General features: G+C 45.7%; 55 protein-coding genes, 4 tRNA genes, 1 pseudogene and 1 riboswitch (2 of these 61 running past the window's edge). Of the genes and pseudogenes, 53 read left to right on the top strand and 7 right to left on the bottom strand.

Annotated features, from left to right (window positions below; all coding sequences use genetic code 11):
- From ACOJUR_RS13580 to ACOJUR_RS13550, 7 genes are all read left to right on the top strand, one after another.
- Positions 1-1,521: the 3' portion of an APC family permease gene (locus ACOJUR_RS13580; RefSeq protein WP_420950295.1), read on the top strand. The gene continues 414 nt to the left of window position 1, outside the view; 1,521 of the gene's 1,935 nt are visible here — the last part of the coding sequence; the start codon falls outside the window, past its left edge; the stop codon is at positions 1,519-1,521.
- 258 nt (positions 1,522-1,779) lie between these two features.
- Complete coding sequence (locus tag ACOJUR_RS13575; protein WP_072875296.1) at positions 1,780-2,838, top strand: LacI family DNA-binding transcriptional regulator; 1,059 nt, start codon at positions 1,780-1,782, stop codon at positions 2,836-2,838.
- Positions 2,839-2,881: 43 nt separating this feature from the next.
- Positions 2,882-4,228 (top strand): ABC transporter substrate-binding protein, encoded by a 1,347-nt coding sequence (locus tag ACOJUR_RS13570; protein WP_072875295.1) that lies wholly within the window; start codon positions 2,882-2,884, stop codon positions 4,226-4,228.
- A gap of 69 nt (positions 4,229-4,297) precedes the next feature.
- Positions 4,298-5,245 carry a carbohydrate ABC transporter permease gene (locus tag ACOJUR_RS13565; protein WP_420950294.1) on the top strand — a complete coding sequence of 316 codons (948 nt, stop codon included), beginning with the start codon at positions 4,298-4,300 and terminating at the stop codon, positions 5,243-5,245.
- A 2-nt stretch (positions 5,246-5,247) separates the two neighbouring features.
- A complete protein-coding gene (locus tag ACOJUR_RS13560; protein WP_420950293.1) occupies positions 5,248-6,075 on the top strand; it encodes a carbohydrate ABC transporter permease in 828 nt (275 codons plus the stop codon).
- Positions 6,076-6,134: 59 nt separating this feature from the next.
- Entirely contained in the window at positions 6,135-7,832 is a 1,698-nt protein-coding gene (locus ACOJUR_RS13555; protein ID WP_420950292.1) for a glycoside hydrolase family 13 protein, read from the top strand.
- A 34-nt stretch (positions 7,833-7,866) separates the two neighbouring features.
- Entirely contained in the window at positions 7,867-8,820 is a 954-nt protein-coding gene (locus ACOJUR_RS13550) for a carbohydrate kinase family protein (RefSeq protein WP_420950291.1), read from the top strand.
- A gap of 31 nt (positions 8,821-8,851) precedes the next feature.
- Here ACOJUR_RS13550 and ACOJUR_RS13545 read toward each other — a convergent pair whose 3' ends face one another.
- Together ACOJUR_RS13545 and ACOJUR_RS13540 are read right to left on the bottom strand one after the other, a co-directional pair.
- Entirely contained in the window at positions 8,852-9,310 is a 459-nt protein-coding gene (locus ACOJUR_RS13545) for a PaaI family thioesterase (protein ID WP_072875291.1), read from the bottom strand.
- Positions 9,311-9,403: 93 nt separating this feature from the next.
- Positions 9,404-10,651, bottom strand: coding sequence for an NAD(P)/FAD-dependent oxidoreductase (locus ACOJUR_RS13540; protein WP_203114602.1), 1,248 nt, complete (start codon positions 10,649-10,651; stop codon positions 9,404-9,406).
- Between the two features lie 191 nt (positions 10,652-10,842).
- Here ACOJUR_RS13540 and ACOJUR_RS13535 point away from each other — a divergent pair, with 191 nt between their 5' ends.
- The 15 genes and pseudogenes from ACOJUR_RS13535 to ACOJUR_RS13465 all read left to right on the top strand — a co-directional run bounded on the left by ACOJUR_RS13535 (position 10,843) and on the right by ACOJUR_RS13465 (position 27,929).
- Positions 10,843-12,129 (top strand): homoserine dehydrogenase, encoded by a 1,287-nt coding sequence (locus ACOJUR_RS13535; RefSeq protein WP_420950290.1) that lies wholly within the window; start codon positions 10,843-10,845, stop codon positions 12,127-12,129.
- Positions 12,130-12,534: 405 nt separating this feature from the next.
- Positions 12,535-13,437, top strand: coding sequence for a branched-chain-amino-acid transaminase (ilvE, locus tag ACOJUR_RS13530; RefSeq protein ID WP_306954714.1), 903 nt, complete (start codon positions 12,535-12,537; stop codon positions 13,435-13,437).
- Positions 13,438-13,520: 83 nt separating this feature from the next.
- On the top strand, positions 13,521-15,197 hold the full coding sequence (ilvD, locus tag ACOJUR_RS13525) for a dihydroxy-acid dehydratase (protein ID WP_306954712.1): 1,677 nt from the start codon (positions 13,521-13,523) through the stop codon (positions 15,195-15,197).
- A gap of 56 nt (positions 15,198-15,253) precedes the next feature.
- Positions 15,254-16,981: a biosynthetic-type acetolactate synthase large subunit gene (gene ilvB / locus ACOJUR_RS13520; RefSeq protein WP_072875286.1), complete on the top strand. Its 1,728-nt coding sequence runs from the start codon at positions 15,254-15,256 to the stop codon at positions 16,979-16,981.
- The gene (ilvN, locus tag ACOJUR_RS13515; protein ID WP_072875285.1) at positions 16,978-17,508 is read left to right on the top strand and encodes an acetolactate synthase small subunit; all 531 of its coding nucleotides are present in this window, start codon (positions 16,978-16,980) and stop codon (positions 17,506-17,508) included. The genes ilvB and ilvN overlap by 4 nt, the downstream gene beginning before the upstream one ends.
- Before the next feature lie 30 nt (positions 17,509-17,538).
- Positions 17,539-18,588: pseudogene (ilvC, locus tag ACOJUR_RS13510) on the top strand (ketol-acid reductoisomerase); the annotation flags it as partial.
- The gene (locus tag ACOJUR_RS13505) at positions 18,575-20,134 is read left to right on the top strand and encodes a 2-isopropylmalate synthase (protein WP_420950289.1); all 1,560 of its coding nucleotides are present in this window, start codon (positions 18,575-18,577) and stop codon (positions 20,132-20,134) included. The pseudogene ilvC and the gene ACOJUR_RS13505, both read left to right, overlap by 14 nt.
- Before the next feature lie 14 nt (positions 20,135-20,148).
- The gene (gene leuB, locus ACOJUR_RS13500) at positions 20,149-21,258 is read left to right on the top strand and encodes a 3-isopropylmalate dehydrogenase (protein ID WP_072875282.1); all 1,110 of its coding nucleotides are present in this window, start codon (positions 20,149-20,151) and stop codon (positions 21,256-21,258) included.
- Between the two features lie 47 nt (positions 21,259-21,305).
- Positions 21,306-22,745, top strand: a complete 1,440-nt coding sequence (gene leuC, locus ACOJUR_RS13495; protein WP_072875281.1) for a 3-isopropylmalate dehydratase large subunit — start codon at positions 21,306-21,308, stop codon at positions 22,743-22,745.
- Positions 22,723-23,328, top strand: coding sequence for a 3-isopropylmalate dehydratase small subunit (leuD, locus tag ACOJUR_RS13490; RefSeq protein ID WP_203115613.1), 606 nt, complete (start codon positions 22,723-22,725; stop codon positions 23,326-23,328). Before leuC ends, leuD begins: the two co-directional genes overlap by 23 nt.
- A 110-nt stretch (positions 23,329-23,438) precedes the next feature.
- Positions 23,439-24,851, top strand: a complete 1,413-nt coding sequence (locus tag ACOJUR_RS13485; protein ID WP_420950288.1) for a folylpolyglutamate synthase/dihydrofolate synthase family protein — start codon at positions 23,439-23,441, stop codon at positions 24,849-24,851.
- Between the two features lie 11 nt (positions 24,852-24,862).
- Positions 24,863-25,393 carry a manganese efflux pump MntP gene (locus ACOJUR_RS13480; protein ID WP_072874856.1) on the top strand — a complete coding sequence of 177 codons (531 nt, stop codon included), beginning with the start codon at positions 24,863-24,865 and terminating at the stop codon, positions 25,391-25,393.
- A gap of 78 nt (positions 25,394-25,471) precedes the next feature.
- Positions 25,472-26,344 (top strand): phosphosulfolactate synthase, encoded by an 873-nt coding sequence (locus tag ACOJUR_RS13475; protein ID WP_420950287.1) that lies wholly within the window; start codon positions 25,472-25,474, stop codon positions 26,342-26,344.
- 131 nt (positions 26,345-26,475) lie between these two features.
- Complete coding sequence (locus ACOJUR_RS13470) at positions 26,476-27,612, top strand: citrate synthase (RefSeq protein WP_072874854.1); 1,137 nt, start codon at positions 26,476-26,478, stop codon at positions 27,610-27,612.
- 89 nt (positions 27,613-27,701) lie between these two features.
- Positions 27,702-27,929 carry an alpha/beta-type small acid-soluble spore protein gene (locus ACOJUR_RS13465; RefSeq protein WP_072874853.1) on the top strand — a complete coding sequence of 76 codons (228 nt, stop codon included), beginning with the start codon at positions 27,702-27,704 and terminating at the stop codon, positions 27,927-27,929.
- Positions 27,930-28,035: 106 nt separating this feature from the next.
- Here the strand turns inward: ACOJUR_RS13465 and ACOJUR_RS13460 are convergent, their stop codons facing one another.
- From ACOJUR_RS13460 to ACOJUR_RS13450, 3 genes are all read right to left on the bottom strand, one after another.
- A complete protein-coding gene (locus ACOJUR_RS13460; RefSeq protein WP_420950556.1) occupies positions 28,036-29,031 on the bottom strand; it encodes a fatty acid desaturase in 996 nt (331 codons plus the stop codon).
- A 194-nt stretch (positions 29,032-29,225) separates the two neighbouring features.
- A complete protein-coding gene (locus ACOJUR_RS13455; RefSeq protein WP_072874851.1) occupies positions 29,226-29,657 on the bottom strand; it encodes a CBS domain-containing protein in 432 nt (143 codons plus the stop codon).
- A gap of 63 nt (positions 29,658-29,720) precedes the next feature.
- On the bottom strand, positions 29,721-30,077 hold the full coding sequence (locus ACOJUR_RS13450) for a hypothetical protein (protein ID WP_420950286.1): 357 nt from the start codon (positions 30,075-30,077) through the stop codon (positions 29,721-29,723).
- 88 nt (positions 30,078-30,165) lie between these two features.
- Here ACOJUR_RS13450 and ACOJUR_RS13445 point away from each other — a divergent pair, with 88 nt between their 5' ends.
- The 8 genes from ACOJUR_RS13445 to speD all read left to right on the top strand — a co-directional run bounded on the left by ACOJUR_RS13445 (position 30,166) and on the right by speD (position 36,172).
- Positions 30,166-30,477, top strand: coding sequence for a hypothetical protein (locus ACOJUR_RS13445; protein ID WP_072874849.1), 312 nt, complete (start codon positions 30,166-30,168; stop codon positions 30,475-30,477).
- An 87-nt stretch (positions 30,478-30,564) separates the two neighbouring features.
- Complete coding sequence (locus ACOJUR_RS13440) at positions 30,565-31,425, top strand: efflux RND transporter periplasmic adaptor subunit (protein ID WP_072874848.1); 861 nt, start codon at positions 30,565-30,567, stop codon at positions 31,423-31,425.
- The gene (locus tag ACOJUR_RS13435; RefSeq protein ID WP_420950285.1) at positions 31,422-32,114 is read left to right on the top strand and encodes an ABC transporter ATP-binding protein; all 693 of its coding nucleotides are present in this window, start codon (positions 31,422-31,424) and stop codon (positions 32,112-32,114) included. Before ACOJUR_RS13440 ends, ACOJUR_RS13435 begins: the two co-directional genes overlap by 4 nt.
- Positions 32,101-33,309, top strand: coding sequence for an ABC transporter permease (locus ACOJUR_RS13430; protein WP_420950284.1), 1,209 nt, complete (start codon positions 32,101-32,103; stop codon positions 33,307-33,309). Before ACOJUR_RS13435 ends, ACOJUR_RS13430 begins: the two co-directional genes overlap by 14 nt.
- Before the next feature lie 89 nt (positions 33,310-33,398).
- A complete protein-coding gene (locus ACOJUR_RS13425) occupies positions 33,399-33,704 on the top strand; it encodes a hypothetical protein (RefSeq protein WP_072874845.1) in 306 nt (101 codons plus the stop codon).
- A complete protein-coding gene (locus ACOJUR_RS13420) occupies positions 33,701-34,861 on the top strand; it encodes a glycosyltransferase family 4 protein (protein ID WP_420950283.1) in 1,161 nt (386 codons plus the stop codon). Before ACOJUR_RS13425 ends, ACOJUR_RS13420 begins: the two co-directional genes overlap by 4 nt.
- A complete protein-coding gene (locus ACOJUR_RS13415) occupies positions 34,858-35,556 on the top strand; it encodes a rhomboid family intramembrane serine protease (RefSeq protein WP_306954691.1) in 699 nt (232 codons plus the stop codon). The genes ACOJUR_RS13420 and ACOJUR_RS13415 overlap by 4 nt, the downstream gene beginning before the upstream one ends.
- A gap of 229 nt (positions 35,557-35,785) precedes the next feature.
- Positions 35,786-36,172, top strand: a complete 387-nt coding sequence (gene speD, locus ACOJUR_RS13410) for an adenosylmethionine decarboxylase (RefSeq protein ID WP_420950282.1) — start codon at positions 35,786-35,788, stop codon at positions 36,170-36,172.
- Between the two features lie 276 nt (positions 36,173-36,448).
- Here the strand turns inward: speD and ACOJUR_RS13405 are convergent, their stop codons facing one another.
- Complete coding sequence (locus tag ACOJUR_RS13405) at positions 36,449-36,952, bottom strand: PepSY domain-containing protein (RefSeq protein WP_238413525.1); 504 nt, start codon at positions 36,950-36,952, stop codon at positions 36,449-36,451.
- A gap of 221 nt (positions 36,953-37,173) precedes the next feature.
- Here ACOJUR_RS13405 and ACOJUR_RS13400 point away from each other — a divergent pair.
- From ACOJUR_RS13400 to ACOJUR_RS13380, 5 genes are all read left to right on the top strand, one after another.
- A tRNA-Ala gene (locus tag ACOJUR_RS13400) sits at positions 37,174-37,248 on the top strand.
- A 42-nt stretch (positions 37,249-37,290) separates the two neighbouring features.
- Positions 37,291-37,366, top strand: a tRNA-Phe gene (locus ACOJUR_RS13395).
- Between the two features lie 35 nt (positions 37,367-37,401).
- Positions 37,402-37,476 (top strand) — tRNA-Gly (locus tag ACOJUR_RS13390).
- Between the two features lie 88 nt (positions 37,477-37,564).
- A tRNA-Cys gene (locus ACOJUR_RS13385) sits at positions 37,565-37,638 on the top strand.
- A 182-nt stretch (positions 37,639-37,820) separates the two neighbouring features.
- Positions 37,821-38,279 (top strand): GNAT family N-acetyltransferase, encoded by a 459-nt coding sequence (locus ACOJUR_RS13380; RefSeq protein WP_420950281.1) that lies wholly within the window; start codon positions 37,821-37,823, stop codon positions 38,277-38,279.
- 293 nt (positions 38,280-38,572) lie between these two features.
- On the opposite strand, the gene ACOJUR_RS13375 is transcribed toward ACOJUR_RS13380, so the two are convergent.
- Positions 38,573-39,580 carry a transposase gene (locus ACOJUR_RS13375; RefSeq protein ID WP_420949438.1) on the bottom strand — a complete coding sequence of 336 codons (1,008 nt, stop codon included), beginning with the start codon at positions 39,578-39,580 and terminating at the stop codon, positions 38,573-38,575.
- A gap of 554 nt (positions 39,581-40,134) precedes the next feature.
- Here ACOJUR_RS13375 and ACOJUR_RS13370 point away from each other — a divergent pair.
- The 18 genes from ACOJUR_RS13370 to ACOJUR_RS13285 all read left to right on the top strand — a co-directional run.
- Positions 40,135-40,986: an SPL family radical SAM protein gene (locus ACOJUR_RS13370; RefSeq protein ID WP_420950280.1), complete on the top strand. Its 852-nt coding sequence runs from the start codon at positions 40,135-40,137 to the stop codon at positions 40,984-40,986.
- A gap of 202 nt (positions 40,987-41,188) precedes the next feature.
- A riboswitch (cobalamin riboswitch) is annotated at positions 41,189-41,367 on the top strand.
- Positions 41,368-41,548: 181 nt separating this feature from the next.
- Positions 41,549-42,463 (top strand): sirohydrochlorin chelatase, encoded by a 915-nt coding sequence (locus ACOJUR_RS13365; RefSeq protein ID WP_420950279.1) that lies wholly within the window; start codon positions 41,549-41,551, stop codon positions 42,461-42,463.
- A 31-nt stretch (positions 42,464-42,494) separates the two neighbouring features.
- Entirely contained in the window at positions 42,495-43,253 is a 759-nt protein-coding gene (gene cobA / locus ACOJUR_RS13360) for a uroporphyrinogen-III C-methyltransferase (RefSeq protein ID WP_072874787.1), read from the top strand.
- Positions 43,254-43,272: 19 nt separating this feature from the next.
- Entirely contained in the window at positions 43,273-44,940 is a 1,668-nt protein-coding gene (gene cobJ / locus ACOJUR_RS13355; RefSeq protein WP_420950278.1) for a precorrin-3B C(17)-methyltransferase, read from the top strand.
- Between the two features lie 15 nt (positions 44,941-44,955).
- Entirely contained in the window at positions 44,956-45,726 is a 771-nt protein-coding gene (gene cobK / locus ACOJUR_RS13350) for a precorrin-6A reductase (RefSeq protein ID WP_420950277.1), read from the top strand.
- An 11-nt stretch (positions 45,727-45,737) separates the two neighbouring features.
- Positions 45,738-46,391, top strand: a complete 654-nt coding sequence (locus ACOJUR_RS13345) for a precorrin-8X methylmutase (RefSeq protein ID WP_306952496.1) — start codon at positions 45,738-45,740, stop codon at positions 46,389-46,391.
- Positions 46,392-46,406: 15 nt separating this feature from the next.
- A complete protein-coding gene (locus tag ACOJUR_RS13340) occupies positions 46,407-47,501 on the top strand; it encodes a cobalt-precorrin-5B (C(1))-methyltransferase (protein ID WP_420950555.1) in 1,095 nt (364 codons plus the stop codon).
- The gene (gene cbiE / locus ACOJUR_RS13335; protein ID WP_420950276.1) at positions 47,491-48,744 is read left to right on the top strand and encodes a precorrin-6y C5,15-methyltransferase (decarboxylating) subunit CbiE; all 1,254 of its coding nucleotides are present in this window, start codon (positions 47,491-47,493) and stop codon (positions 48,742-48,744) included. Before ACOJUR_RS13340 ends, cbiE begins: the two co-directional genes overlap by 11 nt.
- Positions 48,734-49,447 (top strand): precorrin-2 C(20)-methyltransferase, encoded by a 714-nt coding sequence (gene cobI, locus ACOJUR_RS13330; protein ID WP_420950275.1) that lies wholly within the window; start codon positions 48,734-48,736, stop codon positions 49,445-49,447. The genes cbiE and cobI overlap by 11 nt, the downstream gene beginning before the upstream one ends.
- Entirely contained in the window at positions 49,444-50,238 is a 795-nt protein-coding gene (gene cobM, locus ACOJUR_RS13325; protein ID WP_306952501.1) for a precorrin-4 C(11)-methyltransferase, read from the top strand. The genes cobI and cobM overlap by 4 nt, the downstream gene beginning before the upstream one ends.
- Before the next feature lie 64 nt (positions 50,239-50,302).
- Positions 50,303-51,334, top strand: a complete 1,032-nt coding sequence (locus tag ACOJUR_RS13320) for a cobalt-precorrin 5A hydrolase (protein ID WP_083574315.1) — start codon at positions 50,303-50,305, stop codon at positions 51,332-51,334.
- Positions 51,331-52,716: a cobyrinic acid a,c-diamide synthase CobB gene (locus tag ACOJUR_RS13315; protein WP_420950274.1), complete on the top strand. Its 1,386-nt coding sequence runs from the start codon at positions 51,331-51,333 to the stop codon at positions 52,714-52,716. Before ACOJUR_RS13320 ends, ACOJUR_RS13315 begins: the two co-directional genes overlap by 4 nt.
- Before the next feature lie 5 nt (positions 52,717-52,721).
- Positions 52,722-54,284, top strand: coding sequence for a cobyric acid synthase (locus tag ACOJUR_RS13310; protein WP_238413648.1), 1,563 nt, complete (start codon positions 52,722-52,724; stop codon positions 54,282-54,284).
- A complete protein-coding gene (gene cobT, locus ACOJUR_RS13305) occupies positions 54,262-56,031 on the top strand; it encodes a nicotinate-nucleotide--dimethylbenzimidazole phosphoribosyltransferase (protein ID WP_420950273.1) in 1,770 nt (589 codons plus the stop codon). Before ACOJUR_RS13310 ends, cobT begins: the two co-directional genes overlap by 23 nt.
- Positions 56,032-56,060: 29 nt before the next feature.
- A complete protein-coding gene (locus ACOJUR_RS13300; protein WP_306952508.1) occupies positions 56,061-56,483 on the top strand; it encodes a (2Fe-2S) ferredoxin domain-containing protein in 423 nt (140 codons plus the stop codon).
- Positions 56,484-56,671: 188 nt separating this feature from the next.
- A complete protein-coding gene (locus ACOJUR_RS13295) occupies positions 56,672-56,980 on the top strand; it encodes a rhodanese-like domain-containing protein (RefSeq protein ID WP_072874799.1) in 309 nt (102 codons plus the stop codon).
- 31 nt (positions 56,981-57,011) lie between these two features.
- Positions 57,012-57,407, top strand: coding sequence for a DsrE/DsrF/DrsH-like family protein (locus tag ACOJUR_RS13290; RefSeq protein WP_072874800.1), 396 nt, complete (start codon positions 57,012-57,014; stop codon positions 57,405-57,407).
- 28 nt (positions 57,408-57,435) lie between these two features.
- Positions 57,436-57,671, top strand: the 5' portion of a protein-coding gene (locus ACOJUR_RS13285) for a sulfurtransferase TusA family protein (protein ID WP_072874801.1). Its footprint extends 376 nt past the window's final position; the window shows 236 of its 612 coding nt (coding positions 1-236); it begins with the start codon at positions 57,436-57,438; its stop codon lies off the right edge, out of view.

Here is a 57,671-nt window from a genome sequence, read left to right as displayed (position 1 = left end):
TCTAGTTCATTGATGATTGACTACATACTCACTGTTGCGGTATCTATTTCGTCTGGTATCCAACAGATTGCTTCCGCTTATCCAATATTAGCCCCGCATGTTGTTGGTTTATCCATTGCATGTATTATTATTATTTTACTGGTCAATTTGCGCGGGGTTAGTGAGTCAGCCTCTGTGTTTGCTTGGCCAACACTTTTCTTCATGCTCTGTATGGTGTTTTTAATCGGCTACGGTTTTATAGAAGGAGGCCCTCACGGTCTGGTTTCTAAATATACACCACCATTCGGAGTCTTTCCAAAGGGATTAACTTTGCTCTTGCTGCTTAAAGCTTTTTCATCTGCGTGTTCATCGTTGACGGGTATTGAAACCATTTCTAATTCAGTTCCAATTTTCCGTGAGCCTCGTACACGGGGAGCTATTAAAGCTTATATAGCGTTGGGCACGATTACGGGTATTACTTTAATCGGGTTTTCGAGCCTTCTTTATTTCCAGGGGATTTCTGTAAATCCTAATAATACAATGTTGTCTCAATTGCTTGGTTCATATTTTGGACACAGTATCTTGTATCAAATTATTATCTGGGCAACATTTTTGGTTCTAATTTTGGCGGCCAATTCCACATTTACAGGATTTCCGCAATTGACAGCTTTAATGGCAGGAGATGGTTTTCTGCCTCGTTCTTTGCTTGTTCGTGGTGATCGTTTAGGGTACTCCAACGGGATGTTGGTATTAGCTGCGCTTTCAGCGTTATTAATTGAAGGTTTCCGTGCTCAAACCAATTCGCTGATTCCTCTTTATGCGATTGGTGTTTTTGTTGCTTTTACGGTGGCGCAGATTGGTCTGGTAAAACGTTGGCTAAGAGTGCGAGGCAAGATGTGGAGACTGAAAAGTTTTATCAATAGTTTTGGCGCCGTTCTTTCGGCGGTCGTAGCCATCGTTTTTGCAGTTACAAAATTCACTGGTGGCGCTTGGATTGTATTGGTAGTTCTTCCGTTGTTGATGTTCATGGCCACTAAAATCCGTAAACACTATACTTTGTTGGCAGACGAGTTGCGCATTAATCTACAAGAAGAGCGACCTATTCGCCACCATGTGGTAACGATTCTGCTGCTTTCAGGATTACATCGTGTAACACTCAATTCGCTGTCTTTTGCTCTATCGCTTAATTCAGATGTTATTGCGGTCTATGTAGGTTTTGATGATGAATCGATTGCAAGAATAGAAAAACGATGGGAAGAATGGGGAAATCCTTGTCGACTGGTGACCTTAAAAAGTGAGTATCGTTCTCTGATTCAACCCGTACAGCGGTTTATAAAATTTGTTGAAAGTCGAGAAGGTGGAAGACCCGATCACATTCACATCATCCTCTCACAGTTTTTGCCCAAACGTCACTGGGCGCAAATTCTTCATAACCAGTCTTCATTGTTGTTACGTACATGGTTTTTGTGGAACAAAGATGTCATCATTACCACAGTTCCTTATCATCTGAATGAGAGTGAAATTGAATCTGAAAAAACATAAAAAATAATACGCTGTACATTCGTATTTTGGATATGCGTTGAGGTAAAAACTCAGCGCATATTTTTTTGTGCAAAGCACATAGTAAATCCAAATGGATTGGAAATTTATAGTCTTGCTTTAAGGGTCTATCTGATTTAATCTATGAATACATTTTCATGAAACCGATTTATGAAAATGTATCATAACAGTTTTTGTTTGCTCACGCATTTGCTTTTATGCTGATGAACCTTGGTTGCTTATGGAAGAGAGCTGAGCTTTGTGAAAGTAACGATTCGTGATGTGGCATCTAAGGCAGGTGTCTCTGCAGCTACTGTTTCTCGCGTGCTTAATAAACCAGAATTGGTCGATCCGGAAACGAAACAAAGAGTTCAGGCTGCCATCAAAGCGCTGGATTTTCACCCAAACGCTATGGCGCGAGGACTCAGTGTATCACGCACAGATACGATTGGTTTAGTCATCCCGGGTATCAACGATCTTTTCTTCACTGAACTCTACCGCGGAATCGAAAAGGCATGCAGTGAGAACAATATGAAAATCCTGCTTTTTGACTCGCAACATTCACGTCACAGAGCTCTAGAAGGGTTTACCTTTCTGCGTCGACATCAAGTAAGCGGCATCATTTTCACCAGCAAGCTGGTCGATCAAGACTACGATGCTTTGTTTGATAGGATTGGAATTCCTGTTGCCCTTGCTTTAACTGAAGCAACGGGTCGAACGCCGTTACCAGCATTCAAAGTGGATGATGTAAGAGCCGTTTTTGATGTTGTGGCTTATCTTGTTGCACGGGGGCATCAGCGGATCGGCATGATTACAGGAGAATCTGAAGATGATCGGACTGGTTTGCTGCGCTTGGAAGGCTATCGCAGGGCAATGTTGCATTTTGGTATCGGCTACAGCGAATCGTTTGTCACTTCAGGGAATTATCGTTTTGACGGTGGTTATGCAGCGATGCAGGAATTGCTCAAGCGTCAGCCGATCAATCAGTTGACAGCCATCTGCACGGCCAGTGACGAAATGGCCATTGGAGCAATGCGTTGTTTGCACGATCACGGGTTGTCTGTCCCGGACGACATGTCGGTTATTGGATTTGACGATTTGCAGATTGCACGTATGGTGATACCCTCTTTGACCACCGTTATGCAGCCGTTTGAAGAAATTGGCGAACAGGTTGTGCGAGCGCTGCTGCAAAGAATTGAACAACCGTCTGAACTGCCGCGTCAAGGAACTTATTACATGCCGCATCGAATCGTTGAGCGCGAAACTGTCAAATGTTTAAATTCATCCACGTCAGAAGAGCAACTTGAGAAATGTTTTTGAAAAAGTATCCAAAGAGGGTCAGATCAAAAGGAGGAACTGAAAGATGAAGAAATTCTCCAAAGGTGCTGCGTATGCGGTTACACTCGTGATGGCAGGGGGTCTTGTAGCTGGATGCGGAACTAACAATAGTGCGGCAAACACTAGCTCCAGTACAACATCGAACACGGCTGCTACTGGTAAAACAGTCAATTTTTCTGATGCAAGCGGTACGATTGTCTGGGCTGCGCCACCGATTACGCACTCAGGTTTACGCCAGACTTTGATTAACGCGTTTGAGAAGAAATATCCCAAAATTAAAGTGGTCCTGCAAGATCAAAGCAGCGACACAGATACTAACCGCTCTTCGTTGGCTACAGCGATTGGCGGTGGTTCATCCACTCCGGATGTCTTTATGGGAGATGTGATTTGGCCTGCTCAATTTGCGGCTAATCAGTTGGCATTACCACTTTCAGATAGTCTACCTTCCTCGTTTTGGAGCCGATTCTCTCCTGGTTTGGTCAATGGCGCTACCTATCAAGGTAAAGTTTATGCTGCGCCATTTTTCGCTGATTCAGGATTTTTATACTATCGAAAAGATCTCTTACAAAAAGCTGGATTGCCTGTTCCTCAGACATGGCAGCAATTGAAGTCTGAAGCAGAAACACTGCAGAAAAAAGGTCTCGTTAAATACGGATTTGTTTGGCAGGGTGCGTCTTATGAAGGTTTGACTTGCGATTTCATGGAGTATCTGACTGATGCGGGCGGCAAGGTTTTGAATTCAAAGGGACAGCCAGTCATTGATTCTCCGCAAGCAACAAAAGCGCTGTCTTTTATGCGCGGATTAATTACCAGCGGTGTAACACCAGCTTCTGTTGTACAAATGCAAGAACCACAAGCAGAAGATGTGTTTGATCAGGGCAACGCAGCCTTTTTGCGCAACTGGTCGTACGCGTGGGATGATTCTAACAATCCTAAAAATTCGCGCGTGGCTGGTAAAGTGGGCGTAACTGTATTGCCATCCTTCCAGCCAGGTGGTGGTTACAGTACAATCGGCGGTTGGGATTTGTATGTCAATCCACATTCAAAGAATCTGAAAGCTGACTTGGCGTTTATCAATTTCATGACAGGAACGCAAGCACAGACCATTTTGGCTAAACAGTTTTCTGAAATCCCAACCAATGCTGCGGTCGCCAATAATCCTTCCGTCAAGGCGGTCAGTCCGATTTTCAATCTGATTCCTAAAACCAAATATATTGCTCGTCCTAGTCAATCACCGAATTATCCACAAGTGTCACAGGCAATCTATCAAAATGTCAATGCTGCTTTGGCTGGAAATGAATCCGTAAGTGCAGCGTTGAAAAAGGCGCAACAGCAAATTCAACAGGCACAAGGTGCCAATAGCGGTCTGTAATAAGTTTAGTAGTCAAGGGCCGGCAACGGCCCTTCTGCTATTCTATTCACGTGAAATGGGGGGATAAGTTTGGCACAAAGTGAGCAGGTCATGGGAAACGACCAAAAATGGCGAGCAGGAAGAAAATATTTTTTGCGCAGTGATCGCAATTCTGGAATTCGCATGATGGCTCCTGCTCTTTTAGTCATTCTCCTTGTGACGTTGTTTCCCATCTTGTATTCCGTGGTCATGAGTTTCAGCCATGTTGCCATTACAGATAACGGATTTCAAATTCATCTGCAAGGATTCAAGAATTACAATATCTTGATTCATTCTGGAATTTACTGGCATAGTGTTTGGTTTACAATCTATTACGCTTTAGTAACCGTTTTTGTAGAATTGGTCCTCGGTATGCTCATCGCGCTGGCTATCCATAATGTGGAACGGTTGAAAAGTGTCTCGCTTGTCGTCATGTTGATTCCCTGGTCGCTGATTACGGTAATTTCAGCAGAAATGTGGTCCTATATCTACAATGGAGTGTATGGAGTTTTGAATTATGTGCTGATTAGTTTGCACCTCCTTTCTTCTCCCGTCACTTGGACTGGGCATTCTGTAACAGCTATTATCTCGATGATGGTTGCAGATATATGGAAAACGACACCTTTTGTAGTCATTATTTTACTTGGCGGGTTACAAATGATTTCTAAAGAATATTATGAAGCTGCTTATATGGACGGAGCCAATCGTTGGCAAGTTTTTTGGAAAATAACTTTTCCGCTTTTGCGCGGCTCTATAGCATTAGCAGCTATGTTTCGCGTACTGCAAGCGTTTGGTGTCTTCGATTTGCCCTATGTATTGACAGGCGGTGGACCTGGCAGAGCCACGCAATCCCTGGCTATGCTGGCTGACCAAGCACTTTTCACCAATCTTCACTTTGGACTAGGTTCTTCAGTGGCTGTCAGCACAGTGGTGATGGTGTTGGTGATTTGCCTGCTCTTTTTATCAGCATTTCGCTCGTTGGTTGAGGAGGGAGCCTGAACGTGAAAACGAAGCGTCAAGTTATCGTTGGTTATGTGGTGCTGATTTTATTTCTGGTAGCTATTCTGCTCCCTTTTTATTGGATGTTGGTCACTTCTGTCAAACCCGACTTGGAAATTAGCGCTTATCCGCCAACCCTGTTTCCGCATCACTGGACATTTATTCACTATGCTACGGCTTTTCAACAAGATAATTTTGGCATATACATTCGAAATAGTGTTATTGTTGCCATTTGTTCCACATTTATTGTTCTGGCTCTCGCCAGTATGGCTGGTTTTGCTGTTGCTCGTTTGCCCATTCCTGGAAAAAAGACCGTATTAATCGCCTTGCTCATTATTTCTGTTTTTCCTGAAATTGCTGTCATTGCTCCTCTTTATGTTCTTTTACGTGATGTGAATTGGCTAAATAGCTATCAAGCGCTGATTATTCCTTACAGTGCTTTCAATATGCCTTTTGCTGTCTGGATTTTGCGCAATTATTTCATGGAAGTCCCCGGTGCACTATTTGAAGCAGCCAAAATGGATGGTGCAAGTGTTTTTCAAACGTTTTATCGAATCTTTTTGCCGCTCACACGTCCAGGACTATTTGCTGCCGCCGTTTTCACTTTCGTTGCCTCCTGGACCGAATTCTTTATGGCGCTCGTTTTCAATTCATCCGATACGATGCGTACGATTCCTGTCGGAATCGCTCTTTTTAGCGGTCAATACAGCGAACCTTACGGAACCATCTTTGCTGGATCGGTCGTCTCCATATTACCTATCGTAATCTTGGTCATTATCTTCCGAAAGTGGATTGTATCTGGATTGACTGCTGGTGCTGTTAAAGGATAAGAGGTTTAGGCAAGGTTTAGAAAAATAAAATGTCATGTTAAAGCTGGGAGGTTCTCATTTTGCAACATCAATGGTGGAAAGAAGCTGTTGTTTATCAAATTTATCCACGTAGTTTTAAAGACTCTAACGGTGATGGAATCGGTGATTTGAACGGTATTACTGAGAAATTGGATTATCTTCAGGAACTGGGTGTGGATGTTATTTGGATTTGCCCCATTTACGCATCACCTAATGACGATAATGGTTATGATATTTCTAATTACTATGAAATCATGAAGGAGTTTGGGACCCTACAGGATTTTGAACGGATGCTGGCTGAAATACACAAGCGAGGCATGCGACTGGTTATGGATTTAGTTGTCAATCATACATCAGATGAACACGCTTGGTTTGTTGAATCACGCAAATCCAAAGATAACCCATACAGAGATTTTTACATTTGGCGTCCTGGTAAGAACGGTCGAGAGCCTAACAATTGGCTTTCTTATTTTTCGGGATCGGCATGGCAATTTGATGAAACTACGGGAGAGTATTATCTGCACTTATTCAGTCGCAAGCAGCCCGATTTAAACTGGGAAAATGATCAGTTACGCAAAGCTGTTTATGAAATGATGCGTTTCTGGCTGGACAAAGGTATTGACGGTTTCCGTATGGACGTTATCAACCATATTTCAAAAGTGCCAGGTTTGCCGGATGCTCCAAATCCCAATTCGCAAGGTTACGCATGGGGTGGAGAATTTTTTGCCAATGGTCCCCGTGTTCATGAATTCATTCAGGAGATGAACCGTGAAGTTCTAAGTCATTATGACATTATGACAGTTGGTGAAACGGGAGCTGTCACACCTCATGACGCTATTCTTTATGCAGGAGAAGACCGCCATGAACTAAACATGGTTTTTCAGTTTGAACATACCGATTTGGATGCCGGGCCAGGCGGTAAGTGGGATGTAGTGCCTTGGAAGCTCTCGGATTTGAAAGAAGTGATGAGCCGTTGGCAGTATGAACTTTATGGCAAGGCGTGGAACAGTCTGTATCTGAACAATCACGATCAGCCCCGTTCCGTGTCACGTTTTGGGGATGACAAAAAATACCGTGTGGAATCCGCTAAAATGTTGGCAACGTTTCTTCATTTGCAGCAGGGAACACCCTACATTTACCAGGGTGAGGAAATCGGCATGACCAATGTCGCTTTTTCTTCCATTGAAGATTATCGAGATGTTGAAATCCATAATTTATGGAGAGAACGTGTCATAGAAAGCGGTGAAGATCCAGAGCGGCTTTTACAGGCTATTCACCAAAAGGGGCGAGATAATGCGCGAACACCTATGCAATGGAATGCTGGTGAAAATGCAGGTTTTAGTACCGCAAAGCCTTGGATTCAGGTAAATCCCAATTATCGCGAAATTAATGTGGAAGCTGAACTGGCCAATCCAAATTCCATTTTCCACTATTATCAGCAGCTCATTCAGTTGCGTAAACAAAACCCATTGGTAGTGTATGGAAGGTATCAACTCATCTCTGAAGAACATCCAGATATCTATGCGTATACGCGAACGATGAACGAAAATGTCTGGCTTGTATTGTGTAATTTCTATGGTCGCGAAACAGTTTGGGAAAAGCCAAAAGAACTAGCGAGCTACCAAATTGCTGAACTGAAACTGGGTAACTATCCGATTCAGTCCACTCATCTATCGATTGACCACATATCACTCCGCCCCTATGAGGCGTTGGTATTGGCATTGCAACCAAACTTGTGATAGCAAGCAGGCAACACAAATAGGAGGATATGCTTTGTTCGATCTCGTTGCGATTGGTGAGGTTCTGATTGACTTTCACATGCAAAAGGATGATATGTCGCCGCTTTGGGTGGGCAATGCGGGTGGGGCACCCGCGAATGTGCTTGCAGCCGCCTCCAAATTGGGGGTTTCTACTGCTTTGATTGGTGCGGTAGGGGATGATCCGTTTGGACACTCTCTTTTGCGACTGATCAATAAGCTTTCCATTGATACCCGAGCGATGAGTATATTACCTCAAGTATGGACAACACTGGCTTTTGTCTCTCTAGACAGTCAGGGAGAACGCTCATTTTCTTTTTTGCGCAATCCGGGTTCGGATACTGCCTGGCATACAACTCACATCATGAAGCAATACGCTTCTTCCTGTCGTGTCCTTCATTACGGCTCACTGACTCTGTGTGCTTCACCAGCTCGTGAGGCTCTACTAGAACTGTTGTCTTTGGCTAAACATCAAGGAGCTGTACTCTCTTATGATCCAAATTGGCGCCCTGCTCTATGGAAAGATAAAAAAATGGGTATAGAAGCTATGCGCTTGGGATTACAATGGGCGGATGTTGTAAAAGTTGCGGAAGAAGAGGCATGTTTACTGACAGGGAAATCTCAGATAGACGAGGCTATGGAAGAGCTTGCTCATTGCGGACCAACGTGGCTGCTTATCACCGGCGGTTCCAAGGGCGCGTGGATTGTACATCGGGATGGATGGCGCCGCCATGTTCCAACAATTCCAGTACGAGTAGAGGATAGCACAGGTGCGGGAGATACATTTTTGGGCGCATTTTGGGCTGAATTATTGACGGTAATTGATGCGAAAGCATCACTGCTGACTGCACATCATGAGCAGTTAGAACATGCCGTGCGGTTTGCCAATCGGGCTGGAGCTTATATTGCCGCTCGCTCCGGAAGTCTCTCCATTATGCCGACAAGAGAACAAATTGAAGAGCTTGGCTAAAAGAAAAGGGTGAAGCGTATCTCCCGCGCATTTATTGGCTTTGCGCGGGGGTACTCACTTCATTCAAAATATTCTCTGATAACCCTAATTCTTCTAACTGGTCTTTAGAAAGAACCATCATTTTGGCATCAGCCGTTGCTTTAAGTTCACCTTCTGCATTATGAATGGTGGCATGCACCAAAATCAGTTTCCGACTTTCCCTGGTTGGCGTGGCTTCTATGTAAAGTGTTTCTCCCACCCGAACCGGGGCTTTGAACGATATGTTTAATTCAGCCGTAACCGTCACTTTGCCGAGAAAAGTGGCTACATATGCACAGGCTTCATCGAGTAAAGTACTCGTAATCCCCCCGTGTTGAACGCTTGGCCAACCAGCCATTTCTTTATCTACGTAAAAAGTGGCAAAAGAGTTCGCCCGATCACGTTTTTCAAAGTGGACATGGAGTCCGCGCGGATTGTCTGCGCCGCAGACAAAACAGTATTGATTGCCCAATCTCCATCCTCTCCCTGCTTCAGGCTAGATATAGCCCACTGTATGCCGATGGGAAAAGCATACTATATCTCCGCGCGATTTCAAAAAGCGTTATCAATGTAGTCCTATTTTTTCAGCCAATTGGTAGAGGAGCTGAAACCGTCGCGCATCAAACAAATCTTCGTCGGGGTGAGATCCATCCATCAGCAATTGAGTCAGGATTTTGCCTGCCATCGTATAGTAAACTGTGCCATTACCACCGTATCCCAGCGCATAAAAACAGTTCTGAAGTTGAGGGTGGCGACCAATAAAAGGCATGCCGTCTTTACTGGTAGCAAAAACACCAGACCACTGACAAGCAACACCTATTTGCGTGTACTCAGGGAAGAGTTGTCCTAGATTGCTCTTTAACTGTGTGACTTTTTCTAACAAAACTTTGTCCCGCTCTGGATTGCGAATGGTATTTTCATCAAGCCCACCAACAAGGATACGGTTGTCTGCAGTGGTGCGCAGGTATAGATAAGGGCGTTTCGTTTCCCAAATCAAGCATCGATTCAACCATCCAGAAAAATCCGTTGCAGGTTCTGTTGCAATGGTATATGTGGTTTGCAGTTTGGTACCTGATGTTTGCCAACGCTCTTCGGTCTCATAGCCACTTGCGAAAATAACATATTTACAGCGAATGCGGTGACCCTGTGAGCTATATAGAACTGGGGAACCGCGTTCTATTTTCAGGTTGACGATTTCGGTGTTTTCAAAGATACGTGTCCCTCGACTTTCTAAATGTTGAAAAATGCTGTGCGTCAATCGATAAGGATTGATTTGTGCATCTCCACCTGTCCAAAGAGCAGCAGGTTTACTGAAAGGGAAGCGGGTTTCAATTTCGACCCGGGATAAAAATTCAACAGGAAATTTTTCTGCGATTAAGCAACGATATTCCTCTTCCAAACATTTAACATCTTTGGATGAAGAAGCAAAATAAAGACTATCTTTAGCTGCATATTCTGTTGGGTATGGAATCTGCAAAACAAGATCGCTTAAATCAGATACAGCTTGTTGGCAGAGTCGATAAAAACGTACAGCTTTTTCTCGGCCATGAATTTCTATTAGCTTATGGAGTGGCATGTCGTTCATAAATTGTACGAGACCGGTATTGGCCTGGGTGGACCCCCGTCCCACTTGTCGTTTGTCCACAACCATACAATGAAATCCTGCTTTGCTTAAATACCACGAGCAGATAGCGCCTGCTTCACCAGCGCCCAAAACAGCAACATCGCATTCCTCATCTTGAGACAATTCAGGATAAGTTGGCGGGTTGCTATAAGTCATTGTCCATAACGTTTTGCCAGTTGTGAGGTCCATGATTTAGTTTCCTCCCAGTCTGTTGCCACGACATACAGTTTTAAATTTCCACGAAGCCTGACAGCTTATACGAGTTCGTCTGCACAGGAATAGGGTCTTGTTCAAGTGTTCAGATTTTTCCTTGACAGCTTGAAGTTCGCATTGTATAACTAGCTAAATCTCACTGGTAGAGAAAGAAGGAGAAGAGAAAATTGACAATTGCTCTAGGAGTATTAGGGTGTGGAACTGTAGGACAAGGAACTGTGCTCCTGGCGCATCGCCGTGCTGAGAAAATTCAACATTTGACAGGCTTCCGACCTTACGTCAAAAGAATTTTGGTAAGAGATTTAGAAAAAACGCGATCGCCCGAAATTGACCGTAGTAAATTGACTAATCAAGCTTATGATATTTTGGATGACCCAGAAATTCAGGTAATTGTGGAGACGATAGGTGGAATTGAGCCAGCACGTACCTATATCCTCGAGGCCTTGCGTCGTGGGAAACATGTGGTGACAGCCAATAAAGATTTAATTGCGCTATATGGTGCCGAAATTCTTAAAGTTGCCAATGATGTTGGCGTTGAAGTTCTGTATGAAGCTGCAGTAGGTGGCGCCATACCGCTCGTAGGACCTTTGCAAGAGAATTTGACGGCCAATGAAGTGACGGATTTAAAAGGCATTATTAATGGCACAACAAATTTTATATTGACTCAAATGAACGAAACAGGAGCAGAATTTGCAGATGCCTTAGCCGAGGCGCAAGCACTCGGATATGCTGAGGCGGATCCCTCCAGTGACATTGATGGTTTGGATGCTGCTCGGAAATTGACGATTTTGGCCTCCATTGCATTTCATGCCCGTGTGGAACTGGCTGATGTTCAAGTCGAAGGGATACGTCATATCACCGCGCGTGATGTCCAGTATGCGCGCGAATTGGGGTGTGTAGTCAAATTATTGGCGAGTGGAACCGATCGCAACGGACGGCTGTCCTTGCGTGTGCGACCGACACTTATTCCGCTTGCTCATCCGCTGGCTCATGTCAGCAATAGTTACAATGCGCTTTTTGTGCGTGGGGACGCAGCTGGAGATTTGATGTTTTTTGGGCGGGGGGCTGGTTCCATGCCCACTGCTAGTGCGGTCGTAGGGGATATTATCTCGTTGCTGCGCAATATTCGCCTTGGTGTAGCCGGATCGCCCGAAAATCGTCTCTATTTGCAAAAACGTGTGGTTCCTGATGAGATGCTCTACCAACACTATGTTCGTTTTTCTGTATCTGACAAACCTGGAGTCTTTGCACGCATTGCTCAGCTTTTTGGCGACGCTGGCATCAGTATGGAAACCGTTCTGCAAAAACGAGTGGAGCAAGGGCAGGCGGAGATTGTGGTCGTTACGCATAGTATTCCCGCCCATCGTATGGATGAACTTTGCGATGCGCTAGCGCAAGTTCAGCAAGTACAGAAAGTGGCTTGTGTCATGCCGCTGGAAGCATTGAGTGAGTAAGATGGCTGTATGGAATATCGGCAGTGCATGGTATTCATCCGTGAATGAAAAATAAGCAACTAAGGCTTAAGACGGCTCCCTGTAAAAGGGGCCGTTTTTCGATGACAAAAATAATTTATAAAATCTGAAAACTTCAATAACCATCTGAAAGTAAACGCTTTCTAAATTTTCGGAGAAAACGTTTACATGGCTAAAATGGCACATTCGTCGCGTTGACAGTGTAAAAATCCCATACTAAAATGACCAACAAGCCTTTATTTGAACGAGAATTCCGAATCCTTCTACACCTCTTCTGAGCGCATCAAAGCAAAGAAGATTGAAAATTCAAAATTAATGTTTCGAGAATGCTCACTTTCTACGGACTCTATACAAATTGGCAAAGGGAATTTCGGGAGGAGAGATTTTATGGAGCAGTGGATATTTCGTAATGGACAGTTTGTTGACAGAGATTCGGCCACTGTATCAGTGTTCGATCACGGTTTACTCTACGGCGATGGAATATTTGAAGGTATTCGAGCATATTCGGGTAACCTTTTTCGCCTTCGTGAGCATTTGTTGCGTCTCTATGCATCGGCCAAGTCCATTCTCCTAGAAATTCCTTATTCTTTGGATGAAATGATGGAAATAGTCGCCGAAACTGTGCGCCGGAATTTGTTGAATGACGCTTACATCAGGCTGGTAGTCACCAGAGGCATGGGTGATTTGGGACTGGATCCCAAAAAATGCCCAACTGCAGAAGTCATCGTCATTGCTGAACAATTGAACATGTTTGCCCCTGAACTTTATACACGGGGAATTGAGGTTATCTGTGCTGCTACGAGACGCAATCGTTCCGACGTGCTCAGTCCAAAGGTCAAAAGTCTCAATTATCTGAACAATATATTGGTAAAGCTAGAAGCGCATGCTGCTGGCGTAAATGAAGCGCTTGTCTTGAACAGTGAGGGCTATGTTGTGGAAGGTTCGGGTGAGAATGTCTTCCTGGTTCGAGACGGAGTGGTTTACACACCGCCTACGTACTTAGGAGCTTTGGAAGGTATCACACGCCAAGCCGTCTTGGAAATCGCGCAAGAACTGCATATTGAAACACGTGAAGAACCATTTACGCGCCATGATGTGTATGTGGCGGACGAAATTTTCCTGACGGGAACGGCGGCAGAGATGGTCCCTGTCATCAAAGTGGACGGCAGAGTCATTGGGAGTGGTCTACCGGGTGAGGTGACTCGTCAATTGCATCGAGTTTTTCAAGAACGTACGAAAACAGACGGCTATGCGGTTTATGCTCCTCATGCTGTTTCTGAGGGAGCTTAACTTTTGAGTAAGATGGTTGACCAAAGATGGACAGGAGTTGTCGATTTATTTGAAACAATGCCATAGGAGGTGCAAAGAACAAGATGCGCAGTGACAACATCAAAAAAGGACCGGATCGTGCCCCGCATCGCAGCTTGCTCTATGCTACCGGAGTTAGGCCAACCGACTTGCCTAAACCGTTTATTGGAGTCTGTAATTCCTATGTTGATATCATTCCTGGCCACAGGCATTTAGCTGAGATTGGACAACTGGTGAAAGAAGCTATACGCGAGGCGGGAGGAGTGCCCTTCGAATTCAATACGATTGGTGTTGACGATGGGATTGCCATGGGACATGTTGGCATGCGCTACTCCTTGCCAAGTCGTGAATTGATTGCTGATTCGGCAGAAACCATGATTCAGGCGCATTGGTTTGATGGAGTCTTTTTCTTGCCCAACTGCGACAAAATTACACCAGGAATGCTTATGGCTGCTGTTCGTACAAACGTTCCCTGTGTGTTTGTTTCTGGCGGTCCTATGGAGGCGGGAAAATCAAAGTTGACGGGAAAACCACTCTCATTAACGTCAGTTTTTGAAGGAGTTGGCGGCTATCAGGCAGGGCGTATCAGTTTGGCCGAATTGCAAGATTTGGAAGAAAATGCTTGCCCTACCTGTGGTTCTTGCTCAGGAATGTTTACCGCCAATTCCATGAACTGCATTATGGAAATGCTCGGTTTGGCGCTTCCTGGAAATGGGACGTTGGTAGCCACGGCAGAAGAACGTAAAAACTTGTTTCGTGAAGCTGCCGAACACTTGCTGCGGATGGTTCGAGAAGATATCCGGCCACGCGACATCGTTACGCCAGAAGCGATTGATGATGCTTTTGCCCTCGATATGGCTATGGGTGGTTCCACCAACACCGTACTTCATTTAATGGCTATTGCTCATGAAGCTGGGATTAATTACCCTCTAGCCCGGATTAATCAAATCGCCCAGCGAGTTCCTTATCTTGCCAAAATTTCCCCAGCTTCCGATTTCAGTATGCAAGATGTCCATGAAGCTGGTGGAGTGTCAGCCATCATCCGCGAACTTTGCCAAATTCCCGGAGCGATACATCCAGAGCGGATTACTGTCAGCGGTCAAACGCTGGGTGAACAAGTGAAGAACGCAACGATTCGGCGTCCTGAAGTGATTCGTAGTATAGAGAATCCTTATAGTCCGGTAGGCGGTCTCTCTATACTTTATGGCAATCTTGCTCCAGATGGCAGCGTTCTAAAAGTGGGTGCGGTTGATCCCGATATTCAGGTGTTTGAGGGTGAGGCTATTATTTATCACTCTCAGGAAGAAGCAAGCTCTGGTATTGAGCGAGGCGAGGTGCAGCCAGGCCATGTTGTGGTCATTCGCTATGAAGGACCCAAAGGAGGACCCGGGATGCCTGAGATGCTTTCACCCACATCCGCGATTGTCGGACGTGGTCTTGGCCGAGAGGTAGCCTTGGTGACGGATGGTAGATTTTCTGGTGCTACGAGAGGTATTTGTGTTGGCCATATCTCACCGGAAGCGGCGCTCGGAGGACCGATTGCCTATGTACAGGAAGGAGATCGAATTCGTATTGACATTGTCAATCGCAGCATTACCCTGCTTGTCACAGAAGATGAATTAGAGCGTAGATATCAACAGCCAGTTGCTTCTCCACAGCGTGAATTATCTGGCTATTTACGAAGATATGCTCAATTGGTTACATCATCCAATACAGGTGCGGTTTTATCAAGCAGCAGCTAAGCAGTCATCTTGTCAACTCTCAAGCAAAATCATCGACCAGATAGGAGGGGGAGAACATGGACAAATTCGCTGTGGACGGCAGTTCAGCCAAAGTGGCGTCAAGTTGTATGATGTCGGGTGCACAAATTCTCGTCGAGTCTCTGCGCAGGGAAAACGTCGATTTAATGTTTGGTTATCCAGGTGGCGCCGTTTTACCACTTTACGATGCTCTCTATCAATGCGGCATTCGTCATGTGCTGACACGCCATGAACAGGGAGCCATTCATATGGCTGAAGGTTACGCGCGTGTGACTGGCCGGCCCGGCGTGGTCATTGCTACGTCGGGACCGGGAGCAACCAATCTAGTGACAGGTCTGGCAGATGCCATGATGGACTCCCTGCCCATCGTAGCCATCACCGGTCAAGTTTCTACCGAAGTCATTGGCACAGACGCTTTTCAGGAAACATCGATTATTGGCATATCTACTCCTATTACGAAACACAATTATCAAGTTCGACATGTCGATGAACTCTCGCAAGTCATTCGGGAATCGTTTCATATTGCTTCCACCGGCCGGCCTGGACCCGTTTTGATTGATATACCCAAAAATGTTGCTGTCTCGCTGGGACGTTTGGATGATGGTGGACCGCTCAGCTTACCGGGCTATCAACCGAATCTGGAACCTAATCTATTGCAACTCAAGCGTATTATAGAAGGCTTGGCTGAAGCAGAGCGTCCCTTATTGCTGGTCGGTGCAGGTGTTCTGCATGCCAAAGCCCATCGCGAATTGTTGCAATTTGCTGAAGTGTACCAATTGCCGGTCGTCAGTACATTGCTCGGTCTTGGGGCGTTTCCTGGCACTCATCCACAGTTTCTTGGCATGGCAGGTATGCATGGGTCTTACGCAGCCAACCAAGCGCTCTATGAAACTGATTTTCTTATCAATATTGGCTCTCGATTTGACGATCGATTAACCGGAAATGTACGGCATTTTGCACCCAATGCCACGATTGTGCATATCGACATTGATCCAGCCGAGATCGGAAAAAACATTCGTACACATATTCCGGTGGTGGCAGATGCCAAGCGAGCTTTGATGGGATTATTGCGTATGGGACAGGAAGTGAAAGACTTTGCTCAGTGGAAAGAACGTGTTTATGGGAATAAACGTGAATTCCCGTTTTGGTATGTGCCAGAGGCGGACATAATCAAACCTCAGGCTGTCTTGCAGCAACTTTACAAGTTGACGGATGGGGACGCTATTGTTGTAACAGATGTTGGTCAACATCAGATGTGGGCGGCTCAGTTTTACACCTTCCAAAATCCGGATTGCTGGGTGACCTCGGGTGGATTAGGAACCATGGGTTTTGGATTGCCTGCAGCGATTGGCGCGCAGTTTGGCAAACCAGACAAAACGGTTCTAGCCGTACTGGGCGATGCGGGATTTCAAATGACACTACAGGAACTCTCTGTCGTGGTAGAAGCAAAATTGCCAATCAAAATGATGATCGTCAACAACGGCTCACTCGGCATGGTTCGTCAGTGGCAAGAACTTTTTTACAATGAGCGCTATTCTGAATCGCTTCTGGTCTCTCAGCCTGATTACGTCAAACTTGCTGATGCGTATGGTATACCCGCTTATCGTGTAGAAAAAGCGTCAGAGTTATCCAGGGTACTCCTTGCAGCAGTTGAGGAACCTGGCCCGGTGCTTGTGGATTGTCGTGTAGCAGCGTTGGAAAACGTCTATCCCATGATTGCTCCTGGCAAAGGACTGCACGAGATGGTAGGGGTGGTGCCGCTGTGAATCGTATTCTTTCCGTTCTTGTCAACAATCGGGCGGGTGTTTTACACCGTGTCACAGCTCTTTTTTTACGAAAAGGTTTTAATATCCAGAATATTACAGTTGGTTCCACTGAGTTAGAAAATCAATCTCGCATGACCATTGTGCTTTCTGAAACGGATGAAGTAACTGTGGAGCAGGTCATGAAGCAACTACACAAACAAATTGATGTGTTAAAGGTAAGCGATTTGACAGAAGAACCTATAGTGGCCAGAGAATTGGTGCTTCTTCAAGTCAATAGTCCATTGAATAGTCGCTCGACGCTTATCACGCTGATCGATCCATTCCGTGCGCGAATTTTAGATGTAGGTAGGGACACGGTGATGATTGAAGCGGTTGGTAAACCTGAGAAAGTAGATGCCCTGATTGCGCTTCTTCGCCCTTATGGGATTTTGCAATTGGCACGTACGGGTGTGACGGCTTTGACTCGCGATAGTCAGACGACCCAAGAAATTGCTCGTCTGATGCGCTCCAATGCTCTCAACCTTTAGAAATATAGCGAAACAAACCTAAATTCTTGGGAGGAATGGATAATGGCTACCATTTATTACGATCATGATATCTCACTGCAGGCGTTGGAGGATAAGACGGTTGCAGTGATTGGTTATGGTTCTCAAGGGCACGCTCATGCACAAAATTTGCGCGATAGTGGGGTGCATACAATTGTGGGGGTTCGCCGGGGAGCTTCGTTTCAACAGGCTGAAGAGGATGGATTTGCTGTATTTGATGTAGCCAGTGCAGTGGAGCAGGCAGATGTGGTGATGTTGCTTTTGCCTGATGAGCGTCAGCCAGAAGTCTACCGTCAGGAAATTTTGCCGCATTTGCGACCTGGCGCGGCGCTCGCTTTTGCTCACGGCTTTAACATTCATTTTTCTCAAGTCGTTCCTCCAGTAGGCGTGGATGTGTTTATGGTGGCTCCTAAAGGTCCAGGCCATCTGGTACGACGCGTTTTTGCTGCGGGAGGAGGCGTACCTGCTCTGGCTGCCGTCGAACAAGATGCGACAGGTCAGGCTTGGCCTTTGGCGTTGGCTTATGCCAAAGCCATTGGCGCCGGGCGAGCGGCGGTACTCACCACCAGTTTTCAGGAAGAAACAGAAACTGATTTGTTTGGCGAACAGGCTGTGCTGTGTGGAGGACTTTCTGCGCTGGTCAAGGCAGGTTTTGATACGCTGACAGAAGCCGGCTATCAACCAGAAGTTGCCTATTTCGAATGTCTTCACGAGTTAAAACTGATTGTCGACTTGATGTATGAGGGTGGTTTAGCTTACATGCGTTACTCCATTTCCGATACAGCAGAATGGGGAGACTTTAACGCTGGACCACGACTTGTCAATGATGCTGTTAAGGCGGAAATGAAAAAAATTCTCCGTGAAATTCAGCAAGGTGTTTTTGCTAAAGGATGGATTTTGGAAAACCAATCTAATCGCCCTGTTTTCAACGCGCTGCGCAGACGTGAGCGTGAACAACCCATTGAAGTGGTTGGGCGCCGTTTACGAGAAATGATGCCTTTCATTCAGTCACCAGAACAGCGTGCTAAACAGCAGGGGGTGGCCGTTCATGCGAAAGCTTGAAGTGTTTGATACGACATTGCGAGATGGTGAACAGTCGGCTGGTGTGAACCTGCATCGTCATGAAAAACTGGAAATCGCGTTACAGTTGGAGCGTTATGGAGTAGATGTGATGGAAGCCGGTTTTCCGGCTTCTTCACAAGGCGATTTTCTCGCTGTGCAGGAAATTGCCAAGCGCGTTCGCAATGTTTCCGTCTGTGGACTGGCCAGAGCCCATGTCAGCGACATTGACGCTGCCTGGGAAGCATTAAAAGAGGCTGTTGAACCGCGTTTACACATTTTTCTTGCTACTTCCCCTATTCATATGGAACATAAGCTTCGTATGACACCCGATCAAGTGGTTGAAGCGGCAGTAAGCTCTGTTCGTTATGCTGCTGCCAAATTCCCTGTGGTAGAGTGGTCGGCCGAGGACGCTACACGCAGTGAATGGACTTTTCTAGCCCGGATTATCACAGCGGTAATTGATGCTGGTGCGAAAGTTATCAATCTTCCAGACACAGTGGGCTACAGCACACCAGCCGAATATGTAGCTATGTTTCAGTACCTCAGAGAGAATGTTCCCAATGCTCATCGTGTCAAATTTTCCGCACACTGTCATGACGATCTCGGTTTAGCGGTTGCTAACTCCCTGGCGGCCATTGCTTCCGGAGTCGAACAGATTGAGGGTACCATCAACGGAATTGGTGAACGCGCCGGTAATGCTGCTTTAGAAGAAATTCTCACAGCCCTGGTCATTCGACGGGACTGGTATGAAGTAGAGACAAACATCGAACTGGCACAGACAGCCCTGACTTCTAAACTGGTCAGCAAACTGACAGGTATCTCGGTTCCTCCCAACAAGGCAGTAGTTGGCGGCAACGCATTCGCTCATGAATCAGGCATTCATCAAGATGGAGTCTTGAAGAATACGTTGACTTACGAAATTATCCGTCCAGAGATGGTTGGCTATGGGTCAAACAAAATGGTGTTGGGAAAACATTCGGGTCGCCATGCTTTTCGAGAAAAATGTATGGAACTGGGCATTCTTCTTGAGGAGGAACAGTTTAACGCACTGTTCAACGCATTCAAATCTTTAACTGATCATAAAAAAGAAGTGACGGACGACGATATCCTCGCTTTGCTTTTAGAGAGTGGCCAGCAGGAAATGATTCAGCAATATCATTTGGATTTTCTGCACGTTACGTATATGGAAGATAAAACCACGACTGCTCTGGGTGTGCGTTTATCCAATGGAGAAAGTGTCAGAGAAGTTGCCACTGGTAATGGAACAGTGGAAGCTATCTTCAACACTGTTGAAAGAATTGTAGCCGGATCGGCACGAGAAAACATGTGTTTGCTCGACTATCGCATACAATCGACGACGGGTGGTCAGGATGCGTTGGCTGAAGTTTATGTAAAAGTGCAGTTAGGCAATCAGGCAGGTGCAGGCAGGGGATTGGACAATGATGTGCTGGCTGCTTCAGCCAAGGCGTTCCTTGACGCTATCAATCGTATTCATCTGAAATCACAGCTTGAACAAAATGTATTAGCTCTAACTGCGGAGAGATAAGGAGGGACGCAAGCATGCAGTATCGACTTGCCGTATTGCCAGGGGATGGCATTGGCCGTGAGGTGACAAGTGCCGCGTTAACAGTTCTGAAAAAAATCGAATCTCTCTTTTCTTTTTCAACAGAAGTAGAAGAAGCGGATATTGGTGGTGCAGCTATTGACCGGTTCGGACATCCCTTGCCACAGCGTACAGTGGAAATCTGCCAAGCAAGTGATGCGGTGCTGCTCGGTGCTGTTGGCGGACCAAAATGGGATAATTTACCCGGAGATCTTCGTCCGGAAGCGGGTCTTTTAGGGCTGCGCAAGACATTGCAGGTTTTTGCTAACTTGCGGCCTATCCGTGTCTTCCCAGAATTAATGGATGCTTCTCCGCTCAAACGTGAAGTGGTGGAAGGCAGTCATTTTATCATCGTGCGCGAGTTGACGGGTGGACTTTACTTTGGAGAACCCAAAGAGCGTCGCCAGACAGCCAACGGTTTGGAAGTGGTCGATACACTTCATTACACAGAGGATGAGATTGAACGCATTGTTCGAGTGGCATTTGATTTGGCGACGAAACGTCGCGGTCATCTGACCTCAGTGGATAAAGCGAATGTTTTGGAGAGCAGTCGAGTATGGCGGGAAGTCGTTCAGCGAGTGGCTTTAGATTATCCGCAAGTCCAGGTTCATCATCAATTGGTGGACTCCGCCGCTATGATGATGGTGCAAAAGCCAACGTTTTTTGATGTGGTGGTTACGGAAAATTTATTTGGCGACATTCTCAGCGATGAAGCAGCGGTTATCACGGGTTCGCTCGGCATGCTTCCCTCTGCGTCGCTTTCCTCGAGGGGTCCAGGGTTATACGAGCCTGTTCACGGAAGCGCTCCAGATATTGCTGGACAGAATCGAGCAAACCCATTGGCTACATTACTTTCTTTGTCCATGCTGCTCGAACATAGTTTTTCTCAGCATGAAGCAGCAAGCGTTTTAGAAAAGTCTGTATTATCAGTGATTTCGCAAGGATATAGAACAGCAGATCTTGCTGGTCGCCATCATCAGGCGTTGTCGACGACGGAAATGACTGAACGAGTATTGGCTGCTTTGGAAGATCAGGTCGGATGCCAGACTATGAAATCCGCGCAGTAGATGGGAGAAAACTTCACATGTTTTGCAGAGTGAGGAGGAAGGAATATATGCCCAAAACGCTGTTTGATAAAGTTTGGGATCAGCACGTGGTTACAGAATTAGAGAATGGACAAACTCTTCTCTACATTGACTTGCATCTCGTTCATGAAGTGACTTCACCACAAGCCTTTGCTGGCTTGCGGGAAGCGGGTCGGCGTGTGCGGCGTCCAGATTTGACCTACGCCACGATGGATCACAATGTTCCCACGGACAATCCGCATCATGTTGTAGATTTGATAGCCAAAAAACAGTTGGAGACGCTGGCTGAGAACTGTCGGGATTTTGGTATTCGCTTGGCCGATCTCGATTCTCCCCATCAGGGGATTGTTCACGTCATTGGTCCGGAGCTAGGGCTTACTTTACCAGGCAAGACGATTGTTTGCGGTGATAGCCATACTTCGACTCATGGTGCATTTGGTGCCATCGCTTTTGGCATCGGAACCAGTGAGGTGGAACATGTTTTGGCAACACAATGTCTTTGGCAAGCGCGGCCAAAAACATTGAAGGTAGAGTTGACAGGGCGACTGCAACCGGGAGTTTTTGCAAAAGATGTGATTCTCGCCTTGATTGCCAAGTATGGGGTTGGTTTTGGCACAGGTTACGCCATTGAGTTTGCAGGTGATTTTGTACGTGGCTTGTCCATGGAGGGACGCATGACACTCTGCAATATGAGTATTGAAGCTGGGGCACGTGCAGGATTGATTGCGCCAGATGAAGTGACTTTTGCTTATCTGCAAAATCGTCCGCACGCCCCGCGCGGTGCAGAATGGGAGGAATGTTTGCGACTGTGGCGTGAATTGTCAAGTGATGAAGGTGCTGTGTACAACAAAGTTGTACAAATGGATGTCAGTTTATTAGAGCCTCAAGTCACGTGGGGAACAAATCCATCTATGGGCGGCTCGGTGCACAGCCTATTACCTGAAGTAGCAGCGCCAAATTCTGCGTTTTCTCAACAAGATTTGCAGAATGCCTACGCTTACATGGGACTTTCTCCGGGAATGAGTATGCTCGGTGTACCCGTTCAGCATGTATTTATCGGTTCTTGTACTAATGGCAGAATTGAAGATTTGCGTCTGGCTGCAGCATTGGTTGAAGGCAGGCGTGTAGCGTCCCATGTGCGTGCCTTAGTAGTACCGGGTTCGAAACAAGTCAAACAGCAGGCGGAAGAGGAGGGCCTGGATAAAATCTTTCAAGCGGCAGGCTTTGAATGGCGGGAGCCAGGCTGCAGTATGTGCTTGGGTATGAATCCCGATCTCGTTCCTGCCGGTGAACGCTGTGCCTCCACGTCCAATCGAAATTTTGAAGGTCGTCAAGGTCGCCAGGCGCGTACGCATCTTGTTTCTCCCGCGATGGCAGCCGCTGCCGCTATTGCCGGGGAATTTGTAGATGTTCGCGAATGGATGCAAGGAAAGGAGTTGAATCGTGTTGGAAGCATTCAACCAGCATAGAGGTAAGGTTGCTGTACTGCCAAACGCAAACGTCGATACCGATCAGATCATTCCAAAACAGTTTTTAAAACGCATTGAGAAGAGCGGTTTTGGTGATGTTCTCTTTTATGATTGGCGTTACGATGAAAAGGGTCAGCCGCGTCCCGAGTTTGTTCTCAATCATCCTGAATCCCAGGGAGCGAGTATTTTGCTTGCTGGTGACAATTTTGGTTGTGGAAGTTCACGAGAACACGCTGTTTGGGCATTGCGTGATTACGGTTTTCGGGCTATATTGGCTCGTTCTTTTGCAGATATTTTTTACAACAACTGCTTTAAAAATGGCGTTCTTCCTGTCGTTCTTAGTGAAGAAGCTTGGGACGGTCTGGAGCCTGTCCGTCAAGGTGTACTGAGAGAATTGGAAGTCGATTTGCCGGGAGAAGTCATTCGTTTACCGGATGGCAAATCCTTTTCCTTCACACTTGCGGCTCATGCGAAAATGATGCTCATGGAAGGGTTGGACGATGTTGGCGTCACCTTGCGCCATCAGCAAAAAATTGATCGTTATGAACTGTATCATCGAGTTGCCTATCAACGGGTCTATTGAAAAAATCAATAGTTTGAAATGGGATTGCCGTGCAACCTCAATTTGATTGGGGATTGCACGGTTTTTTGTATTATGATGGCGAGGGAAACTATTGTCGGGGAGAGACGTTTGTGGCTGACCATCTCGCGGAACAGGTAACTTCGTATATCGAATGGATTTATCAATCTTACAACCAGGCAAAACCATATTTACCTGAAGGGTTTGATCGTGATCGGCGGCACCCGGAGTGGACGCGTGCACTTTTAGATCAACTTGGTTCTCCAGATCGAACGACTTGTAATATTGCTGTGACTGGGAGCAAGGGAAAAGGAACGCACGCTATCCTATTAGCGGCTGTATTGGAGCGAATGGGATTATCAGTCGGTCTGTTTACTTCTCCTCATTTGGTCGATTTTCTCGAACGTATACGACTGAACGGACAAAAAATTTCCGAAAAAGATTTTGTGCGTTATGCACAACGTATTCGCAATGCTGCCGAAACCTTGCAATTGCCTGCTCATCACTATTTTGGTCCAGTGGGATACGTTGCGGCAATTGCGGCAGAATTTTTTCGCGATCATCAAACGGATGTCAATATTTTTGAACTGGGGCGAGGAGCGCGTCATGATGATGTGAATCAGATTGTGCATCAGGGTGCACTGATGACGCCTGTTTTCCTAGAGCACAAAATGCAATTGGGACCAGAGTTACGGGATGTTATATGGGAAAAAATAGGTATCTTAACGTCTGATACACGCTGGTGGGTTTTACATCCTCAACCTCAAGAAACCGGACAAATTCTTGAAACCATCCGTGCTGAGTTGCATCTTCCCGAGCCTATCCGGGCACAAATGAATCAATGTCAGCTTGTCTGCCGTAAAGATAACATCGATGAATATCGTGTGACGACTTCGGGTCCCATGTTTACCATTTACGGACCGACCGTTTTGGAGGCGTTTCGCAGTAATCTGGTAGTGGTTATGGAGGCCGCATGGCAAATATGGCGAATGTTGCGCCCCTTTAGCGAAGCATCTCTGGAGTTGCATATTGAAGATCTTGCGCTTCCTGGTCGCATGCAGTATCTTCCTAACCTTTCCGTACCAACATTGTTAGATGGAGCAATCCACAGGGAAAATGCGCGACGAGTATTGAATTATTTGGATGCCATTGGTCAATTGGGGAATAAGAGGAGGGGAGCTATTGTCTGTTTGCCGGATGATAAAGATGGCGAAGGATTGCTCAATGAATTGCATGAGTATCTAGATTGGATTATATTTTGCAGAGCTCAAAATCCGCATCTGCAATTTTCCCGCCATTGGGTAGGTGTATGGCAACAGATGGGCAAAATAGGGAAGGAAACTCATTCTTTTGCAAGCGCCTGGCAAATGGCTTTGGATCATCTTTCTGTCGATGAAATTTGGCTGCTGGGAACCCAGTCGTTTTTAACGGACGTTTTTCAATATTTGAAAATCGATACGGGTTCGATATGGAATCAACCGACTAAACAGAAAGGTGATGGTAAGTCACTGACGGCTAAAGAGTAAGGAGGATTCTTGTGTTTTTGAAACTGGTGCTGGCTGGTGTTGTTTTGGCAGCCAATAATGCCGCCGCCGCCGTAGGAATCGGTGCTGCTGGCATACAACGACGACAACAGTGGCGGACTGCTTTGCTGTTTGCCCTTTTTGAGGCTGTGATGCCAGCAATAGGTCTGTTGCTGGGGCATCAGTTGTCTGTCTCGTTGCATCAAAGTGCCCATTGGTTTGGAGCTATTTTGCTGGCTTTAGTCGGTGTATATACCTTCTTTCAGAAAGAAAACGAAGAAACGGAAAAAACGACAAACGGATCGACATGGAAAACTTGGCTTTTAGCTATCATTCTTTCCCTCGATAATTTAACGGTGGGTTTTGGGCTGGGTGTCATGCGTGTTCCTTGGATTGATGCCAGTTTAACTTTTGGAGCCATCTCGCTTTTGATGACTATTTTGGCGCTTGAGACGGGCCGCTGGCTAGGACGTTCTTTGCGTATGCCTGTTCATCAGTTTGCTGGAGCGCTTTTGGTTGTTATAGCTTGTGTTTTTGCCCTTTAGGAATCGGCGTTTCTCTGAGACACCGGAATCCGCCTCATGCCATAGACTGTGCTATTGGCGATGGGAGGGAATCGGTAGATGGAATCTTTGCCTTGGAACGTCTGGTATACAGCCCAGTTGCCCAAACGTGCGGAAAAACCAAGATTTCGCGGCATCACAGTCGCTATGGATACTGGGATTCCTTTTAGTTTCATGCAGGCAAGTTTACAAAATGTACATCCATATATAGACTTTTGGAAGTTTGCTTACGGCAGCCCTGTATTCACTACACCTTCTATTCTGCAAAATAAAATTTCCCTTTGTCACGAGTATCATATTCGGCCTCTATCTTCTGGTGTTTTGTTTGAGTATGCGGAGATGCGTAATGAATCCGGAGAATTTTTGGACGCGCTTCATGAAGCAGGTTTCGATGCGGTGGAAATCAGTTTTCGTCTAGCTGACGCAAAAAACAGCCATTGGGTGACACGAATAGAAGAAAGTAAAAATAAAAATTTTACAGTTTTTACAGAGTTGGTACTTCCTTCTTCGCCAGATTCTGTTCCTTCTTATCTTGCTTTGATTGCTGCTCATTTGATGGCTGGAGTTGATTACATTCAGTTGTTAGCAGAAGATCATCGTACATCCGCTTTTACCTTTTACAAAGAGTGGCAACCTATTCTGGAAGAGGCTTTTGGAGAACGAATACATCATTTGGTTTGGCCAGTGCCTGACGCGGAAGAACTTTCTCGATTGCCGCAACTTGCTTTGGGGAATCTAAATATGCATCTTGTGCGTCCGCAGCAACTGATGATTGTTGAGTCTGCCCGAAGAAGATTGCTTGGAGAATGCTCTGCAAAACCCAAGGAATGGATGCTTGGGAATGAGATAGACATATACGCTCCTTCCCAGCGACAAGAAGGGTTAAAGACCAAATTGAATCAGGGCTTATGGATGCCTCCCGAGAAAAAATGATGGCATGTCAATTTTTTTGTCAGCCTCATTTGTAGTATACTCAAATTAGGATGGACGATCTCGTTGCACGGGTTTTTGCAACCAATGTTTGATCAAAGCAGGAAACATATCTGGGAGTGGAGGGATTATCCATGGCAAACGATTCAACCGCATTTGTTGCCGGGTTAGAAGATGTTGTAGCTAATACATCCAATATTTGCTTTGTGGATGGTAAAGAGGGACGGCTTGTCTACCAGGGTTATGATATCCACGATTTGATTGCAGGCCATGCGACTTTCGAGGAAGTTATTTATCTTCTTTGGCACGGTAAATTGCCCAATAAAACTGAATTGCAGCAATTGACTCAAGAAATAGCGAATGAGCGTAAGTTGGATGAACCTACGCTGAAACTGTTAAAATCGTTACCGAAAAACTCCAATGCTATGGAGGTATTACGTACAGCAGTATCTTTTCTTGGGCTGTACGATCCAGACGAAGGTCATGAAACTCTGGAAGCCAATCTCCGCAAGGCAACTCGCTTAGTGGCTAAAATTCCTGCTCTTGTTACTGGATTTGAACGGATTCGTCAAGGTCTCGAACCTGTTCAGCCCGATACAACGCTCAGCGCAGCGGCTGATTTCTTTTATCAGCTAAATGGAAAAAAGCCTACAGAATTTGAGGAAAAAGCGTTTAATATCGCTTTGATTTTGCATGCTGACCATGAATTGAATGCTTCTACATTTTCAGCTCGTGTCACGGCGGGAACACTGTCTGATATGTACTCAGCAATTACGTCTGCTGTTGGAACGCTCAAAGGCCCACTGCATGGTGGAGCGAATGAGCAAGTCATGAAGATGTTGTTGGAAATCGGTGACATAAATAAAGCGGAAGCTTGGATTGAAAATGCTTTGGAGCAAAAGAAAAAAATTATGGGCTTTGGCCATCGCGTTTATCGTACGGAAGATCCGCGTGCGACTCATCTGCGCCAGTTGAGCAAGCAAGCAGGAGAACTAAAGGGTGAGACGAAATGGTTTGAGATGTCGCAAATTGTCGAGCGCGTTGTCAAAGAGAAAAAAGGTCTCAACCCAAACGTCGACTTTTACTCAGCATCCATGTATTATTCGCTTGGATTACCCACACATCTTTATACACCGATTTTTGCCTGCAGTCGCATCGCGGGTTGGACGGCTCATGTGCTTGAACAATATCAAAACAATCGCTTGATTCGTCCGCGAGCAGAATATACTGGGCTCACTCATGCCCAATTTGTCCCTATCGAACAACGGTAACAACGGTAATATGTGTTTGTCTAACACCTTCTCCTCAGGGCACATTAAGATTGCAAGTTCATCTAAGACTCTCTGAGGAGGCGTTACACATGACGCAGAATAGCTCATCGAATCCATTGCTGATTCAGCAGGCTACCCAGGCTCTACAATCGCTGAAATATGAAGTTGCCTCAGAACTTGGCATTACCCCACCAGCTGACGGTTATTGGGGAGCTGTTTCGTCTTATGAAAATGGTTCTATTGGTGGAAGTATTACCAAAAAATTAGTTGCCTATGCACAGCAAAGACTAGCTGCGACTGAATCCTCGGTTGAATAATAGGGTTTGAACAATGGGGCTATCCTATAGGTCATCTTTGATGACGGTAGGAATAGCCCCGTTAAGTATGAGTTTTTTATATTTTATTGTGGGAAGAAAAAGCTTTCTAATCGTCCCTAATTTCGCTGAAATGGATAAATTTTTTCTGTTCCTCATCCCACAAACGATAGAATAGGGAATCTAAACTCTGCCTCAACCCAATATGTCGAACCTGGCGAAAAGCATCAACATTTTCGTGTGCTTTTTGCAACTGATAATTGGGAATACGGGGACCAAGATGGTGTACATGATGGAATCCAATATTACCCGTAAACCATTGTAAAATGAGTGGGAGCTTGTAAAATGAACTCCCCTGCAGAGCGGCGTCAAAATAATTCCACTTATTTTGTTCTTCAAAATAACTGCCATCAAATTGATGCTGAATATAAAATAACCAAATACCGATGATACCAGAACCATAAAAAATGGTTCCTTGTACCACCAGTACCACTTGCCATCCCCAATAGCTTCCCAGTACCAGAAGAGAAGTTAAAATGAAAATTGTTGTTCCATACGTGTTCCATCGTTCTTTTCGTTCTGCTCCTTTTCGGTTCATGCGTGCTTTGCAAAAAAGATATATAGGTCCTAATCCAAATAAAATAAGTGGATTACGATACAATCGATATATCATTTTTTTCTTAGGAGAGAGTTGCCGATATTCGTTAACTGTCAATATCCAAATATCACCTATCCCTCTATGGTTTAAATTTCCGCTCGTTGCATGATGTAAAGCATGTTCGTATCGCCATTTGTAATAAGGAAACCCTGTCAAAAATCCTGTGAATAATCCAACCCATTCGTTAGTTTTGGGATGCTTGAAAAATGAGTAGTGACCACAGTCATGAAAAATGATAAATATTCTCATAAAAAAACCTGAAGCAGCCAATGCCAACAGAGGAGTTAGCCAGATCCAATGATCAAGCATACTTTCAGCAGACAGATACCATAATGCTAAATAGGGAATACTGCTGTTTATCAATTGCCATGTAGAAGTTTTCCAATTGGCTTCTTCAAAAGGTTCAATTCGTTTTTTCCATTTTCGCGCGTGTTCTTGAGTGCTAATTGCTCGTCATCCTTTCCAGCCTTTTGTCTTCGAATTCGGTGATTCTTGATAAAACGCTGTAATGCTGAATCTATTCACAAAACACTGCAAATGACACAGAAAATTGACTCAAACATGTATTTACCCAATAGAAAACGCCTTCACGTTCACACTAAAGTGTGATGTGAAGGCGTATGTGTATGGGTTTGAAATGTTTAGTGTACGCCTGCTGCTGTACGACACTCGGAGATTTTGCTCAATGCGTCGCCAGCTTCGTTAATATGAATATCCACGGTTGCTAGGTCGCCAATCGAACAAATGCCGCAAATTCGGCCTTGAGCATCTACAACAGGCAGTCGGCGTATTTGGTGTTGAGCCATGATGTCAGCCGCTTCATGAGCGTCAGTATCTGGTGTGCAGGTGATGACTTGATTGGACATACAATCTTTGACGGTAGCCTGAAGATTGCCTTTGGCTACAGCGCGCAAGCAAATATCGCGATCGGTAATCATACCCACCACTTTATTGTCTTTGCAAACTGGTACGGAGCCACAATCCTCGCTAGCCATGATTTGCGCAGCTTGCTGTATGGAATCATTTTCCTGGCAACATTGCACATCAGATGTCATGAAGTGTTTGACCTTCATTGCGCATTCGCCCTCCTCAAGATAAAGTGTGGTTCTCCTTTATCGTCTCCAGCAAAGTTGATTTTAAGCAATTTTGCGCCAAGCAAGTAGTTCCGCAATTGCCAAATAAATTGTCCAAGCTCCTGTCAAGATTCGCACAAGCAGTTCAAGAGGATGTGGAGAATACAAATAAGGCATGGTAGGAAGGTAGGGAAGGCCGGACCAAGAAAGAAGGATCAGTCCTAACAGAGTACCACCTGACAGACGATATCGAGATCGACATCTGGCAAGTCCAATGAAGAGTATGCCTAATCCAAGCAAAATAAAATTGTCTTGGCTGGACAGTTGCATATAATCTCCAAATTGGTGAAATATAAATCCCCAAACGCCAAGGATGATGTAACACCATCCAAAGACGCGATAGACGACCTGTGTGGACATGCAGACAACCTCCCGAATTCTCATGGTTTACCTTATGATGGATTGTCCCATGCTTATGAATAGACTGAGCTTGAAGGAGTGAAGGAATTTGGACTTGCTTGAACAAATTTCCCAATTGTCACAGCGCTTGCGCGAAGCAGTACGGATGTGTGAGTATTTGCAAATGCAACTGAACCATCATCAAGAATCTTTACGCCCTCAAGCCAGAGAGCCGCAAGTTCATAAATCGGATTCTCATGTCAAGCGCAATCCAGCCACTTACACGTATGCGCCTACATCAGCAGTGGAGTCTCATCTTTTATCACCCATTCAAGAGTCTTTCTCGCTTCAAGCAACAGAAACGACTTCCGTCATGATGTCACCTCGTCAATCTGAGTATTCTATCTATGGGAGAGTCTGAATACACCTTCCAAATAAGCCATCTTTCTATAAAGTTTGTCTATGGTAAAATAATGCTATCTCCATTGACGGTTTATGAGGTGTACGTGTGCAAAGGCGCAGATTTTGGCGGCATTATGGTTGGTGGCTAGTCATTTTATGTCTGGTTTGTCTGCTGACGGTAGCCGGATGGTTGCTCTGGCAACGTCAGAAACCAGTGCGATTGCAGTGGACTGAAGTAAGTAAGCATAATCTTTCCAATGCTATTATGGAGAGTGGCACCGTTAAACCTGTGCAGCGTCAGTTGGTTTTTCTCAATCAACTGCCAGGTCCTATTGAAAATACGTATGTCCATCCAGGTGAAGTGGTCAAAAAAGGACAGGCACTGTTTACGTCTGGTGGTGTGTCTTGGCCAGCCAGCATAACAGGGCAAGTTCTTTTTGTGCATCCACAAGGAGTCGATTCTTCAGGTCAGCCCGAACCCGTCATCGAAGTTGCCAGTCTGCAAAAACAAATTGTCATTGAAGTATCAGAAGAAAATGCGGTTCATGTCCATGCTGGCCAGCGAGTCCTATTGACTGCGGACGCTTATCCAGGTCAGACGTGGAGAGGTACAGTCATCAGTGTAGCTCCATACGCTGCTGAGAATGTCAATGGTTCTTCTCAAGTAGAAGTCGATATAAAACCACATACTCCCTTTACCGTTCCTTATGGATTTACAGTACATGCAGAATGGAACACGGTTATTGCGCAGCATGTCCTGACAATTCCATACTCTGCGCTCGTTCAAGATGGAACTCAGTATGCTGTGTTTGTATATCAAAATCATCGTGTTCAAGAAAAAATCGTTTCATTAGGACAGACGGACAATTCATTGGTCCAGGTCCTTTCCGGATTGTCAGACGGACAAAAAATCGTGAACAATCCACCTTCTTCTTTACAATCCGGTGAGGTGGTAGTTCAGCCATGATTCGCGTTAAAAATTTGCAAAAATCATATCAAATGGGGAAGGAAAGTTTAACCATACTGCATCAGGCTACGTTTACCATTCGCCAAGGAGAGTTTGTAGCAGTGGTGGGTCCTTCTGGGAGTGGTAAATCTACTTTGATGCATATTCTTGGTTGTTTGGATCGACCGACAAGTGGTGAGTATTGGTTTCATGATCAGGATACGTCACAACTTACGGGCTACGAATTGGCTCAATTGCGCAATCGAAAAATTGGTTTCGTGTTTCAAAATTTTCATCTACTCCCCAGAATGACAGCACGCCAAAATGTCGAACTCCCCATGATGTATGCAGGAATGAAACGCGCTGAACGACGCAAACGGGCAGAAGACTTACTCGAAACATTGGGACTTTCTGAACGCCTCCATCATCTTCCCAATGAATTGTCAGGGGGGCAGAAACAGAGAGTGGCGATTGCCCGCGCGCTTGCCAATCGTCCAGAACTATTGCTCGCAGATGAACCTACTGGCGCTCTGGATTCAACAACCAGCCATGAAATTTTAGAGATTTTTCAAGAACTCCACCAGTCGGGAGTAACCTTGCTTATCATTACCCACGATTATCGTGTTGCCCAATATGCGAAACGCCACCTATTTGTAGAAGATGGGTTTGTCAGCGAACGAACTTGGGAGGATATTCATGAACGCGACTGAACTTCTTACTTCTGCGTTTCTTTCCATGCGAGCACATTTACTTCGATCGCTGCTGACGATGCTTGGAATTTTCATTGGCGTCGCTTCGATTATCGCTATCGTTGCCATTGGTAAGGGCGGACAAAATGCTGTTGTATCGACTCTTGAAAACAACCAGTTGCGGCAAACCATTGAGATTGTACCTCGTGAATTGGTGGTTCCAGGCATTCCTCAGCCGGGACAAATACTTTCATTTTCAAATGAAGATTTTGACATTGCTCGTCAATTTCAGGGAGTTTTGCAAGTAGCAGAAACACTTTACGGGCAGGCTGCTGTCAGTGCAGGCAGACAGTCAGCGAATTTGATGTTGGAGGGTGGACCTGATTATTTAAACGGTTTGGCTAATTTTTCCGTTATCCAAGGAAGGATGTTTACAAACGGAGATGTGCTTACCCATCAGAATGTGGCATTGCTAAGTCAGCAAGCTGCGCTTCAGTTGTTTGGACGAGAAAATGTTGTCGGACAGTCGCTTGTAGTGGGCGGGCAAACTTTACAGGTCATTGGTGTGACAGCATCCACAGAACCCTCTTTATTGAACGGCATCCTGGGAGGCGGTGCGGTCTATTTACCCTATACTACTTTAGAAGGCATATTCCCGAATTGGACGGCTTCAGAAATGGATATTGCCGTTCAACCAGGAGTATCCGTGCCAGAATTGTCGCAACGAATTGTTACAGCACTCAATATTCATGCACATAGCGCAGAGGCGTTTGAAACTTCGGCTGGTTTTTTGCAAGGCATTGAGAAATTGATAGGGACCATCACTAATATTTTAACGCTTGTCATTGGGGCGGTTGCAGGTATTGCTTTAGTGGTTGGTGGAGTAGGAGTCATGAATATTATGCTTGTATCCGTGACAGAAAGAACACAAGAAATCGGTATTCGTATGTCTCTTGGAGCCACAAAATCCGCCATTGTATGGCAGTTTTTGTTTGAATCTATGATGCTTACCGCAACAGGTGGATTATTAGGCATTGTTTTTGGTGTGTTGGTGACTATTATAGTTCGGGCGGCTTTTCATTTTCTGGTTGCTGTATCTTGGCAAGTAGCTATTGGAGCATTTTTGTTTTCTGCGCTTATTGGTCTTGTTTGTGGATTGTATCCAGCTTTAAAAGCGTCCCGTCTGTTGCCAGTCGATGCTTTGCGTTATGAATAAGTCACAGGTCACGGCGCGATGTTTGTTCCATAGAGTTCCTTTTTGTATACTGAAACTATGGCTAGTGGAAAAGGAAGTGATTGAGCGACATGAAATTGGGTGTCAACATTGAATATGAAGGAAAAAACTATGACATTTTAGAGTTGCCATCTGAAGCATTCACCTCGCTCATCCCTGGGTTAACTGTTGAGCAATTTCAGCATCTGGACAAAATGTTTCAACCCTATTGGCACGATCCAACTGTGAGGAGAAATCATATTTTACAGTTTGCAGCCGAGATTTTAGGAACCTCCTTGGATTACTTGTTTATGAATCAAGAAACCGTTCGTTTTACCAAACATGACGTTGAAGAATATATTGAACATTACACCAAACAGGGGAATCGACCTTCTTGAATAGGATTGCACCCAATACAAAGTTACGTGTTTATGTCTTAGCTGCTGGAAACGAGCGAGGCGGTGCTGCGACTCATCTTTTGACGCTTGCCCGTTACGCTCAACAAGCGCGAATGGAGTATCATTTTTTATTATGGGGCAATGGTCCTCTCAGTACTCAATTGAGCGAGATTGCCGTAGAGCAGACCTGTTTAGAGATTTCCTCTTTACGTCATGCTAAAAAACGCATTTGTCAGATGCTGCAATCGGATTGTTCGGCCATTTTACATTCTCATGGTCCAAGATTAAATGTGATTGCTGCACAAATAGCAAAACAAACAGGCGTTCCATTCACGAGTACCATTCATAGTAACCCTTATCTCGACTATCTTGCATCACGATGGAAATCGATCATTTATCCACAGTTGCATTTATACAGTTTGCGCAGGGCTATGGGTTTATTTGTGGTTTCCGAAGCTTTTGCACCTTTATTGCCTGTTAAAGATGTGGCTTTTGTACCCAATGCTCTGGATTTGCAAATCATGCCAAGCGCCTCTACGGAATTGAGATCGATCTTACGCAAGAAAATTCAAATACCGCTTGATACTCCACTGGTTGGAATTGCTGCCCGGTTTGATCCGGTTAAAAATATACCCTTGCTCTTGCGTGCTTTTGCACAAATGAATAACGTTTCTGCTCATTTGGTGATTGCAGGGGATGGTCCCTTACGCAAGGAATACGAGCAAATGGTTGAAAGCTTAGGTTTGCAGCAGCGTGTACATTTTCTCGGATTTTGGCAGTCAATGAAAGATTTTTACGCTGCTTTGGATTGGCACGTGCTACCTTCTAAAAGTGAGGGCTTACCGTCGGCTATTTTAGAGGCTGGAGCTACGGGCGTACCGACCATCGGATCGGACATAGCTGGTATTCTTCAACTGATTGAACACGAGAAAACAGGTTATATTGTAAAAGAAGGAGACAGTAAAGCGCTGGCTGTAGCGCTCGATTATTGTCTGGAACATCCTCAATTACGCCGGCGTTTGGTTGATGCTTTTCAGGCTGAAGTTTTGCCGAGATATCGGCCAGAGAAGATGCTGGAATCATATGCGCGAGGGTATGAGTGGTTCTTAGGATGGAGTCCAGTGACTTATATTCATAGGCGGAGGACTGGCCTATGAAGACCACGCTGTCCGTAGGCTTGCCAAGTTACAAGGAAGTGAGGACGAATCTAGGAGTTGCCTGGAGGAATTCGCCTGCAACAGTACTTCTTGTGGCATGTTGTGTGGGCTGGTTTTTACTGATGCAGTCTATTACGGGACATACTCCAGTTGGGGATGTACGGGCAGGTGCGCTGGTGGTGGGGACTGTTTGGCGAGGCCATATTTACGAATTCGTCTCCAGTCTTTTTGTTCACGCATCATGGTTGCATTTGCTTGTCAATATGATTTCTCTCTGGTCTTTGCGTATTGTGGAACAAATTTTTCGCTGGCGTTTTTTTCTTGTGGTTTATGTTCTTGCGGGTATTGTGGGTAATTTGATTTCCGTTTTTTTCTTTTCTCCAGGAACGATTTTGCTCGGTGCGTCGGGTGCGATTTTTGGAATCTTTGGTGTTATTCTTGTGATGTCCTATTTAGGGCTTTTTACAAAGCGTACAACTTATTGGATTTGGTTTTTGCTAGCTGTCAATCTTTTGTTTGATCTCGTTCAACCCCAGATAAACATTTTGGCTCATTTAGGAGGTCTTATCTGTGGGGCGGGATTGCTCTTTCTGTTTCGCAACTTCGGAAATCGGCATATGGTATGGAAAGGTGCTTCCTATGTTTGTATCGTGCTCATTGGCCTTGCTTGGATAGGAGTTTGTGCCCGTCTTTGACACACTCTGCTAAATTCCGCAATTGACAGGTATTTCAGTGTTGCAAATTGTCGGGGTGAGACTTATACTATCCCTCGTAATCTTAACCAGAATCATTTTGGATGAAAACGGAACAAGTGCGGCCTGCACTTAAAGGGTTAGGACCTCTATGGACTAACTTTCCCCCGTGGTGTAGGTGGGTTCCGTATGCCGAAAGGCATGGAACTTTTGGATGGAGGGGGATTTTGCAATGGATACAATGGGTCGTCATGTCATCGCAGAACTGTGGGGTTGTAGCGCAGAAAAGCTGAACGATGTGCAGGCAATTGAACGACTGATGATTAATGCAGCACTGGAAGCAGGAGCAGAAGTGCGAGAAGTCGCTTTTCATAAATTTGCTCCGCAGGGTGTGAGTGGTGTGGTTATCATCTCAGAATCTCACCTGACCATTCACAGTTTTCCAGAACACGGTTATGCGAGTATTGATGTTTACACCTGCGGAGATCGCATTGATCCAAATGTAGCGTGTGATTACATCACCCGGTTTTTGGGAGCTAAACGCCTCGAGTCTATTGAGGTGCCGCGCGGTGTAGGACCTATTCAATTAAGTGAGGTAAGAACACGAGCCATTTCTTAAAGCAGTAAGTCGATTGGCTAGGAATAGGTTCATATTGTTCAGATGAAAATGACAATAGGTTTGTTTGTATGAGCTTTATTGGGATTCGGACAGCCCATGACAACCTCAGCAAGTGAAGAACGCTTCAATAAAGTAAAAGGGATTAGTGGGATGTCTATTGTTTGCATGAAAAAGAAGACACTGGGTTCTTTCGAATATACCCAGTGTCTTTTCCGTGCTTTCATACGTTTTCTGAAGTCTGGCAGTTGTTAATGATTTGCAATCCATTGACTTGCCTTACTCGCCACTTCCCGCGAATACTTTTGTATGGTGGGTTGGCAGCGGTTTGTCCATAAGAATTTTTCCATTTCCTGCGTCGACTACGACCAAATACTTGTCTTCATCGTCTTCAATAATAGCCATATAGACAAGACTTGTGCGAATGTTGCGTAATTGAAGTTCTGCAACTTTCATACCGGGATGTTCACTGATAACTACTTTTTGTGCTTGAGCGGCTGAGATTTTAGCAAATTTCTGCAGCTTCTCTGTATAGGCTTTTTGACTGGCTTCGAATGCTTGACGAAGTGCGTCCCGCGGTACTTGGACAGAAGATTGAATTTCAAAACGGCGTCCCGGTTCTGGAGCGTCGGCTGGCTGCATGGCAGCATTAATAGGATAAAGCGTTTGATGGATATGTTGTTTACAAGAATTGTGTTGGCATGCGCTTTGAGCCAATACTGTAGACATCGGGGCGAACGTCAGCATTGCCGTCATACTTGTTGCCATCAACCATTTTTTCATGTTTTACTCCCTTTCGTGAGGTGCAACATTTTATATGTAAGATGTCCAACGAATTCCAAGTTATACATCTTAAAAGGATTCTATAGAGAAATTTGGATAACTGTTTCTGATGAAATTGTCGCGTTGCTAGTTTAGAACAATTAAGTTGAGGTACAGCCACTGCTTGCAATAGAGAATAAAACGCGATATAATCCAAAACGTTCGCTGTTTGTAAAGGGCAAGGGACCGTAGCTCAATGGGAGAGCACTGCGCTGGCAGCGCAGGGGTTGTGGGTTCGAGTCCCATCGGTTCCACCATTCTTGTATGTTACACATCGGTAGTTGAATGGTTGTTGAAATGGCTCGGTAGCTCAGTCGGTAGAGCAGAGGACTGAAAATCCTCGTGTCGGCGGTTCGATTCCGTCCCGAGCCACCAGTGTCGTGTAAGGCAGAGCGTAAGAGATGAAATGTGCGGAAGTGGCTCAGGGGTAGAGCATCGCCTTGCCAAGGCGAGGGTCGCGGGTTCGAATCCCGTCTTCCGCTCCAAAAGCAGTCGCGGCAAGCAGGATTCTTACCCAAGGGTTACCCCCTTCGGGGTTGATAATTTGTCATTCAACATCGATGCATTTGATATGGCGCCATAGCCAAGTGGTAAGGCAGAGGTCTGCAAAACCTTTATCCCCGGTTCGAATCCGGGTGGCGCCTCCAAAAGTAAAATCAGTTGTGACGCAGTTTCTCGAAGCATGAGAGATTGCGTTTTTTATTTCTGTTGGTTTTTATCAATTGTCTGTGTTGGCACCGCAATTTTTTCTTGTAAGCTGCTTCAACCTGAAGGGATGACTAAAATGATGATATTTGATTCGGAGTATTTCTACGTATGTCCGATTGAAATGTCTGACGTAGATAATGTTGTTGAAGTGTATAACTCCAATATGATTTTTTTGGAAAAACATACGAAAAATTATCCAGTTACATTTGAATGGGTTACTGAAGAACTGAAGTCAATGAGGAATGCGGGATTTTGTTCATGCAAGGTGGTTGACAAGCGTACAGGGAAAATGGTTGGAATCATTGACTATAAAATCGAGCAAGAATCCTATTTGTCGCTGTTAATCGTTCATCAAGACTATCAAAATATGGGATATGGTAAGCAAATCTATAGAGCATTCGAGGATTATGCCAAATCGAGAAAGAGCCAATGTATCAGATTGGATGTCGCCAATGGTTACAGCGACAAAGTAATTAATTTCTGGATTGCAAACGGATTTGAAAAGTTGGAGGACATAAAACTGAATTGGGCAGGGGTAACTTTGTCTGCCGTAATAATGAAGAAGTACATTTTGACTTAACCATGTCATTCTCAATAGTTTTTTCGATAGGCAGAAATGAAAAATAAGGTCGATCATTATTTTACGAAAAAAATAATGAAAGCGGCGTGTCAACTCACGTAAAAATCTTACCGAAGAGAGATGGCTAACTCATTTAAAAATCTAACCCATTCCCTATTTCGTTGAAGTGGGAGGGGTGAATGGCCGTAGGCCAGAGGGGAGGAGCGAAGCGGCTTCCCCTTTTTTTGTGTCTGTGGAGCTTGTGGGCAACTTGAAGAGTTGTCCATCAAATCCACAGACCGAATGTTTTGGCCTCAATAGGAGTCCCGAGTGCCGTTTCGTTTGTCGTTGTCGATCCCCCTGGAAACCGGTGCGGGCAGCGGAGCAGGAGCAAGGTTCGCCCCGCCTAGTCCCTGTGCCAGCAGTGTCACCAGTTGTCGGTGTAGCTGTAGTGGATTGAGGGACTGTGCCCACTCACTCCAGTACTTTTGGCTGTTCGTTGGGATGGCACTAGCATCGAACGCCCGTTGCAAAGGAGTTTTTGCTGAGTCGTATTTCTTTTGCACGTGACTGCCGTTACGTTTTTTCTCAATGACCTTGCGCATGGGCAGACAGGCGTTGGCATATACGTCAAGCCACGCATAAACCGTGTTGAGCCATTGAACATGCTCTGGAGTGTCGAAACGCTCGTAACCTACGATTTCGCGGACCAAGAATCGATTCTTTTGCTCCACGTGAGCGTTGTCGTTCTTCTTGTAAGGTCGGCTTCTGGTGAGCGACAGCCCATTCGCCTTCGTGAAACGAACCAGGTGAGCATTGATGAACTCGCTGCCGTTGTCGCTGTGGATTCCCCACACCGGATATGGCCATTCCGTTAGTATGCGTTCCAGCGCTGCCATGACACCAAGCTGGCCCCTGCCAAGTACCGCAACGCGTCTACTGTATCCCGTCACGACGTCGACGACGGAGAGGGTGTAAGCGAAGTGTCCCAAGGACGATCCGCCGTTGTGCTCGACGAGGTCGATTTCCAACGCACCAGGTCTGTCCTCGTCCCAGTCATAGCGTTCCACTGGAATTTCCGAGCGCAGATGCGCGGACGGGCGTCTGTCGGCAGGGATGTGCTTGGGACCGGGACGCTTCCATTTGGCGATACGACGGGCCAGCGTCGCACGGCTCATTTGCTGCAAGTCACGGATTGCCTCTTGAGTCAGCTTGACCTCGCCGTGATTGGCTAACTGTGCGGCAGTACACATCAGCACGGGATGCAAGCGCTCTGCACAAGGATAGTCGAGTGCTTCCCAAACGATTTGAACGATGGGCATCACATCCCTATACCGAAGAGAGCGAGTACGCTTAGCGGGCGGTTTATCGTGCTCCGGTTTGGGTTTCATAGTGGCAATCGCGTACTTCCGCGCGTATCCCAGGGTCCGCTCCAACTCATCCAAAATCTGCGATTTCTCTTGCCTAGTGCGTGCCTTAAGGTAACGCACGCGCATCGTACTCAGGTACTCTTGCCGACTCTGCATGGACATCCGCACATCGATCCCTTCGGTAAGATTTCTGTTTGAGTGAGCCGATACCCTTTCGGTAAGATTTTAGCTGAGTGATCGCGCCCTCTATACAGAGATTTTGCAATCATATACTCTGTATAAAGGGTTTTTAGGGTCTGGATTATCATTTTACAAATTGAATGAGTGTTTCACAGCGAAAGGCTCTTTTTAATGTATAATAATTTTCTGAATCATCATTTTAATCATTGCCTCTTATTTCTATGCACATAAGGCTTAATCTCCGTTCATTGAATCAACGGGATTACCTGACGATTTGGGTTGGAGAGGTCGCCGAGTGGATGTCTTTTGTTTAGGATGTGTTTTGCTTGAAAGTTGAGCTTAAAAATGTGGCTGCCAAGAAAATTCTCACAGAAGCCAAAGGTTATTTGGATGTCGGTTTTACACATTCCTTGAATCCATACAGCGGATGTGTCTTTGCTTGTCGTTACTGCTATGTCAGAGAACTGCCGATTCAAAAGTTTAGAGATCTGGATTGGGGAAATTGGGTGGATATGAAAACCAACGCAGCAGAGAATTATCGAAATGAGATGTTGAAGCTGCGTAAGAAAAACAAAGCTGTAAAGATTTTCATGTCTTCTGCCACGGATCCCTATCAACCCATAGAACGGGATGCTCAAATTACACGCTCTGTTATGGAGCAAATGGTAGAAAATCCACCCGATTTTTTGCAAATACAAACGCGTGGACCGCTAGTGACCAGGGATTTAAATTTATTAGTTCAACTGAATGAGAAATGTGAGGTTTGGGTATCTATGACCCTGGAAACGGATCGGGAGGATGTGAAGCGAATTTTTGCTCCTTTAGCGCCGGGAATTCAACGGCGATTGGAAGCCTTACGAGAAATTCATGAAGCTGGAATATCAACGCAAGCCGCCATTTCTCCTGTTTTGCCCTTTACACCAGATTTTCCCAAATTGTTAAATGGATGGGTCGATCGCGTTTGGATAGATACGTTGAGTATAGGCGATGGTTCTCTTGGCAAACGTTCAGAGAGACTAGGGATGCCTCAGTTATTTCAAGAACATGGATTCATAGATTGGTACAAAAGCGATTTGCATCTTCAAGTGGCACATTATTTTAAAAAATTTTTTCCTCAAGATAAGGTGCTTGTTTCTAGAGAGGAAGCGTTTTTTTCTACCTCTGTGCGCCAAAAATGAGGGTTGTCGAAAGTGTCAATTCTATCTATCAAAAGCTTCAATCAACCCCCATCTATCTGATGATACATCAGAAACATTCTCAAAATCTCTTTCTTCTTGAAATTGGAGTACTAGTTCGCCTATGATTAGATTATATTTGATGCATAAGAAGACGATTGACAATTGCATAGTGAAGAAAAGGTTTTGTTTGGAACGATGAAGGAACCACGCTTTTAGCATTCTCGTTCGCAGACAAGTTTAAGAGGGAAACCGGTGAAAATCCGGTGCGGTCCCGCCACTGTAAGGGGGAGCTGTGATTCATTGCCACTGAGCATGTGCTCGGGAAGGGAATTGACAGCTACGATCCTAAGCCAGGAGACCTGCCTTTTCTTAAAACACCCATGGATGGAATCGAGCATCATGAATATGCAAGATTTCCTCCAGGAACCTACGGTCGATAGGGAGGTGTTTGTGGATGACTTTTGTCGTGTACAAGCACTCTTTCGAATTCGAAAGAGTGCTTTTTCATTCAAGAGTTTCTGCAAACTCTCCTCTTGCTTGCAAAACATTGAGGAGGTTAAAAATGAAAGAAATCACATTACTTGTTGGTCATGGTAGTCGAGATGCGGATGGAAATGAAGAATTTCTAGAATTTGTCCAACGTATGCGCCATCAATTGCCGGATCAACATTTTGAAGCATGTTTTTTGGAGTTGGCCACACCTACTATTCCACAAGGAATTGACGCTTGTGTTCATCAGGGAGCAGAACGTATTGTTGTAGTCCCAGTCATTCTACTCGCTGCTTCGCATGTTAAACTGGAAATCCCCGAATTTCTTGATGACGCCAGAAAAAAATATCCACATGTCGATATGGTATACGGCAGAAATATTGGACTTCATGAGCAAATGGTCGACTTGCTCTGTGAGCGTTTTGCCGAGCAAGCAGCATCTATATCTGAAATGAATATTTCTGAAACAGCCATTGTCTTGATGGGACGAGGCAGTAGCGATCCTGATGCAAACGGTGATTTATACAAAATAGCTCGTTTGTTGTGGGAACGGACGGGTGTCTTGAGTGTTGAAGTTTGTTTTACAGGAATCACTTTCCCAAGACTTCCCGATGGTGTTCACCGCGCTGTATCGCTCGGTGCTAAACGTGTAGTAGTGGTTCCTTACTTCTTGTTTACAGGTGTCCTTATCAAGCGGATGAAAGGTGTTCTGCAAGATTTACAAACCGTTTATCCTGACATTCCGCTATCGATGGCAGAATACTTCGGCATGCATTCCCGCCTATTTCACATCGTGATCGACCGCATAGAAGAAGCAGCTGCAAAGCAAGCGTTCATGAACTGCGACCTTTGCAAATATCGCAAACTAGCAGCGCACGAACATGCTCATGATCACTCACATGATCACTCACATGCTCATGATCACAATCACTCACACGAGCATGCCCACCCTGCAGCTCACAACCATTCGTTGGTTCATAGTGAGTAACCCATTTCCTATTCATTACAGGAGGGCAAATATGGCAGGTATGGTTTATCTCATAGGCGCAGGACCGGGTGACCCTGGGTTGTTGACATTAAAAGCGAAAGAATGTCTGGAGCGTTCGGAAGTTGTCATCTATGACCGACTGGTATCTCCAGAAATCATGGCGTTTGTGCCGAACCATGTGGAGCGGATCTATGTAGGCAAAGAAGCTCATCACCACACACTTCCACAAACTGAAATTGAGACTTTGCTGGTGGAAAAAGCTTTGCAAGGTCTTACGGTCTCCCGTCTAAAAGGGGGCGATCCGTTTGTGTACGGAAGAGGTGGAGAAGAAGCGGAGTTTCTGGTTGACCAGGGTATCCCGTTTGAAATTGTTCCAGGTATTAGCTCGGTTATTGCTGTACCCGCATACGCAGGTATTCCCTTGACTCATCGAACACTTTCTGCGGGATTTCACGTGCTCACTGGTCATGAATGCCTCTATTCTTCAGGAACACCTTGGGATGCTGTAGCACTATCAGGTCAAACCATGGTTATCTTGATGGGAATGGGACATCTTCAAGAAATAGTCCAGAAACTGATAGATTGTGGGCGTCATCCAGAAACACCCGTTGCAATTATTCAATGGGGAACAACGATCAAGCAACAAGTCGTGTCAGGAACACTTGAAAACATCTGTCTCTTGGTAGAAGAAGCTCGTTTGCAGGCTCCAGCAGTCATAGTGGTTGGCGATGTGGTCAGAATGCGGGAGAAGTTGCAATGGTTTCAACCTTCTGTAGAGATAGCTCAATGACTGGAGAGGAGGGAATCATATGGAAGGTAAAATTTTGATTGTTGGATTTGGACCAGGCAGCTTTGAACATATCACTGTACGAGCTCGCGAGGCAATTCAGGAAAGTGAAGTCATTATTGGGTATAACACGTATGTCGATTTAATTCGTGACTTATTGACTCATCAAGAGATTGTCCGCACAGGTATGACGGAAGAAGTCAGTCGGGCACAAAAGGCGGTAGATTTGGCTGTTCATGGTCAGGTTGTAGCTGTGATTTCAAGTGGAGATGCTGGTGTGTACGGCATGGCGGGATTAGTGTATGAAGTGCTCATTGAGCGTGGCTGGCATCCGGGAGAACTTCCGATTGTTGAGGTTATTCCCGGCATTTCTGCCATCAATTCTTGCGCCGCTCTTTTAGGTGCTCCCATCATGCATGATGCTTGTACCATCAGTTTATCTGACCACCTGACTCCTTGGTCTATCATTGAAAAACGCATTGAAGCTGCAGCTTCAGCAGATTTTGTCATAGCTTTATACAATCCCAAAAGTGGTCGGCGTACTCGGCAAATTGTGGAGACACAGAGAATTCTTCTCAAGTACCGCAATCCGAAAACACCAGTCGGTTTGGTGAAAAGCGCTTATCGAGATCGGCAACAAGTTATTCGTACAACACTTGATGATATGTTGAACCATGAGATTGGTATGTTAACAACTGTAATTATTGGTAACTCATCAACGTTCTACCACGATCATCTCATGATTACACCACGCGGATATCAGCGCAAATACACATTGGATACAGCCGAACAACGCTTGCGACCTGGAGAGCGTCTCAAGCCTGAGAATGAGCCGTGGTCTTTGAATGCCGCGCAGGAGTCGCTGCTTAGAAGTCGTATCGAACCCCAATCTTTGCTGAATCAATCCATCATCTCTGAGTCGGAACATCGGACGCCTCGTGATTGGGCTGCCGCCGCTTTACAAACTTTTCATCAGGGTGAGGCAAGCTCATTAAACGCTGCAGGTTCAACTGGCTTTGCCACAAAGATGCCAGTTCCTCGTGCGTCTATTTTTGAAGTTGCCGTCAGTCCCGGGATAGCTAACAAGAAGTTTAGTTCTTCCCAATTGGTTTTAATCGCCGATTTAGTTGGGGAGCAGGGAGAGATTGAGTATACAACTGCGCATCAGCTAATTCTTCGCACGGTTACAGAGGATGCGGAATCGTTGGTGCAAAGCTTGCGTGCTGCGGGCTTGATGGTTCTACCCGTGGGTGAAGTGATTAAAATTAAGGCTTGTGATTTTTGTGACGGTGAAAAGCATGAGGGGATTCCTTATGCAGAGGAAATTTCCAGGCGACTTGCCGGTCTTCCTGTAGAAAAGGAACTGCGTATTGGTTTTAATGGGTGCGCAATGTCCTGTTACGGGGCAGTCAGCGAGGATATTGGACTTGTCTTTCGCAAAGGAAAGTTTGATCTTTTCCTTGGTGGAAAAACAACGGGTCGCAACGCAGCGCCTGGTCAACGAGTGGCAGAGGGAATCCCGGCTGAAGAGATGCCGGATTTATTAGAGCGAATTGTTTCCGCATATCGGGAAAATGCATTTCCTGACGAGAGATTTCATAAGTTTTTTGCTCGAGTCGGAGAGATTGAAGGATTTATGCATCGAGATCGGCCGCAAACTGTGGTGGCTGATGCGGTTTGTGGCTCTTAGAAGGAGGGTGTGCCAGTGATTTTCTTTATGGCAGGCACAAGTGATGCTCGTGAATTGGCTATAGCCCTACAAACGGCTGGTTATCCGCTTCTCGCCAGTGTGGTTACGGAGAATGCTGCAAAAATTTTGCAAGAGGCAGGCGTGCCGGCGCGGTTTGGACGGCTGGATGTGTCTGCGATGACCGCTCTCTTGCAGGAACTTGGGAGCACCCTAGTGGTGGATGCGAGTCATCCATTTGCAGAGGAAGCCCACCGTACTGCCATGGCAGCGGCCAGTGAATGCCAATTGCCGTATATTCGCTATGAGCGATCGAGACAAAATTTTGGCAATGATGATTTGATTACGTATGTAGATACATACGAAGAAGCAGCTCTGGTGGCGGCTCAAAAAAGAGGCAGTGTCATGTTAACCACGGGTAGCAAGACCTTGCAAATTTTTACTGAGAAATTGCTTGGCCAGCCAGATATACGTTTAGTTGCCCGCATGTTGCCGAGAATTGACAATATGCAAAAATGTGCCGAACTCGGAATGGATCAAAAAAACATTATAGCGATGCAAGGACCTTTCTCCAAAGAATTAAATGAAGCATTTTACCGACATTATGGAACTACTTTGGTGATTACGAAAGAAAGTGGTGGACCAGGTGCGGTGGATGAAAAAGTGGAAGCTGCTCTGGCTATGGGAATTGAGGTTGTGGTGATTGGGCGGCCTAAACTCGATTATGGTTTAGCGTTTTCGTCTATAGAGGCTGTTCTCGAAGAGGTGGCCAAGCGTTATAGCTCTTAGGAGGCGAGGTTATGAATTTTAACACAGATTTTCAGCCAGTGACGACACAGCCGCAAGAAATAGAAGAAAAAAGTTTCAAAATCATTACAGAAGAACTGGGCGCGCATCCGTTTACGGACGAGCAATTTCCAATAGTACAGCGTGTGATTCATGCTTCGGCAGATTTTGAACTTGGACGTAGTTTAGTTTTCCACCCCCATGCGGTACAAGCTGGCATTCGAGCGATTCGTGAGGGACGAGCTCTCGTTGCGGATGTGCAGATGGTCCAAGTTGGTATAAGTAAGCCGCGCATCGTCAAATACGGAGGAGATGTGCATGTCTATATTTCCGATCCGGACGTAGCCGCAAAAGCAAAGGAACTGAATACCACACGTGCCATCGTTTCCGTTCGCAAGGCGTGTGAAGCCCATGATGGAGCCATCTTTGCGATTGGCAACGCTCCTACAGCGCTCCTTGAATTGATTCGGCTCGTCAAAGAAGGTTTAGCTAAGCCGAGTTTGATTGTTGGGGTTCCGGTAGGTTTTGTCTCAGCCGCTGAGTCCAAGGAGGAACTGATGAAACTGGATATTCCCTTCATCACAAACCGAGGACGTAAAGGTGGAAGTCCGGTTGCCGTAGCTGTGATCAACGCGCTGTCTATTCTTGCTGACGCACAGGGTCGGTGATGATGTTTGGCTGAGATGTTAGATGTGCCGGATGGGCCACTTCGACATGGATACACCACAGGCGCATGTGCAACCGCCTGTACAAAAGCTGCCTTGCTGGCTCTCATCCAACAGCAGCCAGTATCGGAATCCACCATTTGGATTCCGGCAGGTGAATGGGTGACGTTTCAAGTGCATGATGTCCATTTTTCGCCCAACGAAGCGCAAGCTGCAACCATTAAAGACGGTGGGGACGATCCCGATGCGACGCACGGTGCGACAATAGTGGCTACCGTTTCCTGGGCAGAGACTCAAGGTGTAGACATTGACGGAGGCGTTGGAGTGGGACGCGTTACAAAGCCGGGACTCCCAATTCCTGTCGGTATGGCGGCTATTAATCCAGTTCCACGGCAGATGATTCAGTCAACAGTGGAGTCGGTACTTTCCGAATATGGCATTGAACAAGGCGTTAAAGTGGTCATCTCTGTACCCAACGGTGAAGAGATTGCCAAAAAGACTTTAAATGCTCGCCTGGGCATTTTGGGTGGAATCTCTATTTTAGGAACGCGTGGTATTGTCGTTCCTTTTTCCACAGCTTCCTATCGGGCGAGTATTGCTTACGCGATGAATGTTGCCAAAGAACAAGGAATCTCTACAGTGGTACTGACGACTGGTGGACGTAGCGAGAAATACGCCATGAAGATGTTTCCGGATTTGCCTATAGAAGCGTTTATAGAGATGGGTGATTTTGTCGGTTTTTCCGCTAAACATGCCAAGCGAGTAGGCATGAAAGAGATTCGCTTTGTGGGAATGATGGGTAAATTTTCTAAAGTGGCACAGGGTATCATGATGGTTCATGCCAAAAGCGCTCCCATCGATTTCTCGTTTCTAGCTGATTTAGCGAGGCGAGTGGGTGTGTCTGAGCAACAAGTCGAAAGCATCCTATCAGCCAATACAGCCAGTCAAGTAGGTGATTGGATGGTGGAGTGGGGATACCCTCAATTTTTTCAAGAAGTTGCAAATTCTTGTTGTCAGCAAGTGCTTCAGCATATTGGTGGTGGCATGCGTATTGCAACATATTTGACCACTTTGAACGGCGAATATCTAGGAGGAGCTGAAATTGAAGAATAAGCAAATTTTAATCGTAGGAATCGGGGATGATGGCAAAGCCGGATTATCCGTCCGTACTTTAGAACGGATCGCCGCTTCTGCCATCCTTTATGGCGGAGAACGGCAACTATCCTTCTTTCCGGATTTTCCGGGAGAAAAAAGAGTTATTCGCAGTCCTCTGCAAGATACGATTCAAGAAATCGAACAGTCGTCTACACAGCAATCCGTGACCGTGCTTGCGAGTGGTGATCCGTTATTTTACGGCATAGGAGCCACTTTAGCCCACAAATTAGGACGGGAACGCGTTGAAATCATCCCTCATTTGAGTTCTGTTCAGCTAGCTTTTTCCAGGGCGGGAGAGAGTTGGCATGCCGCAAAAGTAGTGAGTTTGCATGGCAAGTCGATTCGCGGTCTAGCCCAAAAATTGCATGGCGTACCTGTAGCTGCTTTGCTGACAGACGATGTCCATACACCTTCAGTCATTGCTGAATATCTGAAGAAGTTTGAGATGAATGAATATGACGCATTCGTGGCAGAGCATTTGGGAAGCGAGCAAGAGAGGACAGGATGGTATTCTCTGGATGATTTAATCCAAACTGACTTTTCACCGCTCAACGTTGTGTTGCTGAAGCATCGTAAGAACGCGAAAGTTCCTGTATTTAAACTGGGTATGGATGACGAAAGTTTTGCACAGCGTAAACCGGATCGGGGTCTGATAACGAAACGGGAAATTCGTGTCTTGGCACTCTCGGAGCTTGCTTTACAACCGGGAGGAGTCCTTTGGGATATCGGCGCTTGCACTGGATCGGTATCGATTGAAGCCATTCTTTCGACACCTCATCTGCAAGTTTATGCAGTGGAAAAAAATGAAGGTGATTTGCAAAACCTTTTTGAGAACCAAGTGAAATTTCGCACCGATTTCGTCGCCATCCATGCCAAAGCCCCGGAAGGACTGGATGGATTTCCAGATCCAGATGCTGTGTTTCTTGGAGGAAGCGGCGGCGAGTTGATTGAGCTTCTGACTCTTTGCGCAGAGAGACTACGACCTGGTGGTCGCATCGTGGTCAATGCCATAACGATTGAAAATCTTTATCAGGCGCAGCAAACACTGCAAAAACTCGGATTTCAGGTTTCTATTACACTGGTTCAGACATCGCGCAGTAAGCCTATCTTAAATTTGACCCGCTTGGAAGGTATGAATCCGGTGTATTTGGTTACGGCATGGCGCGCAGAAACAGAGGAGGATGAAAACCATGTCCGTTAAACCGGGTACCTTGTATGGCGTAGGCGTCGGTCCGGGAGATCCAGAACTCATTACAGTTAAGGCGTATCGATTGATGCAAACGGCGCCTGTAATTGCTTATCCAAACAAAAGAATGGGTAGCAAGAGTTATGCGCTGGAAATTGTTGAAATGTATGTCGATCCGGCAGAAAAGACGATGCTGGGGCTTGTATTTCCTATGACCAAAGATCCGCAACTTTTGCAACAACATTGGACGGACACGGTAGCCAAAGTCTGGTCATATCTCAGCGAAGGACAAGATGTGGTCTTTGTCACAGAAGGAGACCCTAATCTATACAGCACCTTTATTCACATGAGTCGCCTCATGCAGAAAGAGTATCCAGAAGTCAATATTGTTTCAGTTCCCGGTATATCATCTGTCAATGCAGCTGCCAGTCAATTGGGGCTGCCGTTAGCAGACGGCGATGAAGTGGTAGCTATTGTTCCAGCCAACCACGATCAAGAGGCCATGCGCCAAGCTTTGAGAATGCACGATTGTGTAGTGTTCTTGAAAGTAGCTAAAGTTCTCGATGAAATGATAGAGATTTTGGAGGATATGCAACTTCTTGATAAAGCGATGGTATGCAGTAAAGTGACCTCTTCAGGAGAACGGATCTGGAAAAATGTACGAGAACTCCAAGGTTCTTCTTTGAATTATCTGACTCTTATGGTGGTGAGAAAATGACACTACAAGCCAAGGTATACATTGTGGGTGCAGGGCCTGGAGACGTCGAGTTAATTACCGTAAAAGGCATGCGAATTTTACAACAAGCTGACGTGGTGCTTTATACAGACAGTCTTGTACGGGATGAGCTTATCAAGTATGCCAAGCCAGAAGCTGATATATACAAAAGTGCGGGAATGTCTCTGGAAGAGATTGTGAATCTTATGGTAAAAGCAGTTCGGGAAGGGAAAAGTGTGGCACGTGTGCATACAGGAGATCCTTCTGTATTTGGCGCGATTTTAGAACAAATATCCTTGCTTCGTAAAGCAACCGTGGCTTACGAGATAGTTCCCGGAGTCAGTTCGGTCTTTGCGGCAGCTGCGGCCGTTGGCGCTGAATTAACTGTGCCTGATCTCACCCAAACGGTCATTCTGACTCGTATGGGTGGGCGCACACCTATGCCCGAAGGTGAACAACTGCGTGATTTGGCCAATCATCATTGCACAGTCGCACTCTACCTCAGTGCAACGCTGGCGAAGAAAGCGGTCGATGAATTTTTGCTGGCTGGATGGGAGCCTGATACGCCTGTCGCAGTGGTCCAAAAAGCTACTTGGCCAGATCAAAAAATCATTCGTACGACACTTTCTGGACTGGTTCGTGCAATGGGTGATGCGCACATTTCTAGTCATGCTATGATTCTTGCCGGTTGGGCGCTTGATCCAGATTTGCCGGACCAGGGTCAACACAAGTCAAAATTGTACGATCCGTCTTTCACTCACAGATACCGCAAAGGAGTGATAGCGGTTGACTAAGCTTTATGCGGTCGTGGCTATTACCAAGCACGGGACAGCCATTGCACGTCAACTTCAGGAGAAGATGGCTGATGTCGATGTGTATTATCCAGAGAAATTTGCCCGAGGCGATGAATCCTCACGAGATATCAAGGTATTTTCCGGTTCTGTCGTCCAGCATGTTCCTACATTATTTGCGAGTTACAGCGGATTGATTGGCATCTTCTCGCTAGGAGCTATGGTGCGATTGATTGCACCGCTTTTACGAGATAAAAAAACTGATCCAGCCGTAGTCGTGATTGACGATCGCGCTGAGCACGTGATCAGTGTTCTTTCTGGACACTTGGGAGGCGCAAACGATTTGACGCATCGTGTTGCCCATGCCTTGGGGGCTCGTCCTGTGATTACGACCGCTTCAGATGTTGGGCAGACCGTTGCCGTGGATTTACTCGGGCGTGCTTACGGTTGGAGTATCGAAAATTTTGAGAATGTGACACCCGTGAGTGCTGCGGTTGTCAATGAAGAGCGGATACTGATTGTCCAAGAAGCAGGGGAAACAGACTGGTGGCCTTATTCTCAACCTCTGCCAGGCTATATTTCCGTTTTGCATAGCATTGAGGATGCCAAACAACAGCCATTCGATGCGGCTCTGCTCATTACCCCAAGGCTTCTCAGCGCAGAAGAGGCGCAAACATTTTTACAAAGAGGTGTTCTCTATCGCCCTAAAGTTGTGGTTCTAGGCGTTGGCTGCAATCGTGGTACGGAAGCTGCTGAAATTGAACAAGTGATTGCCGAGACACTTCAGAAGGTCGGCCTTTCCATTTTGAGTGTGCGCAACTTAGCAACCATAGATCGGAAGGCAGATGAACCGGGATTACTCGAAGTCTGTCAGAGAAACAACTGGCCGCTTGTTACATACACAGCTGAAGAACTGAACCAAGTACCTATTCCAAACCCATCTGAAACGGTTTTTAAATATGTAGGAACGTATGGAGTATGTGAGCCAGCAGCACGACTTTCCTCAGGAGCAGAAGACTGGATAGTTGAGAAAGTGCGCAGCGGTAATGTAACCGTGTCTGTTTGTCTCGTTCCTCATCAAAAAGGGGGTTCGTTATGAGACAGCCACGTATAGTCATCGCTGGAACCCAGAGTGGAGCAGGAAAAACAACCGTAACTTTAGGTCTTATGGCGGCGCTGAGAAGACGTAAGTTGCAAGTTCAGGGTTTTAAAGTTGGACCTGACTATATTGATCCGAGCTATCATTCAGTGGTTACAGGTCGAGTCTCTCGCAATCTGGACACTTGGATGATGACACCAAGCATTGTACAGGAAGTGTTTGAACGTGGAAGTCGAGGATCGGATATATCCGTCATTGAAGGTGTTATGGGAATGTATGACGGAAAAGATCCGCTATCCAATCTTGGAAGCACCGCAGAAATGAGTTGCTTGTTAAAGGCGCCTGTTTTGCTGGTTTTAAATGTGTCCAGTATGGCTCGAAGCGCGGCGGCTATGGTTCTTGGTTTTCAAAAATTAGATCCCGATGTGCCACTCGCAGGAGTTATTGTCAACCAAGTTGGCAGTGTCGGACATTTCGAATTGGTCAAAACAGCGATTGAACAAATGTGTGGTATTCCTGTTGTGGGTTATCTTGGTAGACATACCGTACTGCAAATTCCTGAACGTCATTTAGGTCTAATTCCAGCTCTAGAACGTGGTGAGATGTCTGGGTTGTTTGATGCGCTTGCAGATGCTATAGAAGCCACTGTTGATGTTGATAGTATCTTGAAAATGGCTCAAGAAGCAGAAGAGTTACCTTCTGCTCCACCTGTGTTGTTTGCGGGTAAAAAACGGGAACCGTTAGTCACCATTGCTATAGCCAAAGATAGCGCTTTTAATTTTTACTACCCAGAAAATCTGGAGTTACTCGAATGGTATGGTGCTCGTCTGGTTGAATTCAGTCCATTGCGAGGCGAAAAGGTTCCAGAGAACGCCGATGGTGTCTATATTGGTGGTGGTTTTCCAGAAGAATTTGCTGCTGAACTGAGTCGTCAGGAAGAAGTCCGTCAAAGCTTACAGCGGGCTCTCCAAAATGGGTTACCTGTTTTTGCAGAATGCGGGGGGTATATGTATCTCACAGGTTCTATTAAGGATAGACAAGGAGCTGTATACGACATGACGGGGGCCATACCCGCTAGTGTGGAAATGCAACCTAAACTGGCGGCTTTGGGTTACAGAGAGGTGACAGCTTTGCAAGATACACTCTTACTCTCTGCTGGTGAACATGCGCGTGGACATGAATTTCATTATTCAACGATAAAACTTGATATCAATGAACAGTGGCCCTTTGCCTACGAGTCGTCTGGAATGCGCGGAAAAAAGACGGAAGGATATGCGAAAGGCAATTTGCTTGCTGCATATACGCATTTACATTTTGCTTCTAATCCTCGCATGGTAGAGCGTTTCATTACCGCCTGCCGACGTTATCGAAAGTTAGGGTAGGGGGAGTGAAATTGGCTAAACATTTAATGGTTATGGGTACATCTTCTAATGTTGGGAAAAGTGTTCTATGTACGGCTCTCTGTCGAATTTTGACGCAAGAGGGTTTGCGCGTAGCTCCTTTTAAAGCACAAAACATGTCCCTTAATTCAGCAGTGACACCGACAGGGAGAGAAATTGGTCGAGCACAGGCTGTGCAGGCAGAAGCTTGCGGGATACCCGCAAATGAACATATGAATCCCGTATTGCTCAAGCCAACCCGAGGGCAAAAATCACAAATCGTATTGCAGGGCAGGGTTTATCAAACCCAGTCTGCGCGAGAGTATTTTCTTGAACGTACTCGTGAAATTTGGGACGCCGTTGTGGAGAGTTACCAGTATCTCGCTATGCGTCATGAATTGCTGGTGATTGAAGGGGCGGGTAGCCCTGTTGAAATGAATTTAAAGCCCAGAGATATTGCGAATATGCGAATGGCTGAACTGGCAGACGCAGCTGTACTGCTGGTAGCGGATATAGATAGAGGCGGGGTATTCGCCTCGCTTGTAGGGACGTTGCAACTGCTCAACGCCAGTGAACGGGCGAGAGTGAAAGGAATACTCATCAACAAGTTTCGCGGTGACAGAAGTTTATTTGAGGACGGAGTACGGATGTTGGAAGAATATACGGGCGTACCGGTATTGGGTGTGATTCCACATATTCCGGATTTGGGGATTGATGAAGAAGATTCCGTAGCGCTCGATGAATCTCGCTATCGACTGCAGCAGAGCACTCATCTAAGTCAAGATTCAATACACATAGCAGTGATTCAAGTTCCACATATATCCAATTTTACAGATTTCGATCCGCTTTTTCTTGATCCGACGGTGCACGTTTACTTTTGCCGAAAACCAGAAGAAGTTGGTAGTCCCCATGCGATTATCTTACCGGGAAGCAAGAATACTATCGATGACCTTCAATGGTTGCGTGAAACAGGATTTGCTAACGTGATCCGCCAAAAACGTGAAGAGGGTGTATTCTTCTTTGGCATATGTGGGGGATATCAAATGCTGGGAGAGGAAGTACGCGATCCTGGCGGACAAGAGTCGCAAGTTCCAGTTTGTTCTGGTTTCGGGTTTCTACCCATCATAACTACACTTCAGGATGTCAAAACAACCGTACTCGTTCATGGAGAACTGCAAAATATCTTTTCTACCATTTCTGTGCGTGGTTATGAAATACATATGGGAGAGAGTATCGGCACAAGTAAATATGTTCCATTTGCCGTGATTCAAGAAATCTCGGATGGTCATAACCGTAAGGATGGCGCCATGAATGAGGATGGAACAGTCATTGGAACCTATCTTCACGGTATTTTTCATAACGACTCTTTTCGTCAGAAGTGGTTGTCCATGCTTCGTCAACACTTTGGACTTACTCCATCGGAAGCGTCGAATTGGTCTATAGATCAGGTTCGCTCACAAGCCTTCGATCGATTAGCGGCAGTTGTGAGAGAGAATATGGATATGGAAAAGCTTTACGAGATCATTCAATGGGAAGAGGAGCAGCCCAATGAGTCATTCCTTTCTCAATAAAGCCCAACTTGGTGAATGGGCAGAACGAAGAGCACACGCCCGTTTGCGAGATTTAACCAAACCACTCGGCAGTTTAGGAGAATTAGAGCATCTGATTGCACGCTTAGCTCGCATCACAGGGCGAGTCATACCCAAACTGGAGCGTCCAGCGTTGTTGATGTTTGCGGCCGATCACGGTGTTACTAGAGAAGGTGTTTCTGCGTATGGGGATGAAGTTACTGAAGAAATGGTAGTCAATATCTGCATGGGAGGAGCTGTCAGCAGTGTATTGGCTCGCCAGCAGGAAATTCCCATTACGGTTGTGGATGTTGGAGTGCGCAGTCGAGTTCGTCACCCTGCAGCTCATGTTTGTAAAGTTGATTTAGGTACAAAAAATTTGGCCATTGAACCTGCTATGACTCGTCAGCAGGCAGAACAGGCAGTCGAGACTGGCAAACAATTTGCCTATCAGCTTATCCATGCAGGTCATGATGTGATTCTGGTTGGTGAGATGGGCATTGGCAATACAACTGCTTCGAGTGCCATGGCCGCTCAATTGCTCCAATGCTCGATTTCGGAGGTACTTGGTAGGGGAACGGGTCTGAATGATGATGCATTGGCCAAAAAATCTGAAGTACTCTCCAAAGCTGTAACCTTGCATTCCCCTTTCATTCAAAACGATTGGGATATATTGGTCAGATTGGGTGGATTTGAAATCGCAGCGATTGCAGGAGTCATTTGGGCTGCCTCTGAGAGAAACGTACCTGTCGTTCTGGATGGATTTATTACCTGTACAGCAGCGCTTTGGGCGGTTCAGGTAGAACCGAGATCGAGCGAATATTTGCTGGCCTCTCATGTTTCTGCCGAACCGGGACATCGTTTGGTTTTGCAAAAGTTAGGTTTGAGGCCACTTCTGGATATAGGCATGCGGTTAGGTGAAGGCTCCGGTGCCCTGTTGAGCTTTCCTATGATTCGTTTAGCTTGTCATATTATGGCGGAGACAGCCACATTTACGGATGCTCGAGTAAGTCATCCGCATCGTATTCAACAGGAAACATCAGAAATGGCAGCAAACGTAGAGCATGAAGCTGGTGAGATTGGATTCACGCCTATCCAGTTGGATTTTAACAAGGAAGAGCAGGCTGCTGTTTATAAAGCCATACTGGCACGTCGTGACATACGTGTTTTCTTGCCAGATCCTATACCGGATAGCGTACTGCAGAGAATTCTGCTGGCTGCTCATCATGGACCGTCCGTTGGTTATATGCAGCCATGGAATTTTATTGTTATTCGTGACAAACGGATACTTCAGGAGTTGCAAAAGGTGGTTGAACGAGAACGGGTTCGGGCGGCTGAAAACTATTTGGATTTAGAACAAGCGCACTATCTTCGTCTCAAAGTGGAAGGCTTGCTGCAAGCTCCTTTAACCATTTGCGTAACGAATGATCCAAATAAAAGTGACAAACCTGTTCTTGGGCGAAATACCATTCCTGAAACGGATTTAATGTCCACCGCCTGTGCTATTGAGAACATGTGGCTGGCTGCTCGAACTGAAGGGGTTGCTATTGGATGGGTCAGTATGTATCAAAAGGCAGACGTAAGGGAAATTCTTGAAATTCCAGATACGGTCGATCCGGTAGCTTTACTTACGATGGGGTATACTCCGCATTTTCCAGAAATCCCTGTTCTTGAACGTGTAGGTTGGGGGAACCGATTGCCTCTAGAAGATATAGTCTTTGAAAATGTTTGGGGAAAGAGTCAGCGTTAATTTACGGGTGAAAATTTTCAGGATGTAAGATGCTGAGTGGTGGAAAGATAAAGGGAGAGGAATGGGTCGTTTTGCGTGAAGAACAATTAGAAGTATGGGTACGGCCAACGACTAAAAGGTTGATACTGGCACAGGTGTTTGTCTGTTCAGGATGTTGCTGTGGACGAACGGATAAAGGCAAGCCGAGCATACCACTCGATTGGTTAAAGAAAACATGGAAAGAACGAAAATTGCTAAAAACGGTCCAATTGACAATTACAGGCTGTCTTGGGCCTTGCGATGTATTGAATGTAGTCAGTATTTGGACACCAGATAGACAGTTCTGGTTTGGGAATATTACGACAGACGATCCTTATGAAGAATTATTGGCTTGGGCAGAGATGACGAGAGAACTTGGACAACCAGCACCTATACCAGATGCATTGCTGATGTATCAATTTGAACGATTTTAGACGCTAAGTACCGTAAGGAAACAGCTTTGCCAATATACCTTTCGGGGTATTGTTGACATAGCTGTTGCCACTTTATATACTATACCCTGTTGGGTATGAAGAATAGATAAAACTTCATGCTTATGACAAATACGTGCATCGAATGAGATGCCACGGAAACAATGAAGTATAAAGCGGAGGTGAGTTCCATGACCCAGCAAGTGCAGAACATACTTCCTCTTGATGTGCAACAGAGATTAAAAAATGGGGAAAAACTGCAGATTATTGATGTGCGGGAACCAAGTGAAGTTGCTACAGGAAAAATTCCAGGAGCGAAAAATATACCTTTGTCGCAATTGCCGCACAGGTTGAACGAAATCGACCAACGTAAAGAAGCCATTATGGTGTGCAGAAGCGGCGGCAGAAGTATGCAGGCTTGTCAATTTCTCATTGGCCAAGGCTATCAAGTAAAAAATATGATGGGCGGCATGCTTGGTTGGAATTGGGATGTTGAATAATTGAAATCTTTTTAGCGAGGAGAAATGGTAAATGGGAAAACGGGTTGCAATTATTGCTTCTAGTGGTGGTATTGAAACGGCTTATAAGGTATTGAATATTGCAATGGCAGCTACAGCAACAGATGCAGAAGTAACGATTTTCTTTACTTTTGATGGTCTGGGAATCATTCATAAGAATTCAGAACAGATGTTATCGTTTGCGCCAGGCAATGAACATTACGAAGAAGGATTTAAAACAGCTAATATTCCACCTGTCTCGCAAATGCTTGCGATGGCTCTGGAGAGTGGTATCAAATTGATAGCTTGTCAAATGACCATGGATGTAGCGGGATTGAAAAAAGAAGATTTCATTGATGGCGTTGAAGTTGGCGGAGCGGTAACTTTCTTGGATTTTGCTTATGACGCTGACGTTACCGTAACCTTTTAATTGAAAAAGATACAATTTGAGATAAAAAATGGTGGAGGGAAATAAATCCGTGAACTCATTTACCGTAGATAAGATTGTTGATTGTAAAGGTTTGTCTTGTCCAATGCCTATCGTTCGCACCAAAAAAGCTATTGAAGAGATTGAGGCTGGTCAAGTACTGGAAGTCATAGCTACCGATCCAGGATCCGTTGCAGATATGAAGAGTTGGTCAATTCGCACAGGTCATCAGTTTTTGGGAACCACGACTTCGGAAGATAAAGTTTT

The sequence above is a fragment of the Alicyclobacillus tolerans genome, assembly GCF_048984885.1.
Classification (GTDB): Bacteria; Bacillota; Bacilli; order Alicyclobacillales; family Alicyclobacillaceae; genus Alicyclobacillus_I; species Alicyclobacillus_I tolerans.
The sequence above is the reverse complement of the archived record's forward strand: the minus strand, read 5'-3'. Positions and strand labels throughout refer to the sequence as shown.

Coding starts and splice junctions, on each gene's coding strand:
- ACOJUR_RS13540 (WP_203114602.1), bottom strand. CDS start 10,651: ATGGACCTCACAACTGGCAAAACGTTATGGACAATGACTTATAGCAAC.
- leuC (WP_072875281.1), top strand. CDS start 21,306: ATGCCCAAAACGCTGTTTGATAAAGTTTGGGATCAGCACGTGGTTACA.
- ilvD (WP_306954712.1), top strand. CDS start 13,521: ATGCGCAGTGACAACATCAAAAAAGGACCGGATCGTGCCCCGCATCGC.
- ACOJUR_RS13345 (WP_306952496.1), top strand. CDS start 45,738: ATGAATTTTAACACAGATTTTCAGCCAGTGACGACACAGCCGCAAGAA.
- ACOJUR_RS13380 (WP_420950281.1), top strand. CDS start 37,821: ATGTCTGACGTAGATAATGTTGTTGAAGTGTATAACTCCAATATGATT.
- ACOJUR_RS13570 (WP_072875295.1), top strand. CDS start 2,882: ATGAAGAAATTCTCCAAAGGTGCTGCGTATGCGGTTACACTCGTGATG.
- ACOJUR_RS13505 (WP_420950289.1), top strand. CDS start 18,575: ATGCGAAAGCTTGAAGTGTTTGATACGACATTGCGAGATGGTGAACAG.
- ACOJUR_RS13430 (WP_420950284.1), top strand. CDS start 32,101: ATGAACGCGACTGAACTTCTTACTTCTGCGTTTCTTTCCATGCGAGCA.
- ACOJUR_RS13290 (WP_072874800.1), top strand. CDS start 57,012: ATGGGAAAACGGGTTGCAATTATTGCTTCTAGTGGTGGTATTGAAACG.
- ACOJUR_RS13470 (WP_072874854.1), top strand. CDS start 26,476: ATGGCAAACGATTCAACCGCATTTGTTGCCGGGTTAGAAGATGTTGTA.
- ACOJUR_RS13295 (WP_072874799.1), top strand. CDS start 56,672: ATGACCCAGCAAGTGCAGAACATACTTCCTCTTGATGTGCAACAGAGA.
- cobM (WP_306952501.1), top strand. CDS start 49,444: ATGACACTACAAGCCAAGGTATACATTGTGGGTGCAGGGCCTGGAGAC.
- ACOJUR_RS13365 (WP_420950279.1), top strand. CDS start 41,549: ATGAAAGAAATCACATTACTTGTTGGTCATGGTAGTCGAGATGCGGAT.
- ACOJUR_RS13320 (WP_083574315.1), top strand. CDS start 50,303: ATGGCTGATGTCGATGTGTATTATCCAGAGAAATTTGCCCGAGGCGAT.
- ACOJUR_RS13315 (WP_420950274.1), top strand. CDS start 51,331: ATGAGACAGCCACGTATAGTCATCGCTGGAACCCAGAGTGGAGCAGGA.
- ilvB (WP_072875286.1), top strand. CDS start 15,254: ATGGACAAATTCGCTGTGGACGGCAGTTCAGCCAAAGTGGCGTCAAGT.
- cobI (WP_420950275.1), top strand. CDS start 48,734: ATGTCCGTTAAACCGGGTACCTTGTATGGCGTAGGCGTCGGTCCGGGA.
- ACOJUR_RS13405 (WP_238413525.1), bottom strand. CDS start 36,952: ATGAAAAAATGGTTGATGGCAACAAGTATGACGGCAATGCTGACGTTC.
- ACOJUR_RS13450 (WP_420950286.1), bottom strand. CDS start 30,077: ATGTCCACACAGGTCGTCTATCGCGTCTTTGGATGGTGTTACATCATC.
- ilvE (WP_306954714.1), top strand. CDS start 12,535: ATGGAGCAGTGGATATTTCGTAATGGACAGTTTGTTGACAGAGATTCG.
- cobA (WP_072874787.1), top strand. CDS start 42,495: ATGGCAGGTATGGTTTATCTCATAGGCGCAGGACCGGGTGACCCTGGG.
- ACOJUR_RS13415 (WP_306954691.1), top strand. CDS start 34,858: ATGAAGACCACGCTGTCCGTAGGCTTGCCAAGTTACAAGGAAGTGAGG.
- ACOJUR_RS13475 (WP_420950287.1), top strand. CDS start 25,472: ATGGAATCTTTGCCTTGGAACGTCTGGTATACAGCCCAGTTGCCCAAA.
- ACOJUR_RS13455 (WP_072874851.1), bottom strand. CDS start 29,657: ATGAAGGTCAAACACTTCATGACATCTGATGTGCAATGTTGCCAGGAA.
- cobJ (WP_420950278.1), top strand. CDS start 43,273: ATGGAAGGTAAAATTTTGATTGTTGGATTTGGACCAGGCAGCTTTGAA.
- leuB (WP_072875282.1), top strand. CDS start 20,149: ATGCAGTATCGACTTGCCGTATTGCCAGGGGATGGCATTGGCCGTGAG.
- ACOJUR_RS13435 (WP_420950285.1), top strand. CDS start 31,422: ATGATTCGCGTTAAAAATTTGCAAAAATCATATCAAATGGGGAAGGAA.
- ACOJUR_RS13465 (WP_072874853.1), top strand. CDS start 27,702: ATGACGCAGAATAGCTCATCGAATCCATTGCTGATTCAGCAGGCTACC.
- ACOJUR_RS13375 (WP_420949438.1), bottom strand. CDS start 39,580: ATGCCCATCGTTCAAATCGTTTGGGAAGCACTCGACTATCCTTGTGCA.
- cobT (WP_420950273.1), top strand. CDS start 54,262: ATGAGTCATTCCTTTCTCAATAAAGCCCAACTTGGTGAATGGGCAGAA.
- ACOJUR_RS13425 (WP_072874845.1), top strand. CDS start 33,399: ATGAAATTGGGTGTCAACATTGAATATGAAGGAAAAAACTATGACATT.
- ACOJUR_RS13300 (WP_306952508.1), top strand. CDS start 56,061: ATGCTGAGTGGTGGAAAGATAAAGGGAGAGGAATGGGTCGTTTTGCGT.
- speD (WP_420950282.1), top strand. CDS start 35,786: ATGGATACAATGGGTCGTCATGTCATCGCAGAACTGTGGGGTTGTAGC.
- ACOJUR_RS13340 (WP_420950555.1), top strand. CDS start 46,407: ATGTTAGATGTGCCGGATGGGCCACTTCGACATGGATACACCACAGGC.